This window comes from Microbacterium sp. NPDC089188, from assembly GCF_040685155.1.
Lineage (GTDB): Bacteria > Actinomycetota > Actinomycetes > Actinomycetales > Microbacteriaceae > Microbacterium > Microbacterium galbum.
The window spans coordinates 57,672-114,526 of sequence record NZ_JBFBHH010000005.1 but is presented as its reverse complement, the minus strand read 5'-3'; the positions used below and the strand labels follow the sequence as shown (position 1 = coordinate 114,526).

At 70.3% G+C, this 56,855-nt stretch carries 53 protein-coding genes and 1 riboswitch (2 of these 54 cut by a window edge); of the genes, 36 read left to right on the top strand and 17 right to left on the bottom strand.

Annotated features, from left to right (window positions below; translation table 11 throughout):
* Positions 1-575 carry the 3' portion of a hypothetical protein gene (locus tag AB0N80_RS16590; protein ID WP_363579529.1) on the top strand. Its footprint begins 487 nt before the window's first position, so the window shows 575 of its 1,062 coding nt (coding positions 488-1,062); the start codon falls outside the window, past its left edge; the stop codon is at positions 573-575.
* 293 nt (positions 576-868) lie between these two features.
* Here AB0N80_RS16590 and fbaA read toward each other — a convergent pair whose 3' ends face one another.
* A complete protein-coding gene (gene fbaA / locus AB0N80_RS16585) occupies positions 869-1,897 on the bottom strand; it encodes a class II fructose-bisphosphate aldolase (RefSeq protein WP_363579527.1) in 1,029 nt (342 codons plus the stop codon).
* Between the two features lie 177 nt (positions 1,898-2,074).
* Between fbaA and glpX the strand changes: the two genes are divergently transcribed.
* Positions 2,075-3,064 (top strand): class II fructose-bisphosphatase, encoded by a 990-nt coding sequence (gene glpX, locus AB0N80_RS16580; protein ID WP_363579525.1) that lies wholly within the window; start codon positions 2,075-2,077, stop codon positions 3,062-3,064.
* Between the two features lie 252 nt (positions 3,065-3,316).
* Positions 3,317-3,529 (top strand): UDP-N-acetylmuramyl pentapeptide phosphotransferase, encoded by a 213-nt coding sequence (locus AB0N80_RS16575; protein WP_083708993.1) that lies wholly within the window; start codon positions 3,317-3,319, stop codon positions 3,527-3,529.
* A gap of 80 nt (positions 3,530-3,609) precedes the next feature.
* Here AB0N80_RS16575 and AB0N80_RS16570 read toward each other — a convergent pair whose 3' ends face one another.
* Both AB0N80_RS16570 and AB0N80_RS16565 read right to left on the bottom strand, forming a co-directional pair.
* Complete coding sequence (locus tag AB0N80_RS16570; protein ID WP_363392229.1) at positions 3,610-4,998, bottom strand: DNA recombination protein RmuC; 1,389 nt, start codon at positions 4,996-4,998, stop codon at positions 3,610-3,612.
* 137 nt (positions 4,999-5,135) lie between these two features.
* Positions 5,136-5,729, bottom strand: coding sequence for a 3'-5' exonuclease (locus tag AB0N80_RS16565; RefSeq protein WP_363579523.1), 594 nt, complete (start codon positions 5,727-5,729; stop codon positions 5,136-5,138).
* A gap of 237 nt (positions 5,730-5,966) precedes the next feature.
* Between AB0N80_RS16565 and AB0N80_RS16560 the strand changes: the two genes are divergently transcribed.
* From AB0N80_RS16560 to AB0N80_RS16545, 4 genes are all read left to right on the top strand, one after another.
* Positions 5,967-6,716, top strand: coding sequence for a class I SAM-dependent methyltransferase (locus AB0N80_RS16560; RefSeq protein WP_363579521.1), 750 nt, complete (start codon positions 5,967-5,969; stop codon positions 6,714-6,716).
* A gap of 40 nt (positions 6,717-6,756) precedes the next feature.
* Complete coding sequence (ychF, locus tag AB0N80_RS16555; protein WP_315995315.1) at positions 6,757-7,830, top strand: redox-regulated ATPase YchF; 1,074 nt, start codon at positions 6,757-6,759, stop codon at positions 7,828-7,830.
* A gap of 24 nt (positions 7,831-7,854) precedes the next feature.
* Positions 7,855-8,394, top strand: a complete 540-nt coding sequence (locus tag AB0N80_RS16550; protein WP_363579519.1) for a hypothetical protein — start codon at positions 7,855-7,857, stop codon at positions 8,392-8,394.
* 79 nt (positions 8,395-8,473) lie between these two features.
* The gene (locus AB0N80_RS16545) at positions 8,474-9,223 is read left to right on the top strand and encodes a hypothetical protein (RefSeq protein ID WP_315995316.1); all 750 of its coding nucleotides are present in this window, start codon (positions 8,474-8,476) and stop codon (positions 9,221-9,223) included.
* Positions 9,224-9,366: 143 nt separating this feature from the next.
* On the opposite strand, the gene AB0N80_RS16540 is transcribed toward AB0N80_RS16545, so the two are convergent.
* Positions 9,367-10,236, bottom strand: coding sequence for a hypothetical protein (locus tag AB0N80_RS16540; protein ID WP_363579517.1), 870 nt, complete (start codon positions 10,234-10,236; stop codon positions 9,367-9,369).
* A 179-nt stretch (positions 10,237-10,415) separates the two neighbouring features.
* Here AB0N80_RS16540 and AB0N80_RS16535 point away from each other — a divergent pair, with 179 nt between their 5' ends.
* Genes AB0N80_RS16535 through AB0N80_RS16525 form a run of 3 tightly spaced genes read left to right on the top strand, consistent with a single transcriptional unit; the run spans position 10,416 to position 12,970 of the window.
* Positions 10,416-10,976 carry a hypothetical protein gene (locus AB0N80_RS16535; RefSeq protein WP_363579515.1) on the top strand — a complete coding sequence of 187 codons (561 nt, stop codon included), beginning with the start codon at positions 10,416-10,418 and terminating at the stop codon, positions 10,974-10,976.
* Entirely contained in the window at positions 10,977-12,359 is a 1,383-nt protein-coding gene (locus AB0N80_RS16530) for an ATP-binding protein (protein ID WP_363579513.1), read from the top strand.
* Positions 12,356-12,970 (top strand): response regulator transcription factor, encoded by a 615-nt coding sequence (locus AB0N80_RS16525; protein WP_315995320.1) that lies wholly within the window; start codon positions 12,356-12,358, stop codon positions 12,968-12,970. Before AB0N80_RS16530 ends, AB0N80_RS16525 begins: the two co-directional genes overlap by 4 nt.
* A 6-nt stretch (positions 12,971-12,976) precedes the next feature.
* Here the strand turns inward: AB0N80_RS16525 and AB0N80_RS16520 are convergent, their stop codons facing one another.
* Positions 12,977-13,480, bottom strand: coding sequence for a class F sortase (locus tag AB0N80_RS16520; protein WP_363392293.1), 504 nt, complete (start codon positions 13,478-13,480; stop codon positions 12,977-12,979).
* Positions 13,481-13,617: 137 nt separating this feature from the next.
* The gene (locus tag AB0N80_RS16515; RefSeq protein WP_363392212.1) at positions 13,618-14,328 is read right to left on the bottom strand and encodes a CHRD domain-containing protein; all 711 of its coding nucleotides are present in this window, start codon (positions 14,326-14,328) and stop codon (positions 13,618-13,620) included.
* Positions 14,329-14,506: 178 nt separating this feature from the next.
* On the opposite strand from AB0N80_RS16515, the gene AB0N80_RS16510 reads away from it, so the two are divergent.
* Positions 14,507-15,082, top strand: coding sequence for a sigma-70 family RNA polymerase sigma factor (locus AB0N80_RS16510; RefSeq protein ID WP_363579511.1), 576 nt, complete (start codon positions 14,507-14,509; stop codon positions 15,080-15,082).
* Positions 15,066-15,761: a hypothetical protein gene (locus AB0N80_RS16505; RefSeq protein ID WP_363579509.1), complete on the top strand. Its 696-nt coding sequence runs from the start codon at positions 15,066-15,068 to the stop codon at positions 15,759-15,761. The genes AB0N80_RS16510 and AB0N80_RS16505 overlap by 17 nt, the downstream gene beginning before the upstream one ends.
* 34 nt (positions 15,762-15,795) lie before the next feature.
* On the opposite strand, the gene AB0N80_RS16500 is transcribed toward AB0N80_RS16505, so the two are convergent.
* On the bottom strand, positions 15,796-17,112 hold the full coding sequence (locus tag AB0N80_RS16500; RefSeq protein ID WP_363579507.1) for a D-alanyl-D-alanine carboxypeptidase: 1,317 nt from the start codon (positions 17,110-17,112) through the stop codon (positions 15,796-15,798).
* A 172-nt stretch (positions 17,113-17,284) separates the two neighbouring features.
* Here AB0N80_RS16500 and AB0N80_RS16495 point away from each other — a divergent pair, with 172 nt between their 5' ends.
* Both AB0N80_RS16495 and AB0N80_RS16490 read left to right on the top strand, forming a co-directional pair.
* Complete coding sequence (locus AB0N80_RS16495; protein WP_074697048.1) at positions 17,285-17,455, top strand: CsbD family protein; 171 nt, start codon at positions 17,285-17,287, stop codon at positions 17,453-17,455.
* A 98-nt stretch (positions 17,456-17,553) separates the two neighbouring features.
* Positions 17,554-18,522, top strand: a complete 969-nt coding sequence (locus AB0N80_RS16490) for an aldose 1-epimerase family protein (protein WP_363579505.1) — start codon at positions 17,554-17,556, stop codon at positions 18,520-18,522.
* Positions 18,523-18,594: 72 nt separating this feature from the next.
* Here AB0N80_RS16490 and AB0N80_RS16485 read toward each other — a convergent pair whose 3' ends face one another.
* The gene (locus AB0N80_RS16485; RefSeq protein WP_315995327.1) at positions 18,595-19,005 is read right to left on the bottom strand and encodes a glucose-6-phosphate dehydrogenase; all 411 of its coding nucleotides are present in this window, start codon (positions 19,003-19,005) and stop codon (positions 18,595-18,597) included.
* Positions 19,006-19,182: 177 nt separating this feature from the next.
* On the opposite strand from AB0N80_RS16485, the gene AB0N80_RS16480 reads away from it, so the two are divergent.
* The gene (locus AB0N80_RS16480) at positions 19,183-20,592 is read left to right on the top strand and encodes an SPFH domain-containing protein (protein ID WP_363579503.1); all 1,410 of its coding nucleotides are present in this window, start codon (positions 19,183-19,185) and stop codon (positions 20,590-20,592) included.
* Positions 20,593-20,605: 13 nt separating this feature from the next.
* A complete protein-coding gene (locus tag AB0N80_RS16475) occupies positions 20,606-21,433 on the top strand; it encodes a DNA-formamidopyrimidine glycosylase family protein (RefSeq protein WP_363579501.1) in 828 nt (275 codons plus the stop codon).
* Positions 21,434-21,829: 396 nt separating this feature from the next.
* Here AB0N80_RS16475 and AB0N80_RS16470 read toward each other — a convergent pair whose 3' ends face one another.
* The gene (locus AB0N80_RS16470) at positions 21,830-22,378 is read right to left on the bottom strand and encodes a type 1 glutamine amidotransferase domain-containing protein (protein ID WP_315995330.1); all 549 of its coding nucleotides are present in this window, start codon (positions 22,376-22,378) and stop codon (positions 21,830-21,832) included.
* Positions 22,379-22,614: 236 nt separating this feature from the next.
* Between AB0N80_RS16470 and AB0N80_RS16465 the strand changes: the two genes are divergently transcribed.
* A complete protein-coding gene (locus AB0N80_RS16465) occupies positions 22,615-22,752 on the top strand; it encodes a hypothetical protein (RefSeq protein WP_363579499.1) in 138 nt (45 codons plus the stop codon).
* A gap of 171 nt (positions 22,753-22,923) precedes the next feature.
* On the opposite strand, the gene AB0N80_RS16460 is transcribed toward AB0N80_RS16465, so the two are convergent.
* Positions 22,924-24,417, bottom strand: coding sequence for an MDR family MFS transporter (locus tag AB0N80_RS16460; RefSeq protein WP_363579497.1), 1,494 nt, complete (start codon positions 24,415-24,417; stop codon positions 22,924-22,926).
* A 200-nt stretch (positions 24,418-24,617) separates the two neighbouring features.
* Between AB0N80_RS16460 and AB0N80_RS16455 the strand changes: the two genes are divergently transcribed.
* Positions 24,618-26,555, top strand: a complete 1,938-nt coding sequence (locus AB0N80_RS16455; protein WP_363579567.1) for an ABC transporter ATP-binding protein — start codon at positions 24,618-24,620, stop codon at positions 26,553-26,555.
* A gap of 158 nt (positions 26,556-26,713) precedes the next feature.
* On the opposite strand, the gene AB0N80_RS16450 is transcribed toward AB0N80_RS16455, so the two are convergent.
* Genes AB0N80_RS16450 through AB0N80_RS16425 form a run of 6 tightly spaced genes read right to left on the bottom strand, consistent with a single transcriptional unit; the run spans position 26,714 to position 33,153 of the window.
* Positions 26,714-27,610, bottom strand: a complete 897-nt coding sequence (locus AB0N80_RS16450; RefSeq protein ID WP_363579495.1) for a glycosyltransferase family 2 protein — start codon at positions 27,608-27,610, stop codon at positions 26,714-26,716.
* Positions 27,607-28,737 carry a cysteine desulfurase family protein gene (locus AB0N80_RS16445; protein WP_363579493.1) on the bottom strand — a complete coding sequence of 377 codons (1,131 nt, stop codon included), beginning with the start codon at positions 28,735-28,737 and terminating at the stop codon, positions 27,607-27,609. Before AB0N80_RS16445 ends, AB0N80_RS16450 begins: the two co-directional genes overlap by 4 nt.
* Positions 28,734-29,591: a carboxylating nicotinate-nucleotide diphosphorylase gene (gene nadC, locus AB0N80_RS16440; RefSeq protein ID WP_363579491.1), complete on the bottom strand. Its 858-nt coding sequence runs from the start codon at positions 29,589-29,591 to the stop codon at positions 28,734-28,736. Before nadC ends, AB0N80_RS16445 begins: the two co-directional genes overlap by 4 nt.
* Complete coding sequence (gene nadB, locus AB0N80_RS16435; protein WP_363579489.1) at positions 29,585-31,078, bottom strand: L-aspartate oxidase; 1,494 nt, start codon at positions 31,076-31,078, stop codon at positions 29,585-29,587. The genes nadC and nadB overlap by 7 nt, the downstream gene beginning before the upstream one ends.
* Positions 31,075-32,406 (bottom strand): quinolinate synthase NadA, encoded by a 1,332-nt coding sequence (gene nadA, locus AB0N80_RS16430; RefSeq protein WP_363579487.1) that lies wholly within the window; start codon positions 32,404-32,406, stop codon positions 31,075-31,077. Before nadA ends, nadB begins: the two co-directional genes overlap by 4 nt.
* A 12-nt stretch (positions 32,407-32,418) precedes the next feature.
* Positions 32,419-33,153: an NUDIX domain-containing protein gene (locus AB0N80_RS16425; RefSeq protein ID WP_315995338.1), complete on the bottom strand. Its 735-nt coding sequence runs from the start codon at positions 33,151-33,153 to the stop codon at positions 32,419-32,421.
* 233 nt (positions 33,154-33,386) lie between these two features.
* Here AB0N80_RS16425 and AB0N80_RS16420 point away from each other — a divergent pair, with 233 nt between their 5' ends.
* The 9 genes from AB0N80_RS16420 (at position 33,387) to AB0N80_RS16380 (ending at position 44,009) form a co-directional block, all read left to right on the top strand.
* A complete protein-coding gene (locus AB0N80_RS16420) occupies positions 33,387-34,562 on the top strand; it encodes a MarP family serine protease (protein ID WP_363579485.1) in 1,176 nt (391 codons plus the stop codon).
* 153 nt (positions 34,563-34,715) lie between these two features.
* The gene (locus tag AB0N80_RS16415) at positions 34,716-35,012 is read left to right on the top strand and encodes a hypothetical protein (RefSeq protein WP_363579483.1); all 297 of its coding nucleotides are present in this window, start codon (positions 34,716-34,718) and stop codon (positions 35,010-35,012) included.
* On the top strand, positions 35,009-35,683 hold the full coding sequence (locus AB0N80_RS16410) for a putative T7SS-secreted protein (RefSeq protein WP_363579481.1): 675 nt from the start codon (positions 35,009-35,011) through the stop codon (positions 35,681-35,683). The genes AB0N80_RS16415 and AB0N80_RS16410 overlap by 4 nt, the downstream gene beginning before the upstream one ends.
* A gap of 75 nt (positions 35,684-35,758) precedes the next feature.
* Positions 35,759-36,823, top strand: coding sequence for an alpha/beta hydrolase (locus AB0N80_RS16405; protein WP_363579479.1), 1,065 nt, complete (start codon positions 35,759-35,761; stop codon positions 36,821-36,823).
* A gap of 37 nt (positions 36,824-36,860) precedes the next feature.
* Positions 36,861-37,301, top strand: coding sequence for a hypothetical protein (locus AB0N80_RS16400; protein ID WP_363579477.1), 441 nt, complete (start codon positions 36,861-36,863; stop codon positions 37,299-37,301).
* Positions 37,302-37,361: 60 nt separating this feature from the next.
* Positions 37,362-37,456, top strand: a riboswitch (glycine riboswitch).
* A gap of 157 nt (positions 37,457-37,613) precedes the next feature.
* A complete protein-coding gene (locus AB0N80_RS16395; RefSeq protein WP_363579475.1) occupies positions 37,614-38,846 on the top strand; it encodes a glycine cleavage system aminomethyltransferase GcvT in 1,233 nt (410 codons plus the stop codon).
* Entirely contained in the window at positions 38,843-39,217 is a 375-nt protein-coding gene (gene gcvH / locus AB0N80_RS16390) for a glycine cleavage system protein GcvH (protein WP_315995344.1), read from the top strand. The genes AB0N80_RS16395 and gcvH overlap by 4 nt, the downstream gene beginning before the upstream one ends.
* Positions 39,214-42,093, top strand: a complete 2,880-nt coding sequence (gene gcvP, locus AB0N80_RS16385) for an aminomethyl-transferring glycine dehydrogenase (RefSeq protein WP_363579472.1) — start codon at positions 39,214-39,216, stop codon at positions 42,091-42,093. The genes gcvH and gcvP overlap by 4 nt, the downstream gene beginning before the upstream one ends.
* A gap of 173 nt (positions 42,094-42,266) precedes the next feature.
* The gene (locus AB0N80_RS16380) at positions 42,267-44,009 is read left to right on the top strand and encodes an ABC transporter substrate-binding protein (protein ID WP_315995346.1); all 1,743 of its coding nucleotides are present in this window, start codon (positions 42,267-42,269) and stop codon (positions 44,007-44,009) included.
* A gap of 53 nt (positions 44,010-44,062) precedes the next feature.
* Here the strand turns inward: AB0N80_RS16380 and AB0N80_RS16375 are convergent, their stop codons facing one another.
* A complete protein-coding gene (locus AB0N80_RS16375; protein ID WP_363579470.1) occupies positions 44,063-44,938 on the bottom strand; it encodes a type II CAAX endopeptidase family protein in 876 nt (291 codons plus the stop codon).
* Positions 44,939-45,102: 164 nt separating this feature from the next.
* On the opposite strand from AB0N80_RS16375, the gene AB0N80_RS16370 reads away from it, so the two are divergent.
* From AB0N80_RS16370 to AB0N80_RS16330, 9 genes are all read left to right on the top strand, one after another.
* Positions 45,103-46,722, top strand: coding sequence for an ABC transporter substrate-binding protein (locus AB0N80_RS16370; RefSeq protein WP_315995348.1), 1,620 nt, complete (start codon positions 45,103-45,105; stop codon positions 46,720-46,722).
* A gap of 163 nt (positions 46,723-46,885) precedes the next feature.
* Complete coding sequence (locus AB0N80_RS16365; protein ID WP_315995349.1) at positions 46,886-47,815, top strand: ABC transporter permease; 930 nt, start codon at positions 46,886-46,888, stop codon at positions 47,813-47,815.
* Positions 47,805-48,752, top strand: a complete 948-nt coding sequence (locus tag AB0N80_RS16360) for an ABC transporter permease (protein ID WP_363392173.1) — start codon at positions 47,805-47,807, stop codon at positions 48,750-48,752. Before AB0N80_RS16365 ends, AB0N80_RS16360 begins: the two co-directional genes overlap by 11 nt.
* Positions 48,749-50,413: an ABC transporter ATP-binding protein gene (locus tag AB0N80_RS16355; RefSeq protein WP_315995351.1), complete on the top strand. Its 1,665-nt coding sequence runs from the start codon at positions 48,749-48,751 to the stop codon at positions 50,411-50,413. The genes AB0N80_RS16360 and AB0N80_RS16355 overlap by 4 nt, the downstream gene beginning before the upstream one ends.
* A complete protein-coding gene (locus AB0N80_RS16350; protein WP_363579468.1) occupies positions 50,410-51,000 on the top strand; it encodes a PH domain-containing protein in 591 nt (196 codons plus the stop codon). Before AB0N80_RS16355 ends, AB0N80_RS16350 begins: the two co-directional genes overlap by 4 nt.
* A 217-nt stretch (positions 51,001-51,217) precedes the next feature.
* Positions 51,218-52,198: an ABC transporter permease gene (locus tag AB0N80_RS16345; RefSeq protein WP_315995353.1), complete on the top strand. Its 981-nt coding sequence runs from the start codon at positions 51,218-51,220 to the stop codon at positions 52,196-52,198.
* 1 nt (position 52,199) lies between these two features.
* A complete protein-coding gene (locus AB0N80_RS16340; RefSeq protein WP_363392168.1) occupies positions 52,200-53,123 on the top strand; it encodes an ABC transporter permease in 924 nt (307 codons plus the stop codon).
* Positions 53,116-55,308 (top strand): dipeptide ABC transporter ATP-binding protein, encoded by a 2,193-nt coding sequence (locus tag AB0N80_RS16335; RefSeq protein ID WP_363579466.1) that lies wholly within the window; start codon positions 53,116-53,118, stop codon positions 55,306-55,308. Before AB0N80_RS16340 ends, AB0N80_RS16335 begins: the two co-directional genes overlap by 8 nt.
* Before the next feature lie 4 nt (positions 55,309-55,312).
* On the top strand, positions 55,313-56,855 hold the 5' portion of the coding sequence (locus AB0N80_RS16330; protein ID WP_315995356.1) for an ABC transporter family substrate-binding protein. Its footprint extends 134 nt past the window's final position; 1,543 of the gene's 1,677 nt are visible here — the first part of the coding sequence; the start codon lies at positions 55,313-55,315; the stop codon falls past the right edge of the window.

Below are 56,855 nucleotides of genomic sequence, written 5' to 3'. Positions count from 1 at the left end.
ATGAAGAAAGTATGCGAGAGCAGATCGCCTCCGTCATTGGTAGTCGTTTCGGGGTGGAGTTCGTGTACGAAGCGTCAGGCGCGTCACTGATCGACAGGCAACATCACACGGAGCCATATATTGGGGGTGCTCTTATTACGACACGCTCCGGGGGATATCTGAGCTCCTGCTCCTCCGGCTTTGCAATCGTGCAGGATGGCGCACCGACAAGCAAGACAGCGATGCTGACAGCTGATCACTGCGGCGAAGAGGGGACGACGTGGGTGTCCGGTAGGTACGTCGACAGCCCGTATTTCGGTACGGGGCAGTCGACGGCTACGGGAGGGGCGGACATCCGGATGCTGACGGGAGACGTCAAATATTACGGTGCAAACTTCGCAGGAGGCCCGACATCGAATTCCGCCGTGTGGGTGAAAGGCTACAGTGTTCCTCTTGTCGGTCAATCGGTTTGCATGAACGGGTCGCAGTCGGGGGCTGTCTGCATTAATACAATCACTGACGGACCTGTCTCTCTCAACGCTCACGACTCGTCTGGAACAGTCCACACCTACACGAACGCCTATCGCTCGCTGTAGGTCTTCAACCAACCTGGGGCGGGTAACGGCGATGGTGGTGGTCCGGTGCTCCGGATTGTGGATAACAAGCCTTACGCGACGGGCATCATCAGTGCTGTGCAGGATGCATCGGACAATTGCGCGGGGAACCCGGCGACCGCTACCCGCAAGTGCAGCGCAGTCGTGTGAACTGCCGGACTCGACGCGTTCTTCAACAACAACCTCAGCTGGCGGATTCTGACGGGGTGAGCGATTTCAAAGAAACGACGAACGCCCCGGTCGAGGACCGGGGCGTTCGTCCACGCGGCGAGGGGTCAGCTCTGGGACTGGCCGTACGAGCCGAGCTGCTTCGTGGCCTCGACCACGCGGACGGCCATGGCCGACTCGGCGACCTTGCCCCACGCGCGGGGGTCGTACTGCTTCTTGTTGCCGACCTCGCCGTCGATCTTGAGCACGCCCTCGTAGTTCGAGAACATGTAGCCCGCGATGGAGCGCGTGAAGGCGTACTGGGTGTCGGTGTCGATGTTCATCTTCACGACGCCGTTCGCGACAGCGAGGGCGATCTCCTCGTCGGTCGATCCGCTGCCGCCGTGGAAGACGAGGTCGAGGGGCTTGGGGCCGGTGCCGAACTTCGCAGCGATGCCCTCCTGGATCTCGCCCAGCAGCTCGGGGCGGAGCTTGACGCCACCGGGCTTGTACACGCCGTGGACGTTGCCGAAGGTGAGGGCCGAGATGTAGCGGCCGTTCTCGCCGAGGCCGAGGCGCTCGACGGCCTTCGTCACGTCGGCGACCGTCGTGTAGAGAGCCTCGTTCGAGCCCTCGTGCTGCACGCCGTCTTCTTCGCCGCCGACCACGCCGACCTCGATCTCGAGGATGGCGTTGATGTTCTTCAGGCGGGGGAGGAGCTCCGCGGCGATGTCGATGTTCTCGTCGAGGGGAACGGCTGAGCCGTCCCACATGTGCGACTGGAAGATCGGGTTGCGTCCGGCCTTGACCTCTTCTTCTGAGGCCTCGAGCAGGGGGAGGACGAAGCCGGGGAGGGCGTCCTTGGGGCAGTGGTCGGTGTGGAGCGCGACGGTGATGGGGTAGTTCTTCGCGACCTCGGTCACGTACTTCGCAAAGGCGAGGGCACCGGTGGCGCGGGCCTTGACGGTGTGACCGGCGAAGTAGTCGGCACCACCGGTGGTGACCTGGAGGATGCCGTCGGAGCCGGCCTCGGTCAGGCCCTGGAGCACCGAGTTGATGGTCTGCGAGCTCGAGACGTTGATCGCCGGATACGCGAAGCCGCCGGCCTTCGCGCGGTCCAGCATGTCGGCGTACTGCTCAGGGGAAGCGACGGGCATGGAGGTGCTCCTTGGTGTTGTCGGGACACCGTCAGCCTAGCGAAGGCGCCGGATCGTGACGGTGTCGGTGCGACAGGAACCGGGCAGTTCTGTCGATTCGTTAAGAACGTTGATTCCTTCGGGTCTGGGCGGTGGAAAACCGCCGAATGTGTCGACTCTGCTGGATACAGTGGGCCCATGGTGAGCCTGACTGCCGACATGAGTCCTCTGCACCCCGACCGCAACCTGGCTCTGGAGTTGGTGAGGGCGACGGAGGCGGCATCCATCCGTGCCGTTCCCTTCATCGGGCGGGGCGACAAAGAGGCCGCCGACGGTGCGGCCGTCGACGCCATGCGCGCGTTCTTCAGCACCGTCAACTTCGACGGCACGATCGTCATCGGCGAGGGCGAGAAGGACAACGCACCCATGCTCTACAACGGGGAGCGCGTCGGCAGCGGTCGCGGTCCGCAGTGCGACGTCGCGGTCGATCCGATCGACGGCACGTCGCTGACCGCCGCCGGCCGTCAGAACGCCCTCTCGGTCATCGCGGTCTCGGACCAGGGCACGATGCTGGACGCCTCGAGCGTCTTCTACATGGACAAGCTCGTCACCGGCCCCGCCGGTGTGGGTGTCGTCGACATCCGCCTCCCCATCGGCGAGAACATCCGCCTGCTGGCCAAGGCGCTCGGCAAGCCGGTCGACGAGATCGTCGTGTCGGTGCTGAACCGACCCCGCCACGAGCAGCTCATCGCGGATATCCGGGAGGCCGGTGCCGGGACCCGTCTGATGAGCGACGGCGACGTGGCCGGTGGCATCAACGCCGCCCGGCACAACGCCCGCACCGACATGTGCGTCGGTATCGGTGGCAGCCCCGAGGGCATCGTCACCGCGTGCGCGATCAAGGCCCTCGGCGGTCACATCCAGGGCGTGCTCGCGCCCCGCACCGACGACGAGAAGCAGAAGGGCCAGGATGCCGGCCTGAAGATCGACGGCACGGTCTACGAGGCCGACGACCTGGTGAAGGGCAAGAACACGATCTTCGTCGCCACGGGTGTGACCGACGGTCAGCTCGTGCAGGGCGTGCGGCGCGACGGCGACTTCATCTACACCGAGAGCGTCGTTCTCCGTGGGGCTTCGGGCACCCTCCGTCGGATCTCGTCGGAGCACCTGACGTCGAAGTGGCTCTGAGGCCGGGCGCCGTCGGCGACGGACGCGCCTGACGGCCCGGGACGCGGGGCGCTGCCCGCGGCGGACGCGCCGGACGGCCCGGGAGACGCGAGGCGCTGTCCGCGGCGGGTGCGCCCGACCGCTTCGACGTGCAGCTACAGCCGGGCGTGTCGTTGCGCAAGCGTGACCGGTCGCGCGCACCTCGTCTGGCAGAATCTCAAGGAGTGTCAACGGCGACGCTGTGTTCTTCCGAGACCCGAAGGGGGATCGTCCATGGCAACAGCTCCGACGAATCAGACCGCACCTCAGACAGGTGCGCAGGCGGTCATCGCCAGCGCCGTCGACCCGGCTCGACGTCCCGACGTCCTTCTCCGCGTCCGTCGCGATGAGGGCCATGAAGTCAGCGCGTGGTGGATGGTCGGGGCGTTCGTCGCCGTCTCCGCCGCCGTGGTCAGCCTGCTGAGTTGGGTTCCCGGCGGGGCCTGAGTCTCGCGTTCTCGCACCGGGTCGATCCCTTGGGGTCGGCCCGGTTTCGCGTGGAGGGGCGGCAGCGGGGTGCTCGGTGCTCAGGGCTCGGAGCGATTTCCGGGTTCGTCGAGCAACCCGGCTCGCGCGCGGACGCCACCCAGATCGGCGTACGCGGACGACGCGCCGGTGTCGGCGGGCGACGCGTCGACGGGCGGCACGCGGGAGGGTGACGCGTCACCGGCGGGATCGTCATCGCCCGTGGTCGTGCCGAGGTCGAGCATCTCCGGCGCGGTCCAACGGCGCGGTGCGGCGTCGAGCGCGGGGGGAGCAGCGACGGACGCGAGCTTCGTCTCGTCGATGCCGGGGAATTTGCGTGCGGTGACGAGCACACGCGATTCGAGCGACCCCGCGAACCGGTTGTAGCTGTCGACCGTCTTCTCGATCGCGCGACGCAGGTCGTTGGCGTGACCGGCGAGGACCCCGACGCGTTCGTACAGCTCGGTACCGAGGTGGAAGAGCGTGCGGGCCTCGTCGGAGACGTCCTGCTGCGTCCAGGTGAAGGCCACCGTCTTCAGCACCGCCCAGAGGTTGACGGGGGAGGCCAGGGCGACGCGCCGCGCGAAGGCGTACTCGAGGAGCGTCGGGTCTTCGTCGAGGGCGGAGGCCAGGAGCGATTCGCTGGGCAGGAAGCACACCACGAACTCGGGGCTCGTGGTCAGGCCCGCCCAGTACGCCTTCTTCGCGAGGGCGTCGACGTGCGCCCGCACCGCTCGGGCGTGCTTGCTGAGGAGGGCGGCGCGGCGCGCGCCCTCGTCTCCGTGTGCGGTCACCGCGATGGCGCTGGCCTGGAGGTAGGCCTCGAGAGGGACCTTGGCATCCACCGCGAGGGCTTTGCCGCCGGGAAGACGCACCACCATGTCGGGGCGGCCCGCGCCGGCGTCGCTCGAGATCGCCGCCTGGAGGTCGAAGTCGACGTAGCGGGTGAGCCCGGCGGCCTCGACGACGCGTCGCAGCTGCGTCTCGCCCCACACTCCGCGCGTCGTGCCCGATCGCATCGCCGAGGCGAGCGATTCGGTGGTGGCGCGCAGCGCTTCGTCTGCCTCGCGGGAGAGTCGCAGTTGCTCGCCGAGCGCGGAGTACTGCTCGACCCGGTCGCGCTCCAGCCCGTCGACCTTGCGCTGCATCGCGTCGAGGGTCTCGCGGACGGGGTCGAGGGCGCGCAGCACGGTCTGCTCGCGACGCTCTCGTTCTTCGCGTGCGGCCTGATCGGCCCGGGACTGGCCCACGAGCTCGCGGTACATCGCCGCCTGATGCTCGAGCTGCTGCTGCAACCCCGCGCGCGCGGTCTCGGCCGCGATCGCGCGTGTCTCGAGACCGCGCTGCTCGGCGGCGCTGCGCGCGGACGTGCGGGCACCGGCGATGAACCAGCCGCCGGCGACGCCGAGCGCCAGGGCGAGGATCACGAGGACGAGGGTGATGGCATCCATGGGGTCAGCATGCCCCACACCTCCGACATCGCCGGAAAGACGGGCCGGGCGGGCTCGGGCGACGGGTGCGGAGTGGGCGGGCGGTCCCGGGCCGCGAGCGAGCGTGCGGATGACCGAAGGGCGTCGTACGGAAGGGGTCAGGCGACGGCGCGCTCGGCCGGTTCGACGGCGATCTGCGAGATGCGCACGCCGAGATGCGCCGCGAGACCCTGCACGTCGTCGACCCCGGCGCGGCGGGCGCAGTCGATCGTGATCTCCGCGCACGCGACCGCGTCGGCGAGCGCGTCGTGGTGCGCGAACGGCGAGCATCCCGCTTCGGCGGCGACGAGCGGCAGCCGGTAGGAGGCGAGCGTGTAGGTCTTGCGCGACATCTGCACGCTGCAGAGATAGCGGTACGGCGGGCATTCGTCGCCGGTCGCCGCGCACGCCCGTCGGAGCACCGACATGTCGAACCCGGCGTTGTGCGCCACGAGCACGTCGGAGCCGGCGAAGGCCGTGAGCCGTGCGAGCTGGGCGCTCCACGACGGCGCGTCCTCGACGTGGGCGGGCTGGATGCCGTGGATGCCGATGTTGATCGGCGCGAAGTGGTCGTGTCCGGGCGGCGGCTTGATGAGCCACGCCGCGGTCGCCACCACGCGTCCTCCGCGAACGCGGGCGAGGCCCACGGCGCACGCGGACGCACCGCTGGAATTCGCCGTCTCGAAGTCGATCGCGGTGAAATCCAGAGCCACGCATCCACCCTGCGCCGCCGGGACCGCGTCGGGAGGGAGGCGCGCCGGGGTCTGCGTCGCACCGGCGTGCGGATACGTTCTCGCGGCGCGACCGCGCGTCGAGGGCGCCGCACAGGGGTCGTGGCGGAACGTGCCCGCCCGTGGCATCCGGGGCCGCGGTGGGGGCCGTGGCTCCTGGGCGGGCCGGCGCGCGGGAGCATGGAGTGCGTGTCGGAGGGGCGGCGTAAGGTCGAGGCCATGACGGGGAGTGAGAAGTCGACGTCGTTCGGGCAGGCGGCATCCGCGTACGAGTCGGGCCGCCCGGGATACCCGGCCGAAGCCGTGGCCTGGCTGCTGGCTCCGGTGCGCGAAGAGGGGCGCGCCCTGCGCGTGGCCGACGTGGGGGCGGGCACGGGAAAGCTCACGCGGGCGGTCGTCGAGCTCGGCGCCGACGTGGTGGCGATCGACCCGGATGCCGACATGCTCGCCGCCCTGCGCTCCTCCGTCCACGGCGTGCCGACCTTCGCCGGCACGGCGGAGCGTCTGCCGCTGCCCGATGCCGGTCTCGATGCGGTCGTGATGGGTCAGGCGTGGCACTGGGTCGACGTCGACGCGGCATCGCGCGAGGTGGGGCGGGTGCTGCGCAGCGGCGGGTCCCTCGGTCTGATCTGGAACATCCGCGACGACGCCGTCGATTGGGTGCGCCGTCTCACCGCGGCGATGGGCGGGTCGAACGCCGAGGTGCTCCTCGCGACCACCGGCCCACGGGTCGCGGAGCCACTCGCGCCGCTCGAGCACGAGCAGTGGCGCTGGGAGCGACCCATCACCCTTCCCCTGCTGCGCGAGCTCGTCTCCTCGCGCAGCGACGTCATCACGGCCGACCCCGAGACCCGCGCACGGATCGATGCCGCGGTCGACGAGGTCGTGGCATCCGTCCCCGGATTGGCCGACGGGGCCACGGTCGCGCTGCCGTACGTCACCCACGCGTTCCGCGCGCGGCGGCCGTGAGGCGGGTGGGCGCCGCCCGGGCCGGGTAACCTGGACTCCCGTGGCTCTTACCATCGGAATCGTCGGCCTTCCCAACGTCGGAAAGTCGACCCTCTTCAACGCCCTGACCAAGAACTCGGTGCTCGCCGCGAACTACCCGTTCGCCACGATCGAGCCCAACGTCGGGGTCGTGAACCTTCCCGATGCACGCCTGCAGCAGCTGGCCGACGTCTTCGGCAGCGAGCGGCTCGTGCCGGCCGCGGTGTCGTTCGTCGACATCGCCGGCATCGTGCGCGGCGCGAGCGAGGGCGAGGGCCTCGGCAACCAGTTCCTCGCGAACATCCGTGAAGCGGATGCCATCGCCCAGGTCGTCCGCGGGTTCGCCGACGACGACGTGGTCCACGTCGACGGTGCGGTCAACCCCGCCAGCGACATGGAGACGATCAACGCCGAGCTGCAGCTCGCCGACCTCCAGACCCTCGAGAAGGCCATCACGCGCTACGAGAAGGAGGTCAAGGGCAAGAAGCTCGACCCCTCCGTCCTCGACGCGGCCAAGGCCGCGCAGGACGCGCTGCAGCGCGGCGTGCTGCTCTCGGGATCCGGTCTCGACCTCTCGCCCATCCGCGAGCTGGGTCTGCTGACCGCCAAGCCTTTCATCTTCGTCTTCAACGTCGACGAGGCAGTGCTCACCGACCAGGCTCGCAAGGACGAGCTGTCGGCGCTGGTGGCGCCCGCGAAGGCCGTCTTCCTGGATGCCAAGATCGAGTCCGAGCTGATCGACCTCGACCCCGAGGATGCCGCCGAACTTCTGGCATCCACCGGTCAAGACGAGTCGGGCCTCGACCAGCTCGCTCGTATCGGCTTCGACACGCTCGGCCTGCAGACCTACCTCACCGCCGGCCCCAAGGAGGCCCGCGCGTGGACGATCCCGCAGGGCGCGAAGGCCCCGCAGGCGGCCGGTGTCATCCACACCGACTTCGAGAAGGGCTTCATCAAGGCCGAGGTCATCTCGTTCGCCGACCTCGTCGAGCTCGGCTCGGTCGCCGAGGCCCGAGCGAAGGGCAAAGCGCGCCTCGAGGGCAAGGACTACGTCATGCAGGACGGCGACGTGGTGGAGTTCCGGTTCAACAACTGACGCTCGGGTGAGGGGCGACGGCCGATGACTTCCCGGGACATCGTCGCGCGCTACGACGCAGTCACGCGGGCAGCCGTGGAGAGTGCCCTGCGGAAGGCCGTGCGCGGGCAGGGTATCGCGGCGATCGCCCTCGCCGCGGTGTGGGGACTCGTCACGCTGCTCCCACTCGTCGCCGCGGCCGTCGCCGGGCAGGCCAGCGCCACTCTGGTACTCGTCTTCGGCGCGCTGCTCCTCGTTCCCCTCGCCATCGGCGTCTTCGGTGTGCGCCAGCTCCGGCGACGACCACGCATACCTGAGATGGCCGTCGCAATCACCCCCACCAGCGTGCATTTCTCGGCCCTCGAACGTTCGTCCGGCGTGGCTGGACGAGTGCCGGCCGAGGAGTGGGCGCGGGAGGGGACGACCGCCGAGATCAGACCGGCGTCCGGACTGCTGCCGACGGCCGCCATCGTCTTCACGCGGCACGACGGACGCACACGGCGGCGCCGGACGGTCTCCGCCGAGCATCTCGACATCGACCCGCGGACGATCGTCGATGTGCTCGGCGGTCCGCCGTCCGCCTAGCGACGATGCGTCGCGACGCGGCAGAGACCTGGCCACCCGTACCGTCCGTCGTCGGATGCTCTTTCCTACACTGGGCTCCATGGACACCCCCGACGCCCGCATCGCCTCTGTTCCGCCCGGGTGGGTGTGGCCGGCGGCATCAAAGAAGCGGTTGTCTCTGCTGCCCGCGGAGATGTTCAACCGGACGTTCGAGCGGGCGCCCGACGACTGGCTGCACGTCGCCCCGCTGAAGAAACCTCCGCTGTTCCTGACCGTCGTGACCGGTGTCATCACCCTGTTCCTCGGGTGGGTGGTGGTCGCCGTGTTGATGCAGGCCGGCACCACCCCGGCGATGGAGGGCCCGATTCCGTACGTGATCGCGGGTGTCTTCGGGCTCATCGGGCTGTTCTTCCTCATCTCGTTCATCAGCCTGCTCTTCGCCTCGCGGAGCCGCTCATCGTGGGGCAACCGTCAGTGCGTGGCGGTCGGGCGCAGCGGTATCGCGGTGCGGTTCCAAGGCGTGGGCACGAACATCCCGTGGTCCGAGGTGAAGGCAGTGGTCGCGACGACGACGAACGACTCGGGGGTGCAGCAGGCGCGCCCGGTGAAGATCCCGGTCCTGCGGATCGAGCGTGACGTCGACCTCGCCTCGGGCGAGCTGCGGTCGTGGCAGATCGCCACGTTCGCGCTCGACGCGGCGCCGCGCGCGGTCTATGCCGCGGCTCACTTCTACTGGACGCACCCGCATCTGCGCGCGGAGCTCGGGACCACCGTGGCCCAGCAGCGCATCGACGGATTCGCCGGGTTCGCGCCCACGACGGTGGGGCCGCAGGGCGTCGCCGGCTTCTGACCGCGAACGGTGGCAGTCGAGCGCCGACCGTCCACGCCGTCGAGAGCGGGGTCACGGCGAGCCCGTCGCGAGGAACACGACAGCGCCCCCGGCCATCCGACCGGGGGCGCTGTGTTCTTCGGGCCTGTGTGTTCCCAGGGAACTCAGCCGCCGATCGGCGTCGGGTTCGTCGGGTCGGGCGGAACGGGGAGCGAACCGTTGATGCGGTTCTGCGCCTGGCACTGGCTCGTGCAGTTCGTGGCGCCGGCCGACAGTTCCACGGCATCCTCGCCGAGCACGCCGCCCATGCGGCCGCCCGAGGTCACGGTCCACTTCGTGACGGTGGCATCCTGATACGTCTTCGTCGCGACCTGGGGGCTGTCCTTGCCGAGCAGCATCTGGTGGGCATTCGCGCCGGAGGCGACGGCATCCACTCCGTTTCCGAAGTTGATCTTGCCCGTGTACTGGTTCACGAAGGAGAACAGACCGGGGCCGAGCGTGTGCACGAGTTCGACGGGGGCGGCGAACTCGGGCTCCATCTGGAAGATGCCGCCCTGCGCGCCGTCCTTGGCCTGGATCTTGAGCTTGCCGGCCGCCGTGGTGAAGATCGCGACGATCGCGTCGTCACGCACCTCGAGGCTCGACAGGCGGGTGCCCGCGCGCTGCGCGGCGGTGAGCGTCGGCACCTTCGACGCGAACACCACGGTGGGGCTCGTGACCATGCGCTGCGTGTCGGGGGCGCCGGTCAGGGTGTAGTCGTACACGCCCAGGGTCACGGGGTCGATCGTGAAGCGGTTGTTCGTCCCGCTCACGGTGATGCGGCCCGAGACGGCGATGTCCTTCAGCTTCGCGTCCTTGCCGGGTGCGGGGTTGTAGGTGGTGCCGTTGACGGTGACCGCGTAGTCACCGCCCGCTGAGGTCGTCTTGGCCTGGGCCGCGGTGGGGAGGAGGAGTCCGGATGCCGCGACCAGGGCGGCCGCGAGGATCGCGGTGCCGCGGGCCAGGCGGCGGCGGGACGGGGTGCTGATGCTCATGCTCTCTCGTTTCGTCGGTGGGCGAGCTGTGTCCACCGTCGGTCCGCGACCCCGGGCCGGGCAATGCGACCTTGGTACTACGACCATCGTCCGATGGCCCCGGTGCGCTGTTTCGCGGACAGTGGGTCATGACAGTCCTCGTCGCGGGTGACAATGCAGAGGGCGGAAGGATGGATGACATGAAGAAGCGGATCCTCATCGGCGCGGGTGCGCTGGTGCTCGCCGCCGCCCCCGCGGCGGTGGGGCTGTGGGGCAATGCCTCGTTCGCCGAATCGGTTCCCGTTCCCGTGCCGACGTCGGTCCAGGTGGGCGTCCTCACTCCGAGCCCCGGCCCGAGCGTGGACGACCACGGCGGTGATCGGGACCGGGACCGACGGAGCGAGCCGGGCGACGATCGTGACGCGGATGGCGACGCCGCCGCGGACGACCGACGCGGCTCGACCTCGGACGATTCCTCCGTGTCCGGGAACATCGACGACCACGGCGGGTCGGCCGTCACGGACGATTCCGTCGCTCCCTCCGGGGCCGATGACGGCGGGGGAGAGGTCCCCCGCGACGCTCGCGTCGAACAGGGCGACGACCGGACCTCATCGGATGCCGGCGCCTCCGATGACTCGCGAAACGGCGGCGATGACGCGGCCTCGGGCGGGTCGGGTTCCGGCGGTTCCGGCTCCGATGACAGCGGCCGCCATGGAGGACGCGACGGTGGTGACGGTGGTGGCCGTGGGGGAGACGACTGAGTGACATCGGACCCGTCCGCCTCTCCCTGGCAGGTGCTGGTCGAGGCCCGAGCGGCGTCGGCGGCACCTCGCCGCTTGTCGACCCGTGCAGTGCTCGTGCGCCTCGCCGCGGGCCTGGCCGCCGTGCTCGTCGCGGTCGCCGCCCTCGCCGGGTTCGGCGCGCAGTGGCTCGCGGAACGCGAAGCCGTCAATGATGCCGCGCAGGTCACGAACGTGCTCGCCGACGCCGTGGTGCGTCCGGTCCTGACCGACGGACTCGCGGCGGGGGAGGACGCCGCGCTCGCCGCGTTCGACGAGACGGTGAGGTCGCAGATCCTCGGAGACGACGTCATCCGGGTGAAGATCTGGGATACCGAGGGGCGCGTGCTGTACGCCGACGAGCCGCAGCTGATCGGACGCACCTTCGCCCTCGACGACGCACAGCGCGCGGCCCTGGCCGCCCCGTCGACCCGCGCGGCGGTCTCGGATCTGTCGGAGGACGAGAACGAGTTCGAGACCGGTTGCCGGCTGCTCGAGGTGTACCGGCCCATGTGGACACCCAGTGGGCAGCAGGTGCTGTTCGAGGTCTACTACCCGTACGAGCCGGTCGCCGCGCGTTCCGCCGAGCTGTGGCGCGGCTTCGCGGGGGTGACGACGAGCAGTCTGCTGCTGTTCGTCGTGCTGACGGCCCCGATCGTCTGGACGTTGCTGCGCCAGCTCCGAGGCGCGGAGGCACGCCGGGCGGAACTGCTGCAGCGTGCCGTGGACGCATCGGACGCGGAGCGTCGGCGGATCGCCGGATCACTGCACGACGGCCCGGTGCAGGAGCTCGTCGCGACCAGTTACGGGGCCGAGGCCGCCGCCGTCGCCGCCGACGCGCGCGGAGAGGAAGAGGGAGCCGCCGGCATGCGCGAGGTCGCGGGCGCCGTGCGCGGTAACGTGCGGGTTCTGCGATCGCTCCTCGTCGACATCTACCCCGAGAGCCTCACGGCGTCGGGCCTGTCCTCGGCGCTGCACGACCTCGCCGCGACCGCCCGGACGCGTGGCGTGCCGGTCGTCCTCGACCTGCGCGCGCCCATCGATGCACTGTCGGAGGCGCACGAGCGCCTGATCTATCGGATCGTCCAGGAGGCCCTGCGAAACGCCGTGACCCACGCCGCGCCCTGCACGGTGACCATCGCGGTCGCGGCCGACCGTGGACGCATCGACCTGGTCGTCGCCGACGACGGCCCCGGCTTCGACGCCACCGCGGTGCTCGACGCCCCGGCCGAGGGGCACCTCGGTCTGCGCGTGCTCCGCGATCTCGCCACGGACGCGGGCGCCGAGCTCGCCCTGTCGACGTCCCCTGGCCGCGGCACGCGCTGGCGCCTGCGTTTCACCGACACCCCCCGGGAGATCCCATGATCCGCGTCCTCGTCGTCGACGATCACTCGATGGTGCGGGAGGGACTGGCATCCGTCCTCGCGGCCGAGGGCGACATCGCCGTCGTCGCCACGGCGGCGAACGGCGTCGACGCCCTCCGGGCGATCGAGGACGTCGACGTCGACGTCGCGGTCATGGACCTCTCGATGCCCGTGATGGACGGGGTCACCGCGACGCGCGAGATCCGCTCCCGTGCCGCCGGCATCCGGGTGCTCGTCCTGACCTCCTTCGGCGACCGTGACCAGGTGCGTCGCGCCGTCGCCGCGGGGGCGACCGGGTATCAGCTGAAGGATGCCGAGCCCCACGACCTCCGTGCGGCGGTGCGGGCCGTGCACGCCGGGCATGCCCCGCTGGATCCGCGCGTCGCGGGCGCGCTGCTCCCCGAGGAGATCACCGTGGACAGCGGTCTGAGCGCCCGCGAGGAGGAGGTGCTGCGCCTGGTGGCCGACGGGCTCGCCAACAAGCAGGTCGCGAACGCGCTCGGCATCTCGGAGCGCACGGTGAAGGCGCACCTGGGCAGTGTGTTCCGCCAGATCGGCGTGGCCGACCGGACGAGCGCGGCGCTGTGGGCGCGCGATCACCTCGGAACGTGACGGTCGTCAGACCCGCTCCGCGTAGACCACGCGGTTGTCGACGTAGTGCCCCGAATCGCGATCGAAGACGCCCCCGCACGTGATGAGTCGGAGCTCATCTCGCGCCGTCGCCCCGAAGACGCGCGCGGTGGGGAACGACGACTTGGGGTAGTCGGCCGCTTCGGTGACGCGGTACGCGTGCGTCCGGCCGTCGGCATCCTGCACCTCCACGACGTCTCCGACGACGAGGTCCTCGAGATCCTGGAAGACCGCGGGACCGGTGGGCGAGTCGACGTGCGCGGCGATCACCGTCGGGCCCGTGCCCCCGGGGCGCCCTCCGCCGGTGAACCAGCCGACCTCGTCGTAGTCGGCGGGAACCTCCATGGCGCCGTCGTCGGCGATGCCGAGGTCGATCAGTGACTCGTCCAGGTTGATCGCCGGGATCGACACGCGCACGGGAGGGGAAGCCGAGGCCGGGGACGCCGTCGAGGTCGGGGGCGATGATGACGCCGGGGGAGACGCGGTCGTCACGAGGGGCGTCGGCTCATCGGCCACAAGCGGGGAACTGCAACCGGTGACGGTCGTGAGCGCGCCGACGACGAGCACGCACGCGGTGCGCCGCTTCCATCCCGAGAAGGACGGCCGCCGCGCACCGCGCCGTGCGTCGGTCACTTCGCCGACGACGCGTGACGGCGGCGTAGCGCGAGTGCACCCGCGGCCACGACTCCCAGGCCGCCCGCTGCCGCGGCGAGACCCCACCCGCCGGCATCCGCCGTGGCGGAGCCACCGGCACCGGTGTCGACGCCGCCGACGGGGATCGCCGACAGCTGCCCGCGGACGACGCCGGCCGCGAAGTCGACGGTGTGCGAGTCGCCGGTGAAGCCGGCGGGGTCGGCCTCGATCTGCTTCAGGGTGAAGCCCTCGCCGGTGTCGACGCCGTCGGCGACCACGCCCGTGGTGAAGGGGCCCTGCAGGCAGCCTGAGGAGGTGCGGGGTCCGTCGCCCACGGGGGCGGGGTTGGGGAAGGCGATGCGGGGCGGCCCGGGCTTGCCGACGGCCGCTTCGTGGATGTGCGTGGCGGTCTTGGCGGGGCTCTGGTAGTCGCCGGTGACGCCCTCGAGGCGGATGTCGTAGCAGATGATGTCGAGGTCGGAATTGATGCGGAACGTGTACGTGCCGGTGGCGCCCTCCTCGCCGGGCGCGGCGACGCCGTCGTTGTTGATCACCTGATCGGGGGTGGCCATGACCGTGAACGCGCTCGTGAACTCGGCGGGTTCGGCCACCTCGGTCTCGGCGTGCGCGGGGAGCCCGACGGCCAGGAGGGCGACGCCGGCCAGGGCGCCGATCGTCAGTGGGCGGGCGTACGTCTTCTTCGTCATCGTCGTGCCTTTCGATCGGGACGCGGAGTGTCCGGTTGCGGGGGAGTACGACCGCCGGGGGCCGCGCGTTCACGGCATCCGGGATTTTCTTCCGCGCCGTGAACGCCGGCACCGCCCCGGTCGTACACCCCACGAGGCCGTCGGCAGGCGACGGTTACCCTCGGAGAGGACGACACGGGTGACGGAGTCCGAGTCCACAAGACGCGAGGGGGAGTTGCGGATGCGCGCCTCTCGGCGACCGAGCACACGCCCCGCGTTCGACCTACGCCGTGCGTTCGACGACAACGGCCACGCCCTGCTGGGATTCGCGGTGAACGCCCTGCGCGACCGGCCGTTGGCCGAGGACTGCGTGCAGGAGACGTTCCTCCGAGCGTGGCGGGCGCGCGACCGATTCGACGCGCGGGCCGCATCCGAGCGCACGTGGCTGTTCTCGATCGCGCGCAACGTGATCGTCGACGCCCTGCGTGCTCGGGCGCGGCTGCCGGTGATCGGCGACCAAGGCGAGCTTGAGAGCCGGGCGGCCGAGGCGATCGACCCGCTCGACCGCTTGCGCATGCTCGAGGCGCTGTCGATCCTCAGCGAGGCGCATCGCACCGCGGTCGTGGCGATTCACCTGCACGGTCGTTCGTATCAGGAGCTCGCAGATGCCACGGGCGTCCCTGTCGCGACGTGGCGCACACGAACGTTCCACGGGCTCCGCGCCCTCCGCACGCACCTCGAGGAGATGGAGGAGACCGATGCGCACTCCCGATGACCGCTGGGCCGAACTGGCCGCCGCCGCGCTGGCGGGTGAGCTGAGCGCGGCGGAGGAGGCGGAGTTCGACGAGCTGCGTCGCTCCGACCCGGCCCGCGCCGAGGAGTACGCCCACCTCGAGGACCTCACCGGACGGCTCCGTCAGGGCGACGTCGGGTGGGTCGCGCCGCGCGACGGCGGCGAGCTGTTCGCTCGGATCGAGTCCTCGCTGGGGGCCCCGGCTCCGGTGCCCCACGCGGCACCGCGGGAGCGACAGCGCCGATGGGTGACGCCGGTGGTCGCGGCCGCGTGCCTGGCGGGGGGCGTCGTGCTCGGGGTCAACGGCGTGGGGCTGTTCGACTCCTCGGTGCCGTCGGGCCCGCCCGGCACCCTCGGCGCCCTCGAGCGCGTCGCGGTGAGCGACGACCGCGACGGAGTGGACGTCTCGGCCGAGGTCGTCGCGCACACGTGGGGCACGGAGGCCTACCTCGAAGCGACGGGGCTCGACGTGGGGGCCACCTACGAGCTGGTCTTCGTCGGGGTCGACGGCGCGGAGTTCTCGGCGGGCGAGGTGCTGGGCTCCGAGGTGCCGATCGTCTGCCGTCTGAACGCGGCCGTTCTCCGGGGGGATGCCGTGCGCATGGAATTGCGCGACACCGGCGAGGCCGTGATCGCGCACGCGGACCTGCCCGCGGTCTGAAACGTCATGGCGGGAAGGGGCGCCCGCCCGGGCGTCAGCCCAGCTCGCCCGGGTGGGTCAGCCGCCACAGCAGCGTGGGCTCCTCGATGGCGCCGGAGATCCTCACGTCGGCCGAGGTCGATTGCGGACCCGCCGTCCACGTGACGGTCCCGACCGTCTCGCCATCGGCGTAGGTGCGCGGCGTCTCGGTGTCGAGGGCCACGGTCACGGGGGTGTCCGACCAGGTGCGCACCTCCGCATTCTTCGCGAGCACAAGCTCCGCCTGCGACCCCCAGGGCGTGGTGATCGTACCGATCGTCTCGCCGAGGCTGCCGACCTGCAGATCGTGGAACCCGTCGCTGACGCTCTGCAGCAGTCGCGCCACATCGTCGTCGGTGCTGTCGTGGGTCTCGCCGCCCAGGCGCACGCCCGTGATCTCGAGCGGGCTGCCGATGCCGACATCGAGGGACGCCGTGAACAGCAGGTTGAACGTGCCGTCGCCGAGATTGCCGGTCTTGAGTCCGTCGATCCCGAGCGTGCCCAGCAGATCGTTCGTATTGGTCACGGTGCCCGCACCGGTCACGCTGATCGAACGCATCGCCGTGATCGCGGCGATCGTGGGGTTCGCCCCGGCCAAGCGGGCGATGGCGACCAGATCGCCGGGCGTGGAGGTGTTGCGCGCGTCGATGCCCGTGGCATCCGCGATGCGGGTGTCGTTCAGGCCGTTGCGAGTCAGCCAGGACCGAGCGGCGTCGACGTACGCGCCCTCCGATCCGAAGCCCCAGCGGGCGATCGCGACCGCGTAGTTGCTCGCCGAGGGCAGGAGCATCGTGGCCAGGGCGTCGTGCAACGGCATGCGGGTGCCATCGGGCATGTTCGCGATCGTGACGCCCTGCACGTAGAAACGGTCGTACAGGTCGGTGTCGGCCTCGGTGAAGGCGATGGTGGGTCCGGGATCGGCGGCGTCGCCCAGCGGGTGCGCATCGAGCACGACCAGAGCCGTGATGAGCTTGGCAATGCTGGCGATGGGACGGGCGTCGTCGCCCCCCGACGACGCGAACACCCCGGCCGCATCGGGTCCGAGATACTGTTCGCCGCCGTCGATGCTCATCCGCACCGAGCCGGAGGAGGGCAGGACCAGGGATGCCGGGCCCGCCGCGTTCACGGTCGGCGTCTGCGAGGTGACGGTCGGGGCGGGCAGGGCCGCCGACGACGCCCACCAGACGTAGCCGCCGCCACCGCCGAGGGTGGCGAGGAGAACGACGAGGAAGACGATGAGCGCGACCCGGCCGGCCCGCCCGGGAGGTGCCGGCTCGCGCGGTGCCTCGTCGAGGAGACTGGAGAAATCGGCGAGCGTGTCGGGCGCGGTCATGAGGTGCGACCGCCCGTCGCGAATGATGCTTCCCCCCGGCGCATGCCTCGAACCTATCCCGTCGGCTTGCCTCACACGCACATGAATTTCAAGCCCCCCGCCGCGTCGGGCGCGCAGATCTAGCGTGGATGCACATCGGGAGATACCCGGAAACCTAACGGGAGGTGCCGACATGGGACTCGACGACAAGATCAAGAACGCCGCTGAGAACATCGCGGGCAAGGCGAAGGAAGCCACGGGCAAGGCCACCGACAACGAGCGCCTCGAAGCCGAGGGCCAGGCGGACCAGACCAAGGCCCACGCCAAGCAGGCCGGCGAGAACGTCAAGGACGCCTTCAAGTAAGTCGCCCTCCCCGAATGCCCCGACCCTCGCGGTCGGGGCATTCGTCGTTTCCGGAACGGATGCCGGAGGCAGGCGCCCGCGTTCGCGATAATGGCGGAATGACCGCTGCCGTTCCCACCGAGACGCCCACGCTCGTCTCGGGCACCCCCGTCGTCCTGCGCGCCCACGGCTACGAAGCCGCGATCGCCAGTGTCGGCGCGTCCCTCCGCTCGCTCACCTTCGACGGCCGTGACCTCGTGGTCCCCTTCGACGCCGACGAACTGCGACCCGCCTATCGCGGCACGACGCTCGCGCCCTGGCCCAATCGGGTGGTGGACGGCATCCATCGCTTCGACGGCGAGGAGCACCAGCTGCCGCTCACCGAGCCGAACCGCGGCCACGCCCTGCACGGTCTGCTGTCGTGGGTGGACTGGAACGTGCTCGACGCCTCCGACGACGCCGTCACGCTGACCGCGACCGTGACCGCTCAGGCCGGATACCCCTGGTGGCTCGTCGTGTCCACCACGTTCCGTCTCGGAGCCGACGGCCTGACGCAGACCGTGCGAGCGACCAACCTGTCCGACACCCCGGCGCCGTGGGGCACCGGCCCGCACCCCTACCTCGTCGCCGGTCCGGCCGCGCTCGACGAATGGTCGCTCTCGCTCCCGGCCGACACCGTGCTCGAGGTCACGCCCGATCGTCTCGCGCCGGTGGCCTTGGCATCCGTCGAGGTCGACGCCGACCGCTTCGACTACCGCGACGAGCGCGTGCTCGGCGCCGTCGAGATCGACCACGCCTACACCGGGCTGATCCGGGATGCCGACGGCCGCGCCACGGTCACCCTCACCGACCCCGCCGGCACCGGAGTGGCGATGACCTGGGCCGAGGACTGCCCGTGGGTGCAGATCCACACCGCCGACCTGCCGGCCGGGCCCGGGACGCCCGGGCACCGCGCGGGGCTGGCGGTGGAGCCGATGACCTGCGCGCCCGATGCGTTCAACGACGACGCCTACGACTTCGCCACCGGCGTGGTCTCGCTCGATCCGGGCGCGTCGCACGAGGCCGGCTGGACGATCTCGGCGCGCTGAGCCGGCCGCAGACGCGAATCGCCCCGGATCCGTCCGGGGCGATTCGTCGTTGCGAGCGGTCGGTCCGCGAGCTCAGACCACCTGGGTGCCGCACATGCCGCAGTCGCCGCCGGCCGAGACCTCGACGAAGCAGTCCGGGCACATCGCCCGCGTGGGCCGGTCGGTGATCGGGGTGGGCTTGGGGCTCGTGCTGCGGCGTTCGGCCTTCGGCGCGGCCGCGCGCGCACGGCGCATCTCGATGGTCGGGGCGGGCGGCGGGGGCGGGGCGACGGGCTTGTGCGCCTCGCAGTAGAAGCGGACGAATCCGCCGTGGTGCTTGGGGTGGCGGTGCTTCACCGCCCACAGCTCGGTGCGCTCGTACAGCGGACCGTCGGTGCCGCACGCGACGCACCGGGTGGCTTCGCCCGGTACGACGTCGGCGACGAGGACGGGGGCGTCGAAGCGGATGGCATCCCGCCAATCCTGCGACGAAACGATCTTCATGGGGGACCCTTCTTCGGCGGTTCGGGCCGCCTCACCCTCAACGGTACGCTCCTCCCCAGGCCCCTGGGGACGCCGATCGTGCGCTCCGGGGCTGGACAGTGCCCGCGGGGCGCCGGATAGGTTGGAAGCAATTCCCCCGCGCCGCCGCTCTCGTGCGGCGCCTGTCGAAGGAGAACCATGGAATTTGCTGCTCTGGGGGCGATCGGCATCGTCGTGGTCATCGCACTCGTCGTCGTCATCGTCGTCTTCCTCATCATCGCGGGGCTGATCCGCGGCTGGTACCGGGTCGCCAAGGCCGACGAGGCCCTGGTGATCGTCGGTAAGCGTCAGAAGGGCGCGGACGGCGGATCCTCCCGCATCACCGTCATCACCGGTGGCGGTGCGATCGTCAACCCGCTCACGCAGCGCGGCGAGATGATCTCGCTGCGCGCTCGTCAGATCAAGATGGAGCCGACCGCGCAGTCGTCCAACGGCGTGACCGTGAACGTCAGCGGTGTGGCGCTGGTCAAGATCGGCTCCGACCCCGAGTCGGTGCGCCGCGCGGCCGAGCGCTTCGCCTCGCAGGACAAGGCGATCGAGCAGTTCACGACCGAGCAGCTCGAGGGTGCGCTGCGCGGCGTCGTCGCGACGCTGACCGTCGAGGAGCTCATGCGCGACCGGCAGCGGCTGTCGGACCAGATCGCCGAGGGCATCAAGGGCGACCTGTCGTCGCAGGGCCTCATCCTCGACTCCTTCCAGATCCAGGGCGTCACCGACGGCAACGGCTACATCGCCGCCCTCGGTGCGACCGAGGTCGAGCGCGTGAAGCGCGAGGCCGAGGTCGCCCGCATCAACGCGGTTCGCGAGATCCGCGCACGCCAGATCGCCACCGATGAGGCGAACCTGATCGAGCAGACGAAGCTCGACAAGAACAGCGCCGCGGCCAAGGCCGAGGTCGGTCGGGCCAACGCCGAGGCCGAGCAGGCCGAGGCCCTCACCCGCGCCGAGCGTCGCCAGGCGGTTCTGCAGCAGGAGGCGCAGAACACGCAGGCCCGCCTCGAGTCCGAGGTCTCCCGCGTGGCCGACGCCGACCTGTACCAGCGCCAGAAGGATGCCGACGCCGAGGCGTACGCGCAGATCAAGGCCGCAGAGGCTCGCGCTCAGATCGCCGAGCAGGAGGCCTCCGCCGTGCGCGTGCGCGCCGAAGCCGACGCGCAGGCCGTGCGCCTGGCCGGTGAGGCGCGCGCCGAGGCGATCCGCGCCGAGGCCGAGGCCCTGTCGCAGAACCAGGAAGCCCTGCTCGCTCAGCGCGCTCTCGAGGCGCTGGTGCCGATGATGGCCGAGTTCGCCAAGGGCTACGACCGCGTCGGCAACGTCACCGTCCTCGGCGGCGAGGGCGCGAGCGGCCACCTCGCGACCGAGTCGGCGACGGGCCTGCGCTCCTCGTTCGAGGCCGTGAAGGCGGCGACGGGGATCGACCTGACGCAGATCATCCAGGGCCGCGCCGTGGCCGACGCGTTCGCCGAGTCGGCGCGTCGCCCCGCGGCCGAGGCGCCGGCATCCAGCGCCCCCGCGGCGCCGCCCGCGGTGTCGGACCTCGGGGTCTGAGCGGCACCCGCCGATGCCCGAAGCCCCCGAGGTCGAGGCGCTCGCGCTGTTCCTGCGCGAGCGCCTGATCGGTCGCGAGGTCGTCGGCACCGAGCTCATCGAGGGGAGGGCGTGGAAGACCCGCGGCCGTCCCCTCGACCAGCTCGTGGGTCACCGGGTGACCGCCGTGACGCGATTCGGCAAGCACATCGACCTCGACCTGGACGGTGCGCATCTCTCGCTCGGGTTCGGCCGGGCGGGGTGGGCGACGTGGACCGACGCCGACGCCGCACCACAGCTCGCCGAGGCCGCGGCATCCCCTGCCGCCGCCGTCATCGCGCGGGTCGTGTTCGACGACGGCGAGCTGGGCATCACGGATGCGGGGGAGTGGTTGTCCGTCCAGCTGCACCTCGTCGACGAGCCGCGCGAGGTGCCCTCGGTGGCGAAGCTCGGACCGGAGGCCATCGACCCGGACTACTCGCTCGAGATGCTCCGGGCGGCGCTGGGCGGGCGACGAAAGCAGGTGAAGGCCCTCCTGCAGGAGCAGGAGACGCTGGCCGGGATCGGCAACGCGTACTCGGATGAGATCCTCTTCGCCGCGCGACTGTCGCCGGTCGCCCACGCCTCGTCGCTGACGGACGACGAGGTGACGCGGCTGTTCGCGGCGTTGCGCGACACGCTCGCCAACGCCGTGGCGTCGCGTCGCGGAGTGCCGATCGCCGAGCAGAAGGCCGCGAAGGTGGCGGCGATGAAGGTGCACGGTCGCACGGGTGAGCCGTGTCCGGGGTGCGGCGGCGTGATCGAGGACATTCCCGGGACGAAGGGCGGCGGCCAGTGGTGCCCGTCGTGCCAGGGCGGCTGAGGGACGGACCGCGGGGCGGGAGACCGGGGGCGTCGGGGTCGGTTCGCGGAGGGGCCCATCAGGTCGGTGGGTGCCGAGATCGGAGCCGTGCCCGCGGGCGATCGCGGCGACCGGCAGCAGCTCAGTGACCGGCATCGGGTCGGTGACCGGCAGCAGGTCGGTGACCGGCAGCAGGTCGGTGATCGGCGCCGGGTCGGTGTTCCGCCCAGGTCGATGATCTGCGCCGGGTCGGTGTTCCGCCCAGGTCGATGATCTGCGCGGGGCCGGTGATCGGCGCAGGGTCAGCCGGCTCTCGAGTATCCGGTCTGACGCTGCGCCGAACAGGGACGATGCGTGGGCCCGGCGGCACGCGGAAGGGCCCCGAACCGTGGTCCGGGGCCCTTCCGACGATCGCGCTCAGGCGGTTTGACCGGAGTGCGTGCCCTCAGCGACCTCTTCGACGAGCTTGGCGTTGAAGGCCGGCAGGTCGTCGGGGTTGCGGCTGGAGACGAGGCCCTGGTCGACGTGGACCTCTTCGTCGACCCAGGTGGCGCCGGCGTTGCGGAGGTCGGTCTGCAGCGTGGGGTAGCTGGTGAGCGTGCGCCCCTTCAGCACATCGGCCTCGGTCAGGATCCACCCGCCGTGGCAGATGACGGCGACGGGCTTGTGCTGGTCGAAGAAGTCGCGGGCGAAGGACACGGCATCCTTCACGATGCGGATGTCGTCGGCGTTCTGCACGCCGCCCGGAAGGACGAGCGCGTCGAAGTCGCCGGCGGAGGCGCCCGAGACGGCGAGGTCGACCTTCTGCTCATGCCCCTTCTCGCCGCTGATGCTGCCCTCGTTCGGCGAGACGAGCACCGCTTCGGCACCGGCGGAGGTCACGGCCTCCCACGGGCTCGTCAGCTCGCTGTCTTCGAAACCGTCGGTGGCCAGGAATGCGATGCGCTTGCCGCTGAGATCGGTCATGGATACGCCTCTCTTCGTTGTCGGTGGGGTTCTCCACGTTAGGAACGGGACACGGCGCGAGGGCGGGGGTTGCGGATGCCCCGTGCAGGGGTTAGCCGCGAAGCGGGCCGACCGTGTCGATCGACGGCCGGTGCCGGGGTGTGCCCGCACGTTCACAAGTCCGGTCGCTCCCGGCGGGACGGGGGACGGGCGCGGCACCGGCCCCTGCCCGCACGCGCAGGCGTAGCATGGAGCGCATGTCCGGTGACTCCACGTCTGACACGACTCCCGCGTCCACGCCGCTTCTCACGCTGCTGAACGCCCCCGCTGTCGAGTCCGACGACGACGCTCCTTCCGCCTCGCAGTGCTGCGGTGGCGGCTCCTGCTCTCTCTGAGCGCTCGCTGACGTCTTTCTGACGCGACGCGTCCGCGCCCCGCGCGGCGATGTCGGTCGCCCCTTCTGGTGGTGAGCCGGGGTCTCGCTGCAACGCCGGCGGCGCCGGTCTTCAGCGCAGACCGCGAGACGGGCGCTCACCGTCACGGTGCGCGCCCGCCTCGAATGCCGGTCAGGGCGCGACGACGGCCGCGTCGGCTTCTTCCGCCTCCGCCGGCTTGCGCACGAAGCACGCGAGGACGACCGCGGCCGTGGCGATCACCGCGCCGACGAGGAAGGACGCGTGCACGCCGGACGCGACGGCGCCGGCCTGGTCGGTGCCACCGGCGAGGGCGATGCTCGAGAACACGGTCATGATCGCCACGAAGCCGGCCGTGCCCGCGGCACCGGCGACCTGCTGAGCGGTGCCGACGACGGCACTGCCGTGCGAGTACAGGCGGCGGGGGAGCGAACCGAGCGCGGAGGTCATGAGAGGCGTGAACACGAGGCCCAGCCCGAGGTTCAGGGCGAGGTAGACCGTGACGATCCACCAGATCGGGGTGCCCTGGCCGAAGGTGAGCGCCATCGTCCACAACACGGCGGCGGCGATGAGCATCCCGGGGATGACGAGGGGAGTCGGGCCGAAGCGGTCGAACAGGCGACCGACGATCGGTGCCATGACCCCCATGAGCACGCCGCCCGGAAGCAGCATGAGACCGACGGTGAGGCTGCTGAGGCCGAGCGCCTGCTGCAGGAAGATCGGCAGCAGGATGAGCGACCCGAAGAGAGCCGCCATCACGATCGCGACCAGGGGGACGGCGAGCCGGAACGAGGGGCTCAGGAAGACGCGCAGGTCGAGCAGAGCGGAGTCCGAGCGCTGCAGGCGGAGCTGGCGCAGGACGAAGACCGCGACGAACACGGCGCCCACCGCGAGCGGGATCCACACCGGGACGGACGCGTGGCCCGAGGCCGATTCGCCGATGGCACTCAGGCCGTAGACCAGACCGCCGAAGCCGATCGCCGAAAGGACGACCGAGAGGACGTCGAAACGTGCATCGGGGCGGGTCTCGGTGACGTTGCGGACCCAGCGCGCACCGAGAGCGATGGCGACGAGCGCGATGGGCAGGATGAGCCAGAAGATCGCGTGCCAGGTGAGGGCCGAGAGGATGAGGCCCGAGACCGTGGGCCCGACCGCGGGTGCGACGGCGATGACGATGGTGACGACGCCCATCACCCGACCGCGCCTGTTCGCGGGGACCAGGTTGAGCACTGTCGTGAACAGCAGGGGCATCATGACTCCCGTGCCCATCGCCTGGATGATGCGTCCCGCGAGCAGGACGCCGAACGCCGGCGCGACCGCGGCGACGAGCGTGCCGACAGCGAAGACGCCCATCGCGCTGAAGAACACCACGCGGATCGGGAAGCGCTCGAGGAGGAAGCCGGTCAGGGGGATGACGACGGCCATCGTCAGCAGGAACGCGGAGGTGAGCCACTGGCCGGTGGCCGCGCTCACGCCGAAATCGGCCATGATCGCCGGGAGCGCGACCGACATCGTGGTCTCGTTCAGGATGACGACGAAGGCGGCGACCACGAGCAGCGCGATCACCGGGCCGGGGCGGTGCGTCGGCATCGACGGGGTCGACGCGGTCGTCGGTCGGGAGACGGGGATGGTGCCGGTGGCGGCCATGACGAGGTCCTTTACACGCGGGGGGCTTCGTGGCGCCACGGAGGGCGACTGCGTCGGTCACAACGGGCAGGCGGCCCGAGGTATTCCAATATCGAGACGATCGGATCGAAGATGATCCGGTAGCGACCCTACCGAGGGGCTCCGACATCGCCGTCCGCGGCTCGATGTCGGTGGGCGGACGTAGGCTGGCCCGCATGAGCATGGGCGGAATGGGCGGGAGCATGTTCCGCGGCGTGGATGCCGACGTGCAGCGCAAGCGCAACGCCCAGGCGCCGCGGGTGGCGAACCTGGGCCGTCGGGTCGTCGAGCTCTTCCGCCCCTATCGCGCCCGCATCGCCTTCACGGCGCTGCTGGTCGTCGTCGGCGCGGCGGTCGCGGTCATCCCGCCGCTGCTCGTGCAGCGCATCTTCGACGACGCGCTGTTCCCCGTCGACGGCTCGAACCCCGATCTGCGCCTTCTCGCCGTCCTCGTGAGCCTCATGATCGGGCTTTTCCTCGTCTCCGCTGCGCTCAACGTCGGTCAGACCTGGCTGACGGCCACCGTGGGGAATCGGGTCACCGGCGACCTGCGGACCCGTCTTTTCGACCACCTGCAGAACATGGAGCTCGGGTTCTTCACCCGCACGAAGACGGGCGTCATCCAATCGCGTCTTCAGAACGACGTGGGCGGCGTGTCGGGTGTGCTGACCAACACCGTCACCAGTATCCTCGGCAACGCCGTCACCGTCATCGCGTCGCTCGTGGCCATGATCCTCATCGATTGGCGGCTCACCCTCATCGCGGTCGCGCTCATGCCGTTCCTGCTGTTCGTCCAACGACGGGTGGGCCAGGTGCGGGCCCGCATCGCGGGTGAGACGCAGGAGTCGCTGTCGGAGCTGTCCGCGATCACGCAGGAGACGTTGAGCGTCTCGGGCATCCTGTTGTCGAAGTCGTTCAACCGCCAGCGCACCGAATCCGCGCGCTTTGACGCCGAGAACGACAACCAGGTGGGCCTGCAGGTGCGCCGCGCGATGAGCGGTCAGGGCTTCTTCGCCGTCGTGCAGGTGATCATGTCGAGCGTGCCCGCGGTCATCTACCTCGTCTCGGGATACCTCATCGGCGGCGGCGCGGGGGCGATCACCGCCGGCACCATCGTCGCCTTCACCACGGTGCAGGCGCGGCTGCTCATGCCCCTGATGGGCCTCATGCGCGTCGCGCTCGACGTGCAGACCTCGTCGGCGCTGTTCGCCCGGATCTTCGAGTACCTCGACCTGCGCCCGGCCATCGTCGACGTGCCCGATGCGCTTCCCGTCTCGGCCGCGCCCGGACCGCTCGGGCGCATCGAGTTCCGCGACGTGGAGTTCCGGTACCCGGACGCCCCCGCGCAGGCGCGACCGACCCTCGACGGCGTGTCGTTCACGGTCGAGCCCGGCCAGCACGTCGCCTTCGTCGGGCCGTCCGGCGCGGGGAAGACGACCATCCTGTACCTGACGCCGCGGATGTACGAAGCCAGCGGCGGCGCGGTCCTGTTCTCGGGAGCCGATGTGCGTTCGCTCGAGCGCGCCTCGATCATCGACGAGATCGGCATCGTCTCGCAGGAGACCTACCTCTTCCATGCGACCGTCCGCGAGAACCTGCGCTACGCCCGTCCCGACGCCACCGACGACGAGATCGAGGCCGCGTGTCGGGCGGCCAACATCCACCACGTGATCGCCGGTTTCGAGGCCGGGTACGACACGGTCGTCGGTGAACGCGGATACCGCCTCTCGGGCGGCGAGAAGCAGCGCATCGCGATCGCGAGGGTGCTGCTGAAAGACCCGCCCGTGCTGCTGCTCGACGAGGCGACGAGCGCCCTCGACACCGTCTCGGAGCGCATCGTGCAGGAAGCCCTCGAGACCGCATCGCACGGTCGCACCACGCTGTCGATCGCCCACCGCCTGTCGACGGTGATCGGTGCCGATCAGATTCACGTGGTGGATGCCGGACGCATCGTCGAATCCGGCACGCACGGCGAACTGCTGGCGCGCGGGGGACTGTACGCCAGCCTCGCCGCCGAGCAGCTCGCGGCCTCGTTCGTGCTCGCCGAGGAGCAGCTCGACGAGGCGGGTCTGGCCGGCGCCGCCCTTCCCGCGCGCCGGGCGGACGAGGCGCCGGCCTAGCTCGACGCGGTTCGGACCCGCCGCATTCCGTGCACGACGGCGCGAGGTGTTCGAAGCGCGCCGGATGACAGAATCCGGTGTCGGCGTGTCGGGGACTCCGCCCGCCGATGTGTCTGCGCACACGTGACGCGGCCCGGCACAGGCCGCCGCCCCCGGCCTCAGCCCGGCAGCGACTCCATGAACGCCTCGAGCGCGATGCGATACGACGCGTCCGGATGCGTCTCGGCGATGCGCCGCAGCGGCGGGAGATCCAGCGTGCGGATCAGCCGCCCGCGCTCGTCGACGGCCGCGTCGGCCCCGGCGGCGCGCAGCACGGCGATGCCCTCGCCGAGGGCTTCGAGGTAGTCGCGCAGCACGTCGACCTCGCCCAGGCGCTGGGTGATCGACCCGCCGTCGCGGCGCTGGCGCCACTCGACGATCACGTCGGGGATCACGTCGAACGCCGCCGCCGAGGTGTACATGCGCTGGGCGAGCACCTGGTCCTCGTAGTAGCGCCCCTCGGGGAAGCGGAGACCCTGCTCGTGCCAGAAGGCGGTGCGGCTGAGCTTGGACCACGCGACGATGTTCCCTGATGCCGCGGGGTGCTGCGTCAGCGTCGTCCCCGAGCGGGCCGGGTCGGTGGCCGCCGCGACCCACGGCTGCACGTCGCCCGCGGTGTATCCCGGGCCCTCGGCATCCGGGCGCAGGCGCACGTACGCTCCCACGACGAAGTCGCTCCCGGTGCGATCGAGGGCGTCGGCGAGGCGGGCGAGCGCGTCGGGACGGAGGAGGTCGTCGGCGTCGAGGAAGGCGGTGTAGGGCGTGTCGACCCGCGCGAGTCCGGTGTTGCGGGCGGCGCCGAGGCCGCGCTGCTCCGTGTGGCGGACGAGACGGAAGCGGGGGTCGTCGGCCTCGGCGTCGGCGAAGATGCGGGCCGTGTCGTCGGTCGAGGCGTCGTCGACGAGCACCGCCGTCCAGTGCGGGTGCGTCTGCGCGCGGAGCGAATCGAGGGCTTCGGTCGCGTACTCGGCGACGTCGAAACCGGGGACGATGACGGTGACCGGGGTGGAACTCACCCGCGCGATCCTACGGCCGTCACGGCCGCAGCGACCGCATCCGCGACGGGATCGAGGGATGCCGTGAGGCCGTGCGGCAGCGTGAAGCGCACGGCGGTGCGGGCCGTATCGTGATCCAGGCCGATCGCGAGCAGCACGTGCGACGCCTCGTCGCTGCCGGCCGCGCACGCCGAGCCGCTCGAGGAGACGACGCCGCGGCGTTCCAGCTCGAGCAGGACGGTCTCGCCGTTCGTGCCGGGGAAGACGAAGCTCGCGGTGCCCGGGAGGCGACGGGTCGGGTGGCCGGTGACGCGCGCGTCGGGCACGAGCGCGAGGACGCGGGAGATGAACGCGTCGCGCAGCCCCGAGACGCGGGCGGCCTCCTCCGCGCGCTCCGCCTCGGCGAGGGTGAGGGCGGTGGCGATGGCGACGGCTCCCGCGACATCCGGCGTCCCCGACCGGCGTCCGCGCTCCTGGCCGCCGCCGTGCAGCAGCGGTTCGAACGGAAGTCGCCCGCGCACGGCCAGGATGCCGGTGCCCTTGGGGGCGCCGACCTTGTGGCCGGCCACGGTCACGGCATCCGCCCCGAGGCCGGCCAGGGGCAGCCACCCGGCCGCCTGCACGGCGTCCAGGTGAAGGGGCACTCCGCGCTCGTGGGCGACGGCGGCGAGGGCGGCGGCGTCCTGGACCGTGCCGATCTCGTTGTTGGCATAGCCGACGCTCACGAGCGCGGTGTCCTCGCGCAGGCTCGCGGCGAGCGCGTCGGGGGTGAGCGTTCCCGTGGCGTCGATCAGGGCGTGCGTGACCGCGACCCCGTGCAGGCGGGAGAGGTAATCGGCGGAGGCGAGCACCGACTCGTGCTCGATCGCCGTCGTGACGAGGTGCCTCTTCCCCGATCCCAGGATGAGGCCCTTGATGGCGGCGTTGTTGGACTCCGTGCCGCCGGAGGTGAAGGTCACGTCTCCCGTCCGCATCCCGAGGACGGCGGCCACCCGCGATCGGGCGTCGTCGAGGGCGGATGCCGCTGCCTCCCCGACCTCGTGATGGCTCGACGGGTTGCCGAAGTACCGCGTGAGGTACGGGGCCATCGCCTCGAGCACCTCGGGGCGCACGGGCGTCGTCGAGGCGTTGTCGAGGTAGAGGCTCACGCCGTCTCGATGCGGATGTCGAGTCCGAGGTCGAGCGACGACGCCGAGTGCGTGAGCGCGCCGACGGAGATGACGTCGACGCCGGTCTCGGCGATGGCGCGCACCGTGTCGAGGGTGACCCCTCCCGAGGCCTCGACCTGCGCTGCTCCCGCGATACGGGCGACGCCGGTGCGCAGATCGTCGAGCGAGAAGTTGTCGAGCATGATCGTTCCGACGCCCGCGGCGAGCACGGCGTCGATCTGCTCGAGACGGTCGACCTCGACCTCGACATGCGTGGTGTGCGGCAGCCGCGCGATCGCACTCTCGAGAGCCTGGGTGACCGACAGGCCGTTCGCGGTGAGCACGGCGAGGTGGTTGTCCTTCGCCATCACGGCATCCGAGAGCGAGAAGCGGTGGTTGTGGCCGCCGCCGTCGCGCACCGCCTGTCGTTCGATGGCGCGCAGGCCCGGGGTGGTCTTGCGGGTGTCGACGATGCGGGCGCCGGTGTGGGCGACCTCGGCGACGTAGCGGCTGGTGAGGGTCGCGATGCCCGACATGCGCTGCACGAAGTTCAGTCCGATGCGCTCCGCCGTGAGCACCGCGCGAGCGGGACCGGTGACCACCGCGAGCGTGTCGCCGGGGGAGAAGCGCGCCCCGTCGGCGACGCGCTGCTCGACCGTGGTCGACGGATCGGTGAGGGTGAACGCTGCGGCGAAGACGGCGGCTCCGCTGAAGACGCCGTCGACGCGGGCGACCAGCTCGGCGCGCGCCGTCGCGTCTTCCGGGATGAGGGTCTCGCTCGTGAGGTCGCCCCAGGGGGCGTCCTCGTCGAGGGCGGCGGAGACGACACGGTCGATGGTGGCGCGGGTCAGCATGCGAGGACCTCCGGAGGGGCGGAAAGGGATGCCGGTTCGGCGGCGTCCGAGCGGTGGTGGGCGCCGACGGAGGCGGTACGCGCCCGCGCGGCATCCACGACGTGGGTGGCGACGAGGAGGAGGTTGTCGTCCTCCACCGACGGGAGGAGTCCCGCCGCTCGCCAAGCGGCGAGTGTCGCCGCGGCGCGGTCGAGCCCGGAGGCGTCGCGTACGAGTCCCGCGTCGTCCCACATGAGCCGTTGCAGAGCCGCGCGGGAGAATGCCTCGGCAGCGGTGTCGACCGCCACGGGCACCGGTCGCGCGGGGGCGACCGGGGGGATCGGCCAGTCGCGGTCACGGGCGACGGCATCCCCGGCGCGCGCGCCGAACACGGCCCCTTCGAGCAGCGAATTGGATGCCAACCGGTTCGCCCCGTGCACGCCGGTCCGCGCCGTCTCGCCCACCGCGTACAGTCCGGGCACCGTGGTGCGCCCGTCGAGGTCGGTCACGACGCCGCCCATGAGGTAGTGCGCCGCGGGGGTGACCGGGATGGGCTCGTGCGCCCAGTCGAGGCCCCGCTCGCGCACGGCGGCGTCGATCGTGGGGAAGCGCCGAGCCAAGCGCTCCGCGCCCAGGGCGGTGGCATCCAGGCGAACGGGGCGGCCGTCCTGAGCCGCCATGGCGCGTGCGTTCGCGCGGGCGACGACGTCGCGGGGGGCGAGTTCTCCGTCGGGGTGCGCGTCGAACGCGAAGCGGCGTCCGGCGTCGTCGATCAGGACGGCACCCTCGCCGCGGACGGCTTCGGACACCAGGAACGGCGCCCCCACGGCGAGCGCCGTCGGGTGGAACTGCACGAACTCGAGGTCGGCCACGGCGGCGCCGGCCCGGATGGCCGCGGCGATGCCGTCGCCGGTGGCACCGAGGGGATTGGTGGTGTGGGCGTACAGCTGACCCGCTCCACCCGTGGCGAGGACGACGGCGTCGGCGGTGAGCCGGTCGCCGTCGGCCAGCTCGATGCCCGTGACACGGCCGCGCTCGACGATCAGGTCGCGGAGCAGAGCGTGCTCCCGCACAGGGATCCCCTCCGCGCGCACCGCCTCGCCCAGGGCGGCCTGGATGGCGGCGCCGGTCGCGTCCCCACCGGCGTGCAGCACGCGGGCGACGGCGTGCGCCGCCTCGAGACCGCGCGAGAATTCGCCGTCCGCGGTGCGGTCGAAGCCGACCCCGCGGTCCACGAGCTCGGCGATGCGCGCCGGTCCCTCGCCGACGAGCACCTCCACGGCATCCGAGTCGTTCAATCCCGCACCCGCGGTGATCGTGTCGGCCGCGTGCGAGGCGACGGTGTCCGCCGGGTCGGTGACGGCGGCGATACCCCCCTGCGCCCAGCGCGTATTGGTGTCGGGCAGGGCGCCCTTGGTCACGACGGTGACGCGGCATCCCGCCTCGTGAGCGTGCAGCGCCGCCGTGAGACCGGCGATGCCGCTGCCCACCACGACGACGGTGGTCACTTCACTGCGCCGTTCGGCTTCGCGGCGAGCATGCGCTCGAGGGCCACGGTCGCGGGCTCGGCCACATCGGCCGGGACGGTGATGCGATTGACGACCTCGCCCGCCACGAGCGACTCGAGCACCCACGCGAGGTAGCCCGGGTGGATCCGGTACATCGTCGAGCAGGGGCACACCACCGGGTCGAGGCAGAAGATCTCGTGCTGCGGATACTGTGCGGCCAGGCGCTGCACGAGGTTGATCTCGGTGCCGATCGCGAAGGTCGTGGGCTCGGTCGCCGCGGCGATCGCCTTGCGGATGATGTCGGTCGACCCCGCCTCGTCGGCGGCATCCACCACGTCCATCGGGCATTCGGGGTGCACGATCACGCGGACGCCGGGGTGCTCGGCGCGCGCCTTGTCGATCTGGTCGACGGTGAAGCGGCGGTGCACCGAGCAGAAGCCGTGCCACAGGATGACGCGGCTGTCTGCGAGCTGTTCCGCGGTCGAGCCGCCGAGGGCCTTGCGCGGGTTCCACATCGGCATCTGCTCGAGCGGCACGCCCATGGCCTTGGCCGTGTTGCGGCCGAGGTGCTGGTCGGGGAAGAACAGCACGCGCCGTCCGCGCGCGAACGCCCACTCCAGCACCGTGCGCGCGTTCGACGAGGTGCAGACGATCCCGCCGTGGCGCCCGACGAAGCCCTTGATGGCGGCGCTGGAGTTCATGTACGTCACCGGGATGACGGGGACGAGGCCCTCGGCATCCGGGGTCTCGAGATCGCCGAGGACCTCCTCCAGCTGCTCCCAGCACTCCTCGACCTGGTCGATGTCGGCCATGTCGGCCATCGAGCATCCCGCGGCGAGGTTCGGCAGGATCACGGCCTGATCGGGGCGTGAGAGCAGATCGGCCGTCTCTGCCATGAAGTGCACGCCGCAGAACACGATCGCCTCGGCCTCGGGGCGCTCCTTCGCGGCATTGGCGAGCTGGAACGAGTCGCCCACGTAGTCGGCGTGACGCACGACCTCCTCGCGCTGATAGAAGTGCCCGAGCACGACGAGGCGCTCGCCGAGGGTCTGCTTCGCCGCGCGGATGCGGGCGTCGAGCTCGTCGTCGGAGGCGTCGCGGTAGTCCTGCGGCAGCTCGCCCTGCCGCGGAGCGCCGGTGGGGATGACATCGCCCATCGACGAGCCCGGGCCGTACCCCGGTCGCGTGTCGAAGTCCCAGGGGCCCACGGCGAGGTCCGTGGTGCAGGTGGCGTCGGTCGACGCGCCCGAGACGATCGCCTGGATGGCGTGGTCGACGCTGGGGTCGACGGCCGGACGCGGCTGCAGGGTGAGGGGTGTGGCGGACATGGGCGTTTCCGATCAGTGACGGGACGGGAGCGGGCCGCGGTCGGCGAGCTCCACGTCGCGGTTGTAGCGGTAGAGGCGGGCAGGGCGATGGCTTCCGGTGCGGAAGCGCTCGGTCGGGATGAGCGTGTCGCTCGTGTCGACCTGTCGGCGGAAGTTCGCGGGGTCGAGGCGTTTGCCGAGGATCGACTCCGTGACCTCGCGAAGGTCGGCGAGCGTGAACTCGTCGGGCAGCAGCCCGTGAGCGATGCGGCTGTAGCCGACCTTGTTGCGCAGGCGCCACAGCGTGTATTCGACGATGTCGTTGTGGTCGAACGCGAGCGTCGGCAGATCGGTCGCGTCGAACCATTCGACGTTCTCGGGAGCGTCGCCCTCCCGCGCGTGGGCCGCGACCTGCGCGTCGACCTCGTCGGAGCGCAGCAGTGCCCAGTACACGATCGACACGACGCGCGTGGGGGAGCGGTCCACGGCGCCGAACGCGTAGAGCTGCTCGAGGTAGCTGGGGGTGAGGCCGGTCGTCTCGGCGAGCGTGCGGGATGCCGCGGCGTCGAGGCCCTCGGTCGCGTCGAGCCATCCGCCGGGCAGTGCCCAGCGCCCATCGAACGGATCGCGCGTGCGGCGCACGAGGGGGAGCGAGAGCACGGGTTCGTCGTCGGCGTCGCGGCGCACGCTGAAGATGACGGTCGACACCGCGACGCGCACGTCGGCGTCGCGGGGCTCGGGGCGAGGGGTTCGTGTCATGGTGACCATATCTCCGGGATCGATCTTAGTGTCATTCCGACCCGAAGGGCGAATCGCGCGATGATTCCGGGCACCTCCTGTCGAAGCCCGTGTCGCGGGGTGGCCCCGGGGCCATCTCCGAAGCCCCGGGGCCACCGGCGACTTCAGCGCCCGGTCGCAGGATGGGCGCCTGCCCGGCCCCGCGCGTCGAAAGGGTTCTCTCAGACGCGCCGCCTAGCCTCGGGGAGGACTCAGGAGGTCGGATGCCGATCATCGACATCGTTCTGATCGCCCTTCTGGCGGTCGCTCTCATCGTGGGCCTGTCGCGCGGATTCCTCGCCACGATCGGCTTCTTCGCCGGGCTCGCGGCGGGTGCCGTCGCCGCGTACTGGGTCACGCCCTTCGTCGGACAATGGGTCACAGCCCCGGCCTGGCGTGGCCCCGCGATGATCCTCGCCGGCATCCTGCTGCTGATGATCGGTTCGGGTCTCGGCAGCGCGGTCGGCGGATTCTTCCGCCGCGGCGCCGATCGCATCAAGCTTCGCGTGCCCGAGCGTCTGCTCGGTGGCGTCGTGAACGTCGCCGCCGCCGCTCTGACGATCTCCTTCGTCGCGGGATCCCTCACGCCCGTGGGTCTGCCCGTGGTCTCGGCTGCTCTGGGCTCTTCCACGGTGGTGCGCACGATCGACGACCTCACGCCGCCTCCCGTGCGCGGCGCGCTCGCCGACCTGCGCGGACAGGTGTTCGCCGGCGGCATACCGAGCTTCGGTTCGCTCATCCAGATCGGCCCCGTGCCCAGCGCGCCCGAGATCGCGCTCGACGACCCGGCCCTGACCCAGGCTGCCCAGTCGGTCGCCCGCATCTCCGGCACCGCCTACGCGTGCGGCATCACCTCGAGCGGGTCGGGCTTCGTCGTGGCCGACGACCGCGTCGTCACCAACGCCCACGTCGTCGCCGGAGTCGACGCCCCGCTGGTCGAGCTTCCCGGTCAGCCCGCTCGCGAGGGTCGCGTCACCTACTTCGACCCGACCGACGACATCGCCGTGATCTCGGTGGATCAGTTGGACGCCGCGGCCCTCCCCATCGTGTCGACGCTCGCGGTGGGGGAATCCGCCGTCGTGCAGGGCTACCCCGGCGGCGGCCCGTTCACGTCGGGCAGCGCGCAGATCCTCTCGGAGGGGACGGTGCCCGTCCCCGACATCTACGACGGAGCGTCCTCTCCCCGCGACATCTACGCGATCGCCGGGATCGTCCGCCCCGGCAACTCCGGCGGACCGCTTCTGACCACCTCGGGAGAGGTCGCCGGCATCGTCTTCGCGCGTTCCGACACCGACGACAACGTCGGCTACGCCATGACCCCTGCCGAGCTCCTCCCGGTCATGGCGCAGATCGATGCGCTGTCGACGCCCGTGGCATCCGGAAGCTGCACCCGGGGCTGACCGCGGGATGCCGGTATCTGCGCGAGGCAGCGCGGGCGCCGAAGAGCGTTCGGACAGCGGGACCGACGGCGTTCGCGAGGCCGCGCACGCGCAAGGGTGAAGTTGTCCACAGGGTGATCCGGTGGGGCCGGCGCTCTCCCTACGATCGCTCCCATGCCGCTCGTCTCCCTCTCGGTCGACGAGGTGCGACGAGCCGCGACGAAGGTCAAAGAGGTCTCGGCGGGCCTGAGTCCCCTCCCGCTGCTGAGCGTCCCGGGTCAGCCCGATCTCTCGCTCGCGCTGGCCGAATTCGTCGCCTGCCTGAACGATTGTCGATCCGAACGGGAGCGCGAGATCGACGCCACGGCGGCAGGGCTGCGCGACGTCGCGGATCTCTTCGAAGGCACGGAGACCGCAGCCGTCGAGGGGATCCGCGCGCTCGCATCGGCCGCCGGATGGAGCCTCCCGTGACGGCGGAACTCGGTCAGTCCACGGATCCGGTACGGCTCATCCCCGGGAATGCGGCCGCTCTCCATCGAACGGTCGCCCTGTGGACGGCTCGTGCGGTCGACGCGGAGGAGTCCGCCGCCAGGCTGCGGCGGGTGCGCTCGGTGCCGGAATGGGCGGGCGAAGCGGCGGACGCCTACGAGCGACGCGTCTCGGCCGCAGCCTCGCGGTGGGATGCCATGGCCTCAGCCTTTCGCGTCGCTCAGGCGGCGCTGGAGGAGTTCGTTGCGGCGCTGGAGTCCGCCCGTGCCCGCGCCGGAGACGCCGTCGATCTGTGGAACCGCGCTGACGCCCTGGATGACGCTCCGCCCGTGACGACGAGCTTTCCCGCGCCGGATCGGCAGCCGTTGCGCGGTCTGGAACCGCGGAGCGAAGCCCGGTCGATCCTCGACGACGCGCGGTCCGCGCTCGACAGGGCGGCGGAGCACACCGCCGCCGCACTCCGCCGCGCCATCGCAACCCCCGGGCTCGACGCAGACGAGTGGCTCGCCGTGCTCACCGGATGCGTGTCCGCCTCTCAGGCGCTGGACGCAATCGCCGGCGCCGACGGCCCGAGCCTGGCCACGGTGCTCCGCGCGCGGCCCGCGCTTGCACAGGTCCTCAGCCAGGCGGAGCCGTCCGCGGTCGCGCCGTGATGGGCCGCCCTCGACGATGGGCAGAAGCACGCGCTCATTCACGCCGCCCCCGCGGTGATCGGCAACCTCGGCGGTGTGGCTTACACCGCCCGTGACGAGGCGAATCGGATATGGCTGCGCACGCAGCTCGAGGAGGCGCGTGCGGCGTTGGCGGAGGCGGAGAAGCCGCCGTCGTTCCCGGAGCTTCCCGGCGGCTACGCCGGCGCGACGGCGATTGCGGAGCGTCTCGAGCGGGCCCGGGCGCGAATGGCGGGGTTGGAGGGGATCGAGGCTGCACTGGGGGCGTCGGAGAATGTCGCCCCTCGCCATCTGGTCTCGCTCACGGCTGACTCGCCGCCACTAGCCGCCATATCCATCGGTGATCTCGACAGCGCCAGCGACATTACATTCGCCGTGCCAGGCATGGGGACGACGACGGAGGGGATGAGGGACTGGGTGCGCGCCTCGCAGAACATCGCTGATCTTCAAGACCAGATGGATCCAGGAAGGGAACACGCGGTTGTGTCGTGGGTCGGCTACGTGACGCCTCCAGTGCCGATCGCTGAGGGCGGATTCGGCGTCGCAGGCAATTCATTCGCAGAAGGGGGAGCTGAGAATCTTGGCCGCGACCTTTCCGCATTTAAGGCGACACGACCCGAGACGCAGTTGAATGTGGTGGCTCACTCATACGGGACGACCACGTCGGCCCTCGCGCTTACCCGCGACGACGTTCAGGTCGACACTTTCGTGACCCTGGGTTCCGCTGGACTTCCGATGGACATTGATAGGGCATCGGATCTGCATGCGGTCGGCGTCTTCTCGGGCCAGGCGCAGGATGTGTGGGCGGTCGATCCCACGGGCGGCGACCAGTGGGCGTGGACCGGACGCCTCTCGCCGGCGCATTCTATTGACCCAATGAGCCCCTACTTCGGTGCCCATAGCTTCAGCGTGGCGGGGGGTGCTGGGCTCAGCCCGGTCACCGATCACGGAGTGCTCACTTCGACCGGGACGGGCTACCTTGATACGCGCACCGAGTCGCTGAGGAATGTCGTCCTGGCGACGACCCGGCAGGGAGACGGGATATCTGCATACCGCGCCCCGGGACCGACGCCATTTCAGGAGGCTCTCATCGAGGGGTTGTCAGGTGGCACTGGGTATTAGTGAGCGTGCACCGCGTATCAAGGCAGCGCTCCTTCTGATGGCCTCGCTGCTGACTGTCTCGGGGTGCGCCATAACTGGGGAGTCGAAGATGGATCCAGACGAAGCGCGCGACGCTCTTGTTAGCACGGTCGAAGAGAGCGCTGCTCAACTGGATGTGACGGGGTGGGCCCGTAGCCACGCCCCGGAGGCGGGCAACTGCGGTTCGCGCAGCGGTCAACGAGCCAATTATTCGTTCGTCTATGGGGCGCCCGCGCCAGTCCGCGATCACGAAGGCGATGCACGCAGGATCGCTGAGTACTGGCGCTCGCTGGGCATGAATGTTCGCCTTGTGGAGAGCCCCGAGTATGTCGTGTATGGCAGCGGAGGGCCGGTCGAGGGCCTCTCTTTCTCTACGGGTCCCGGAAACTACTTCATAGCCGGCGAATCCCTCTGCGTCCCCGGCGACGCCGACGAACTCCGCAAACAGGACAACGGCTGAACATCTCACGAGGCCGACCGAAGCTCCGCTAGGCTGACCCCACAAGTCCACACCGGCCCCATGATCGATGCGGGAGAGCTCCGGCGAACGCAGCCGGGCACCGAAGGAGCAAGCCTCCCCGCCAATCTCTCAGGTACGCGTACCGCGTCGATCGGGCCACTCTGGAAAGTGATCCGGGTGCACCGCGCCGGATCCGCCGACGGTGAAAGCTGTGCGTTCAGGACGCGGCAGTGAAACTCTCAGGCCCATGACAGAGGGGGAGTTCTTCAGGCGCCGACCGGCGTCTGTCCGTCATCGCGAACGGCAGAACTCATGACCGAAACCCCCGCTCCACCGCGCACGTCGCCGCTGCACGATCGGCACGAGGCCCTCGGCGCCTCGTTCACCGACTTCGGCGGCTGGAACATGCCCGTGCGCTACACCTCCGACCTCGCCGAGCACCACGCCGTCCGCGCGGCCGCAGGTCTGTTCGACATCTCGCACATGGCCGAGTTCCGCGTCGACGGCGAGACCGCGGCCGCCTTCCTCGACCACGTGCTCGCCGGACGCCTGTCGACCATGAAGATCGGCAAGGCGAAGTACTCGCTGGTCCTCGCGGAGAGCGGGGGCATCGTCGACGACGTCATCGTCTACCGCACGGGGGAGCAGAGCTTCCTCGTGATCTCGAACGCCGGCAACCGGGATGCCGTGGCCGCGGCCTTCGACCTGGCTCAGCGCACGTGGGTCCCCGCGTCGACCGCGGTCCCTGACGGCGCAACCGAGATCCCTGAGCCCGTCGGAGGGACCGGAACCCCCGCGTCGGACGCTTCGATAGATTCGACGACCGACGCTCGCGGGAGCCTCACCATCGAAGACGTCACCGATGACTACGCCCTCATCGCCCTCCAGGGCCCCGAGGCCCGTGGCATCCTGAGCTCCACCCCGGGGGTCGAGATCACCGGCACCGCACTCGTCGAGCTCGGCTACTACGCCTGGACCGAGGGCACCTTCGACGGGGCCCCGCTGTTCGTCGCCCGCACCGGTTACACCGGCGAGGACGGCTACGAGCTGATGATCCCCACGGCCCAAGCCGCCGCCCTGTGGGATGCCGTGCTCGCCGCGGGCGCCGATCGGGGTCTCGTTCCGTGCGGTCTCGCCGCGCGCGACACGCTGCGACTCGAAGCCGGCATGCCGCTGTACGGCCACGAGCTCTCACGCGACATCGTCCCCGCGCAGGCGGGCCTCGGTCGTGTCGTCGCCGTCGACAAGGAGGCGTTCGTCGGAAAGGACGGCCTGTCGTCCGGACCCGCCGATGCCCCGGTCCTCGTCGGTCTCGTCTCGGAGGGCCGCCGCGCGGGTCGCGCCGGCTACTCGGTGCTGCACGGCGACGACACCGTCGGCGAGATCACCAGCGGTGCCCTCAGCCCCACCCTCGGCCACCCCGTGGCCATGGCGTTCGTCGCACCCGCGGCATCCGCCATCGGAACCGAACTGTCCATCGACGTCCGCGGAACCCGCATCCCCGCGACCGTCACCGCCCTCCCCTTCTATCGGAGAAACGCATGACCGACCTCACCGCCCTCAGCTACACCTCCGAGCACGAGTGGATCGCCCTCGAGGGCGACATCGCCACCGTCGGCATCACCGACTTCGCCGCCGACAAGCTCGGTGACGTCGTCTTCGTCGAGCTGCCCGGCGCGGACTCGGCCGTTTCGGCCGGTGATGTCTGCGGCGAGATCGAGTCGACGAAGTCCGTCGGCGAGCTCTACGCGCCGATCACCGGCACGGTCGTCGAGGTCAACGACGCCGTCGTCGACGACCCCTCGCTGGTCAACGCCGAGCCGTTCGCCGGCGGCTGGCTCATCAAGATTCGCGTCGAGGGCGACCTGCCCGCCGACCTGCTCGACCGCGCCGCATACGAGGACCTCACCGCATGACCTCCGTCCTTCCTCCTCGCACGGATGCGGGGACCCCGGCCGCCTTCACCGACCGCCACATCGGCATCGGTCCCGACGCCCAGGCGCACATGCTCGAGGTCGTCGGGTACGACAGCGTCGAGGTACTCGTCGAGACCGCCGTGCCGGCATCCATCCACGTGCAGCCCCGCGCGACGAGCTCGATCCCGACCGCGGCCACCGAGGCGGAGGCTCTGGCCGAGCTGCGGGAGCTGGCATCCGCCAACCGTTCCGCCCGCCCGATGATCGGTCTCGGCTACTACGACACCTTCACGCCGTCGGTGATCGCGCGGAACGTCCTCGAGAACCCGTCCTGGTACACGGCCTACACGCCGTACCAGCCCGAGATCTCGCAGGGGCGTCTCGAAGCGTTGATCAACTTCCAGACGATGGTCACCGACCTGACCGGGCTCGCCACGGCGAACGCGTCGATGCTGGATGAGTCCACCGCGGTCGTCGAGGGCATGCTGGTCGCCCGTCGCGCGTCGAAGGCAAAGACCGACGTCTTCCTCGTCGACGTCGACTCCCTGCCGCAGACGAAGGCGCTGCTGCATCACCGTGCGGCGGCCGTCGGCATCGAGATCGTCGAGACGTCGTTCGAGGGCGAGATCCCCGCAGCCTTCGGCGCGTTCGTGCAGTACCCCGGCGCGACCGGGCGCATCTGGGACTTCTCCGCCGTGGCCGAGACCGTGCACGCGAACGGCGGCCTGGTCGTGGCCGCCGCCGACCTGCTCGCCCTGACGCTGCTGCGCTCGCCCGGATCCCTCGGCGCCGACGTGGCGGTCGGCACGACCCAGCGCTTCGGCGTGCCCCTCGGCTTCGGCGGACCGCACGCCGGCTACATGGCCGTGCGTGCGGGCCTCGAACGACAGCTTCCGGGCCGCCTCGTCGGCGTGTCGCAGGATGCCGTCGGCGCCCCCGCCTACCGCCTGTCCCTGCAGACGCGCGAGCAGCACATCCGCCGCGAGAAGGCCACGTCGAACATCTGCACCGCCCAGGTGCTGCTCGCGGTGATGGCCGCGATGTACGCGGTGTACCACGGGCCCGACGGGCTCCGCGCGATCGCGACGCGGGTCGCGCGCAAGGCCGATGCCCTGGCATCCGCTCTGCGCTCGTACGACCTCACCCTCGCGAGCGACGCGTTCTTCGACACCGTGCGCGTGCACGTGCCGGGGCGCGCGCAGGACGTCGTCGATCGCGCCCGCGAGCGCGGCTACCAGCTGCTGTGGGTGGACGATGCGACCGTGGGCGTGTCGGTGGACGAGACGACGACGGATGCCGATCTCTCGGCGATCCTCGACGCCTTCGGTTTCGCGAGCGAGGAACTGTCCGAAGGGGAGGCGCTGCGCGGGGTCGAGGAGGCCCTCCACCGCGACGACGAGTACCTCACGCACCCGGTGTTCCACAGTCACCGCAGCGAGACCGCGATGATGCGCTACCTCAAGACGCTCGCCGACCGCGACTACGCGCTCGACCGCGGCATGATCCCGCTGGGCTCGTGCACGATGAAGCTCAACGCGGCGACCGAGATGGCAGCGGTGTCGTGGCCCGAGTTCTCGCGCGTGCATCCGTTCGCGCCCGAAGCCGACGTGCACGGGTACCTCGAGATGATCGAGCAGCTCGAGCGCTGGCTCGCCGAGGTCACCGGCTACGACGCGGTGTCGCTGCAGCCCAACGCCGGCTCGCAGGGCGAGCTCGCGGGCCTGCTCGCGATCCGCGGCTACCACCTCGCGAACGGCGACACCGCGCGCACGGTATGCCTCATCCCGTCGTCGGCGCACGGCACGAACGCCGCCTCGGCGATCCTGGCGGGGATGAAGGTCGTCGTCGTCGCGTGCGACGAGGCCGGCAACGTCGACCTCGGCGATCTCCGCGCGAAGATCGCGCAGCACGCGGCGGAGCTGTCGGCCCTGATGATCACGTACCCCTCCACTCACGGGGTGTATGAGCACGACGTGCTCGAGATCACGCAGGCCGTGCACGACGCCGGCGGACAGGTCTACGTCGACGGCGCGAACCTCAACGCCCTGCTCGGCTTCGCCCGCTTCGGCGACCTCGGCGGCGACGTGTCGCACCTGAACCTCCACAAGACGTTCGCGATCCCGCACGGCGGCGGAGGTCCGGGCGTGGGTCCGGTCGCGGCGAAGGCGCACCTCGCGCCGTTCCTGCCCTCGCACCCGTTCTCGCAGCGCGCCGAGCACGCCGGCGGCACGTTCGACGGGGGCCCGGTGTCTGCCGCTCCGCACGGCTCCGCCGGCATTCTGCCGATCTCGTGGGCCTACGTGCGCATGATGGGCGCCGAGGGTCTGCGCCAGGCCACGGCCGCCGCGGTGCTCTCGGCCAACTACATCGCCACGCGTCTGCGCGAGCACTACCCGGTGCTGTACGCCGGTGAGGGGGGCCTCGTCGCACACGAGTGCATCCTCGACCTGCGTCCCCTCAAGGAGCAGACCGGCGTCACCGTCGACGATGTGGCGAAGCGCCTCATCGACTACGGCTTCCACGCCCCGACGATGTCGTTCCCGGTCGCCGGCACCCTGATGGTGGAGCCGACCGAGAGCGAAGACCTCGCCGAGCTCGACCGCTTCGTGGATGCCATGATCGCGATCAAGCAGGAGGCCCTCGCGGTCGCCGCGGGGGAGTGGCCCGCCGACGACAACCCTCTCGTGAACGCCCCGCACACCGCCGAGACGGTCGTGGTGGGGGAGTGGGAGCACCCGTACTCGCGCGAGACCGCCGTATACCCCGTGCGCTCGCTCATCCGCGGCAAGTACTGGCCCCCGGTGCGCCGCATCGACCAGGCCTACGGCGACCGCAACCTGGTGTGCTCGTGCCCCCCTCCGGAGGCGTTCGCCTGACGATCCGACGCGGCGGCGGTTCCCGGCATCCGGGGCCGTCGCCGCGTCTAGCGTGCCCGGCCCCTCGGCCGCACCGTGCCGCGCCGTTCGCGCGCCCGTCCGGGGCGCGGCCCGGCGTCGACGGGCGCGCGCGGCCCGGGGATCCCACAGGAGGCGTTTAGTAAAGTGCCCCTGTGCTGCACCGTGGGCTGAACGACGTTCCTCGACCGACTCGACGACGCGGGGCGGGACGGCTGCTGGCCCTTCTGATGGCCGCCGGTGTCGTCCTGGCCGGGTGCGCGGCCCCCGAGCCCGCCCCGGCTCCGGTCGAAGAAGCGCCCACGAGCCTGACCCTCGGCGTCGTGGGGTCGCTGACCAGCCTCAACGCCGCCAGCGCCACGGGCAACACCCCCGCCAACCGCGCCCTGTCCGCGCTCCTCGACGAGCGGCTCGGCTCGCTCGACGGCGACCTCCAGGTGGTGCCCAACGACGGTCTGGGCCGCATCACCCGCGTGCAGGGCGACCCGCTCAAGGTGAGCTACGAGCTCTTCTCCGACCGTGTGTGGTCGGACGGCACCCCGGTGACCCTCGACGACCTGCTGTTCGGCTGGGCCGTCACCTCGCATTACTTCGACGACGCGACCTACGACGCGACCGGCCAGATCGTCTCGGGCACGCGGTACTTCAACACGGCCATGCCCGCCGACCCGAATGCACGGACCGCCCGCCCGAGCATCGACCGCGCCGACGACACCCTCACCCTCACCTACGAGCAGCCGTTCGCCGACTGGAACCGTCAGTGGCTGCTCGACCGGCCCGTCCACGTCATCGCACAGCGAGCAGGCGTCAGCGTCAAGGATCTGCTCACCGCGATCCTCACCACTCCCGCGGGCGACCCGGAACAGCCGCGTACACCGAACCCGGTGCTGCTCGCCGCGGCTCAGACCTGGAACACCGGGTTCGACATCGCGCCCGGCTCCACCCCCGACCCCGCCAGCGTCGTCTCGGCCGGACCGTGGACGGTGACCGAGATCACCGCCGACACGGTTCAGCTCGCGCGCCGCGATTCGTATCAGGGCGCCCACTTCCCGGGGCTCGAGCAGCTGACCGTCCGCTTCTTCGCCGACCGTGCGGCCCAGCTGTCCGCGGTCGAGGCGGGTCAGGTCGACGTGGCCAACGTCGGCGACATCGACGTGGCGGAGAACGAGACCCTGACCGAGGCCGGATACCAGGTGCAGGTCGGTCCGACCACCCAGACGCTGCACCTGCGGTTCGCCGAGGGGACGGCATCCGACCTCCGTCAGGCCATGACGCTCGCGATCGACCGCGGCTCCCTCGTGCAGGACGTCCTCGGCGCGGTGCGCCCCGACGCGCAGCCCCTGCAGTCGTTCCTGTCGTCGCCCGCGGCGGGCTCGCTCTACGCCGACCTCGTCTCCGGCAACGGCGCCCCCGGCACGGGGAGCGACGTCGACGGCGCGCGCAGTGCCCTGGGCGATCGTGCGGCCGTGCTGCGCGTGGCCTACGACACCACCGACGACGTCTCGGCGCAGGTCTTCCCTCGACTGGTGTCGATGGGAGCCCGTGCCGGGATCGCCGTGCGCCTGGCGACCACTCCCGAAGAGGCGGATGCCACGTTGGCCTGGGTGGGAGAGGACGAGAGCCTCTACCGCTCGGCGCGCGACCGCATCGCCGAGGGGATCGAGGGGGCGCAGACGAACGCGCTGTTCGACGAGCTGACCGTCCACACCGATCCGGTCGACGTGCTGTCCGAGGCCAAGGAGATCGACCGCTCGCTCTTCGCCGCCTACGCCGGGGTGCCCCTGCTCGAGCGCACGGGCGCGGTCGTCACCGCCGAGGGCGTCGGGGGAGTGGCCTACACCTCCGAGCCCGACGGGGTGCCCCCCGCGTTCTGGACCTGGTCCCCGCCGCAGCGCTGAGGTCGGATCCCGGATGCCGTCACGGCACGCTGCGGGACCTGTCGCCGCGAGCCTCAGGCCGTCGGCGACGGCGTCGCGGTGGGCGTCGGGGTCGACGCGGGCGGGGCGAAGATCCCCGGCCACCACGCCGCGGCCAGGGGGTAGCCGACGAAGGCGACGATGTCGATGACCGTATGGGCGACGACGAGCGGCATGACCCGCCCCCAGCGCTTGTAGCACCACCCGAACACGAGGCCCATCACCACGTTGCCCAGCGCCGACGGCCAGCCCTGATAGAGGTGGTAGCTGCCGCGCAGCAGCGCGGTGGAGACGATGATGCCCGTCCACGACCACCCGAGCCGGCGGAGGCGGTCGAAGAGGTATCCGAGGAAGATGACCTCCTCGGTCAATCCGGCCCGCAGCGCCGCCAGCACGAGCAGGGCGATGACCCACCACGACGAGTCCAGCGGCGCGGGGACGACCGTGATGCTCTGCCCGATGGCCCGGCCGATCGCGTAGACCCCGATGCCCGGAGCGCCGATCAGCGCGACCAGGAGCAGCCCCCGGGCGATGTCGGAGCCCGGGCGGCGGAAATCCAGGCCGATGCGGCGCAGAGCCTTGTTGGCCGGCTCCCACAGCAGATACAGCGCCAGGGCGACGAGAGCGAGCGAGAAGAAGATGTCGAGGAACTGGTAGATCGCGTCCCACAGGGGCTCGGCGCTGCGCGACGGATTCAGCTGCGTCTGCTGCTGGGAGATCGGCGCACGGGTCGCCGCTCTCACGAACGACACCACCGAATAGATCGCCGACTGGCCCACGCTGATCAGCAGCACCAGCGCGATCTCCCAGATCAGACGCGAGCGCGCGTACCGTTCGGACGCCGCCAGAGTCGGAGGATATGACCAGTCCGCGGGACCCGTGGGGCGCGACGACTTGTCAGATTGCCACATCAAGGGCCTCCCGAGTAAATCCTCTGTAACGTTTATCCAAGAAGTTTGGGGCACCTGGGTAAACGTGCCTAGTGTGTTCTCATCCTGCCCGAACGGATTTCCCCGCATCTTGTGCTGCGTGAAAACTCTGCCCGGGCGATGATCATCCCTTCCCTGGAGGAACTGTGAAGCGCAACAAGATTGCCCTCTCCAGTCTCGCCCTGCTGGGAGCTGTCGGGCTCATGCTCGCCGGCTGCTCGGGCGGAGACAACGGCGGCAGCGGCTCGGCCTCGGGCGGCGACGCCTCGGCCATCATCCGGACCAACGGTTCGGAGCCGCAGAACCCGCTGATCCCGACCAACACCAACGAGGTCGGCGGCGGCAAGATCCTCGACTCGATCTTCGCGGGTCTGGTCTACTACGACGCCGACGGCGCCCCGGTGAACGACATGGCCGAGTCCATCGTCACCAACGACGCGCAGAACCTCACGGTGACCTTGAAGAAGGGCCAGAAGTTCACGGACGGCACCGAGGTCAAGGCCGACAACTTCATCAAGGCCTGGAACTGGGGCGCTCAGCTGTCGAACAACCAGCTGAACAGCTACTTCTTCGAGGACATCGTCGGCTTCAGCTACGACGCCGACTCGGAGCTGACCGGTCTGCAGAAGGTCGACGACTACACCTTCACGATCGCCCTGTCCAAGCCCGCCGCCGACTTCGCGCTGCGCCTGGGCTACTCGGCGTTCTTCCCGCTGCCCGACAGCGCGTTCGACGACATGGCCGCCTTCGGTGAGAACCCGATCGGCAACGGTCCGTACAAGCTCGCCAGCGACGGCGCATGGCAGCACAACGTGCAGATCGACCTCGTCAAGAACGACGACTACCAGGGTGGTCGCACGGTCGCCAACGGCGGCCTGACGGTCGTCTTCTACGCATCCCAGGATGCCGCTTACGCCGACCTCCTCGGCGGCAACGTCGACGTGATCGACGCGATCCCGCCGGCATCGCAGGCGACCTTCGAGTCCGACCTGGGCGACCGCGCGGTCAACCAGCCGGCCGCGGTGTTCCAGTCGTTCACCATCCCGGAGCGCCTCGCGCACTTCGGCGGCGAAGAGGGCAAGCTGCGTCGTCAGGCGCTGTCGATGGCCATCAACCGCGACGAGATCACGAAGACGATCTTCCAGGGCACCCGTACCCCGGCCAGCGACTTCACCTCGCCGGTCATCGACGGCTGGTCGGACTCGCTCACCGGCGCCGACGTGCTGCAGTACGACGAGGCCAAGGCGAAGGAGCTGTGGGCCCAGGCCGACGCCATCTCGCCCTGGACCGGTACCTTCCAGATCGCGTACAACGCCGACGGTGGTCACCAGACCTGGGTCGACGCGGTGACCAACTCGATCAAGAACACCCTCGGCATCGACGCGTCGGGCGCTCCCTACCCGACGTTCAAGGAAGCCCGTTCGGCCATCACCGACCGCAGCATCCAGACCGCCTTCCGCACCGGTTGGCAGGCCGACTACCCCGGTCTGTACAACTTCCTCGGACCGCTCTACGCGACCGACGCCTCGTCGAACGACGGTGACTACTCGAACCCCGAGTTCGACAGCCTGCTCTCGACCGGTATCGCCGAGACCGAGGTCGACGCGCAGAACGCCGACTTCCAGAAGGCGCAGGAGATCCTGCTCCAGGACCTGCCCGCCATCCCGCTCTGGTACTCCAACGTCACCGGCGGATTCGCCGACGGCGTGAACAACGTCAAGTTCGGGTGGAACTCGGTTCCGCTGTACTACGAGATCACGAAGTAACCCTTCCGATCTCTGGCCGCGAGGCGGTGACGGATTCGTCACCGCCTCGCGGTCTGCCAGCCAGGCCTCATCACGACGTGTGATAAAACAGCACGGGCTCTTCTGAGCCCGGCCCCCCACGTGACGTCCGATGAGGCGTTTCCCACGTTCGAAAAGAGAGCGGATGCTCGGCTACATCCTCAGACGTCTGCTGCAGGTGCTCCCCGTGTTCTTCGGGGCCACGCTGCTGATCTACTTCATGGTCTTCGCCATGCCGGGAGACCCGATCCTCGGGCTCTTCGGCGACAAGACCCCCGCCCCGCAGGTCGTCGAAGCCCTGCGCGCGCAGTACCACCTCGACCAGCCCTTCATCGTCCAGTACTTCCTGTACCTCGGCGGCATCTTCCAGGGCGACCTCGGGACGACCTTCTCCGGCCAGTCCGTGAACGAGGTCCTCGCCCGCACCCTGCCGGTGACGGCTCGACTGGCCGTGATGGCCCTCGCGATCGAGTTCGTGCTCGCCATCGTCGTCGGCACCATCTCGGCCATCCGCAAGGGCAAGCTGTTCGACAACGTCGCCCTCATCGTGGCGCTCCTGTTCGTCGCCCTGCCGATCTTCGTGGCCTGCTTCCTCGCGCAGTACTTCCTCGCCGTCCAACTCGGGTGGTTCCGCCCGACGGTCGGTGCCCAGAACGGGTGGGGGGATCTCATCCTCCCGGCGATCGTCCTGGGCCTGAGCCTCTTCGCGACGAGCATGCGCCTGATGCGCGGGTCGGTCATCGACACGCTCAACCAGGACTGGGTGCGCACCGCCTACAGCAAGGGTCTCTCGCGTCGTCGTGTGATCCCCGTGCACGTGCTGCGCAACTCGCTCATCCCGGTGATCACCAACTCCGCGACCAACTTCGGTGTGCTGCTGGTGGGCGCGACCGTGACCGAGGGAATCTTCAACATCCCCGGCGTCGGCAACACGCTCTACCAGGCGACCATCCGCGGCGAGGGCCCCACGGTCGTGTCCTTCGTGACCGTCTTCGTCATCATCTACGTGCTGGTCAACCTCGTCGTCGACCTTCTGTACGGTCTCCTTGACCCGAGGATCCGCTATGTCAAGTAATCGTTTCCCGGCGCCGCACTTCGTCGCCCCCATCAAGACCGAGACCATCTCGGTCGACGCCGTGCGCGTCGCCGCCCGCAAGAGCAACCTCTGGCTCGACGCGTGGCGCGACCTGCGCCGTCGGCCCACCTTCTGGATCGCCCTGGCCGTCATGGCCGTCGTGATCCTGATGGCGGCGTTCCCGACGCTGTTCACCCAGGTGCCGCCGAACAACGACTGCCAGCTGTCCAACAGCAACGGCGGCCCGACCGCGGGTCACATCCTCGGCTTCACCTTCCAGGGCTGCGACACGTTCTCCCGCATCGTGTGGGGTGCGCGCACCTCGCTGTCGGTGGGTCTGCTCGCCACGGCGATCGGCACGATCATCGGCCTCATCATGGGCGCGCTGTCGGGCTTCTACGGTGGATGGCTCGACGCGGTGATCTCGCGCGTCGGCGACATCTTCTTCTCGATCCCCTACATCCTCGCGGCGATCGTCGTCATGAGCGTGTTCTCGCAGTACCGCAACGTCTTCACCCTGGCGTTCGCGATCGGCGGGTTCGCGTGGGCCTCCACGGCACGCGTCGTGCGCGCCGAGGTGCTGCGTGTGCGTCAGGCGGACTACGTCGCCGCATCCCAGGCCCTCGGGCAGTCGCGCTTCAAGACGCTGCTCACCCACGTCATCCCCAACGCCATCGCCCCTCTGCTGGTCGTCACGACCATCAGCCTCGCGGCGGCGATCGTGGCCGAGGCGACCCTGTCGTTCCTCGGTGTCGGCCTCGGCGGCGACACCATGTCGTGGGGTAACGACATCAGCCAGGCCCAGCAGTCGCTGCGCGTCGCGCCGGCCGCGCTGATCTGGCCGTCGCTGGCGCTGACCGTGACGGTGCTGGCGTTCATCATGCTGGGCGAGCTCATCCGAGACGCCATCGACCCGAGAGCGAGGGCCCGCCGATGAGCGACGCCACCATGACGCCGCTGCTGTCCGTGCGCGACCTCAAGGTCGCCTTCGAAGGTCAGGGCGGTTCCCGCCAGGTCCTGCACGGCGTGAGCCTCGACGTCTACCCCGGCCAGACGGTGGCCATCGTGGGCGAGTCGGGTTCGGGCAAGTCCACCACCGCCTCCGCGGTGATCGGGCTGCTCCCCGGCACCGGTCACGTCACCGGCGGCAGCATCACGCTCGACGGACGCGAGCTGACGGGCCTGACCTCGTCGCAGTTCGAGTCCGTCCGCGGCAAGGACATCGGATACGTCCCCCAGGACCCGATGTCCAACCTCAACCCGGTGTGGAGCATCGGCTTCCAGGTCAAGGAGGCGATCCGCGCGAACGGGATCGCCACCGGCCGGAAAGAGGTCGAGAAGCGCGCTATCGAGGTGCTCAAGCAGGCCGGTCTCGCCGATGCCGAACGCCGGTTGCACCAGTACCCGCACCAGTTCTCGGGCGGTATGCGTCAGCGTGCGCTCATCGGCATCGGCCTCGCCGCCGATCCGAAGCTCCTGATCGCCGACGAGCCGACCTCGGCCCTCGACGTCACGGTGCAGCGCGTGATCCTCGATCACATGGCGTCCCTCACGCGGGAGCGCGGCACGTCGGTGCTGCTCATCACGCACGACCTGGGTCTGGCCGCCGAGCGCGCCGACACCATCGTCGTGATGAACCAGGGCGAGATCGTCGAGTCGGGTCCGAGCCGCGAGATCCTCGAGAACCCGCAGCACCCGTACACCCAGCGGCTGGTCGCCGCGGCGCCGAGCATCGCGTCGCAGCGCATCCAGGCGAAGGCGGAGGACCGTGGCATCCTTCGCGAGGCCGACCTCGACGCTCCGGCGACCGTGAAGGTGACCGACCTGGTCAAGGAGTACAAGATCCGCCAGGGCGGGTTCCGCAGCGAGCAGTTCCGCGCAGTCGACGGGGTCTCGTTCGAGATCCCGCGCGGCAAGACGCTGGCGCTCGTGGGGGAGTCGGGCTCGGGCAAGTCGACCATCGCCAAGATGGTGCTCAAGCTCGAGGAGCCCACCTCGGGGTCGATCGAGGTCGACGGCGTGAACACCGGCAGGCTCAGCGCGAAGGACACTTTCGCCCTGCGTCGCCGCATGCAGCCCGTGTTCCAGGACCCCTACGGCTCGCTCGACCCGCTGCGCAGCATCGGCAACCTCATCGCCGAGCCGCTCAACATCCACAAGGTGGGTGACACCACCTCGCGTCGCGAGCGGGTGGAGGAGCTGCTCGAGCAGGTCGCCCTGCCGCAGGAACTGGCGTCGCGTTACCCGAACGAGCTGTCCGGTGGTCAGCGTCAGCGTGTCGCCATCGCGCGCGCGCTCGCGCTCAAGCCCGACATCCTCGTGCTCGACGAGGCCGTCTCGGCGCTCGACGTGCTCGTGCAGGCGCAGATCCTCCAGTTGCTCGCGGAGCTGCAGTCCGAGCTCGGTCTCACGTACCTGTTCATCACGCACGACCTCGCCGTCGTCCGTGTCGCCGCCGACCTGGTGTGCGTCATGGAGCGGGGCAAGCTCGTCGAGCAGGGCACCGTGGACGAGATCTTCGCGCAGCCGTCGCAGGAGTACACGCGGCGTCTCCTCGACGCCATCCCCGGCGCCTCCCTCCAGCTGGGCGGCGCGTGACGCGCGACGAGCGCTTCCGGGGCGCGGAGCACCCACGGGTGTTCCGCGCCCCGTCCTCCCTCTTCGGGCTCGTGCTCGGCGCGGTGCTCGCGGTCGTCCTCCTCGGGGATGCCGCGCTCCGCGCCGGCGTCGGCGAGATGCTGCTCCTCGCGCCCTGGGTGCTGCTGGCGCTGTGGGGCGTGTACGCCCTGCTGTTCGCCCCGCACGTGCGCATCGACGCCCGCGGCATCCGCATCCACAATCCTCTGCGCGTCACCGAGATCGCGTGGGCGCGCGTGAGCGACATCGACATGCGGTGGCAGCTCGAGGTGCGCACCGACGAACCGCGGGTGGTGAAGGCCTTCGGGGGCCCGGTGGCCGGACGACCGGGGCGCCCCGCGCTTCGCCGTGACGACGAGCGGGGGCGGCGCGAGCCCCCCGCCATCCGTGATCTTCAGATCATCCAGGACGCGTGGGAGTCCGCCCGCACGAATGCGACCGCCGGCGGCGTCGTTCGTCGTTTCTGGGACATTCCTTCGCTGATTTCCCTGGTGGTTCTGATCCTCTGGGTTATTATCGCTTTGTTCATTTCCGGCGGTGTCCGCTGAGCGCAGTGCTGCGCCAGCATCAACCGCTCGTGACAAAGCGCCATGTAAGGGCTTTGTTACGGTCGTGAAAAGTGTGTTCCCCCGGCACACATTCCGCGAGGTGCCGACGTAGGGTCTCTGAAGATCCTTAGCCAGGCGAAAGAATCGGCGGGGATCTCGAAGGCGAGAGGACCACCATGCAGATCATCGACATGTTCCGGACAGGCCTGCGCGCCTCATGACGTTGTACGTCCTGCGCCGGTTCCTGAACTACGCGGTTCTGAGCCTGCTGGCGACCTGCCTCGCGTACGTGCTCGGGTCCGCGCTGCTGCGACCCCAGGATCGCTTCTACGGCATGAACCCGCGGCCGCCGGAGGACTCGATCATCGCGAGTCTGAACGCGCTCGGGGCCAACCCCGACGTGCCGATCCTCGTGCGACTGTGGAACTGGCTCGTGAACCTGTTCACGAAGTTCTCCCTCGGCTCCACCATCGGCGGCCAGGACGTCATGGCCGAGATCTCCGCCCGCGCCGGCACGAGCCTGCGTCTGCTGCTCATCGGTTCGCTCATCGGCGCCGTCGTCGGCGTGCTCGTGGGCGTGTGGGGAGCCGTGCGGCAGTACCGCGCGAGCGACCAGGTGACGACGTACGCCTCGTACCTCGTGTTCGCGACGCCCACCTTCGTGATCGGCGTGCTGCTCATGATCGCCGCGACCGGGTTCAACAACGCCCTCGGAACGCAGGTCATCCGCTTCACGGGCGAGTACACCGCCGGCATCGAGGGCTTCTGGCCGGTCGTCGCCGATCGCGCCGTTCATCTGCTGCTGCCCACGATCGCGCTCGTGCTCATCAGTGCCGCGTCCTATTCGCGCTATCAGCGCAGCATGATGCTCGACGTCCTCGGCGCCGACTACATCCGCACCGCGCGCGCGAAGGGACTGCCGCGCACGCAGGCGCTCTTCCGCCACGGCGTGCGCATCGCGCTGATCCCGATGTCGACGTTCTTCGCCTACAGCTTCGGCACCCTGATCGCGGGCTCGACCATGCTCGAGATCGTGTTCTCGTGGCGCGGCATGGGGCAGTTCCAGCTCAACGCCGTGACCCAGCAGGACATCAACGCGGTGGCCGGTTCGACCCTCTTCGTCGCGGTGCTCGTGCTGCTGTCGTCGACCCTGTCCGAAGTGCTCTACGCCGCACTCGACCCGAGAGTGAGGAGCTGACATGACGATGCAGGAAGAGGCTGTGGACGGCACGCTCGTCGCCACCAGCCCCGTGACCCGCGAACGCAAGGCGCTCTCCCGCGGAGCGCTCGTGCGGGCCCGGCTGCGGAAGATGCCCCGCTTCTGGGTCGGCGCGAGCATCCTCGTGTTCATCGTGCTGTGGGCCTTCATCGGGCCCCTGGTCTACCCCTACGACGCCACGGAGCGCGACTTCCTCAACGTCGGCCTGGGACCCACCCAGCTGCACTGGTTCGGCACGAACGGCATCGGTCAGGACATCTACGCCCAGACCCTCGTCGGCTTGCAGAAGTCGCTCATCATCGGCGCCCTCGCCGGCATCGGCGCGACGCTGATCGCCGCCGCCGTCGGCTCGGTCGCCGGATACCTCGGCGGGAAGATCGACGCGGTCATCGGGTGGCTCATCCACCTGCTGCTCGTCATCCCCTCGTTCTTCATCCTCGTGCTGCTCAGCCCGCTGACGCGCGGCCTGTCCTGGCTGGCGCTGACGTTCTTCCTCGCGGTGTTCAGCTGGATGATCCTCGCCCAGGTGGTGCGCAACCAGACGCGTTCGCTGCGCAACCGCGACTTCGTGCGCGCGGCTCGCTACATGGGCATGCCGACGCGCAAGATCCTCGGTCGCCACATCATCCCCAACATCGCGTCGTTGCTCATCATCGACGCGACCCTCGGCATCGTCGCGGCCATCATGGCCGAGACCTCGCTCAGCTACTTCGGCTTCGGCGTCCAGGCGCCCGACGTCTCGCTCGGCACACTGCTCGCCGCCGGCACGTCGGCGGCCGTGACCCGCCCCTGGCTGTTCGTGTACCCCGCCGGCGTGCTGATCGTGCTGCTCCTGGCCATCAGCCTCATCGGCGACGCCCTGCGCGACGCCATCGACCCCACCTCGGGAGCGAACCGTGACTGACACCCGTTCCGCCACCCTGCTGTCCTCCACCGGACGCACCCCTCTGCTGTCGGTCCGCGACCTCAGCGTCACCTTCCCGCAGCGCGAGGGCGGCGACGTCCGCGCCGTGCGCGGGATCTCGTACGACGTGCACGAGGGGGAGTTCCTCGGGATCGTCGGCGAGTCCGGCTCCGGGAAGAGCGTCTCCTCGCTCGCGGTGATGGGATTGCTGCCGTCGAACGCGCGCGTCGAGGGCGACATCCTCTACGACGGGCGTTCGCTGCTCTCGATGAACGACGCCCAGCTGTCGAAGATCCGCGGCGCCGAGTTGGCGATGGTCTTCCAGGACCCGCTGTCCGCACTGACCCCGGTGTACACCGTGGGCGACCAGATCTCCGAGGGCCTGCGGCTGCACGACCGCGCGCTGTCGGCCCAGGCCGCGCACGCCCGGTCGGTGGAGCTGCTCAAGCTCGTCGGCATCCCGGATGCCGAGCGCCGGGCCCGCGCGTACCCGCACGAGTTCTCGGGCGGCATGCGCCAGCGCGCGATGATCGCCATGGCGATCGCGAACGACCCGCGCGTGATCATCGCCGACGAGCCGACCACGGCGCTCGACGTGACGATCCAGGCGCAGATCCTCGACGTGCTGCAGAAGGCGCGCGAGGTGACCGGGGCGGCGGTCGTCCTCATCACGCACGACCTCGGCGTCGTCGCCGGTCACGCCGATCGCGTCGCGGTGATGTACGCGGGCACGCTCGTCGAGCGCGGTTCGGTCGACGAGATCTTCCACGACCCGCACATGCCGTACACGGTGGGCCTGCTGCGCTCCGTCCCCAACATGCAGACCGCGGGGTCGCACCGGCTCGTTCCGCTCGAGGGGCGACCGCCGTCCCTGGCGAGCCTGCCGACGGGCTGTCCGTTCGCCGCGCGCTGCCCGATCGCGATCGATGCGTGCCGCGAGGTCGAGCCCGAGCTCGTCGTGCACGGCGCCGACTCCGACCACGTCTCGGCGTGCATCCGCGCCGGCGAGATCGCCTCCGGCGCCCTTGCGCGGCCCGACATCTTCCCCCGCCCCGAGCCGCTGGGCGAGATCCCGCCGCTGCGGCCCGATGTCACGCCGGCGGTCGAGGTCACCGACCTCACCAAGCACTTCCCGCTGATGAAGGGCGCCGTCTTCCCGCGGCGCGTCGGCACGGTGCGCGCGGTCGACGGCGTCTCGTTCTCGATCCAGCCCGGTCGCACGATGGGGCTGGTGGGGGAGTCCGGGTGCGGGAAGACCACGACCATCCTCGAAATCATGGAGATGGTCGCCCCGCAGAGCGGCAGCATCCGCATCAACGGCACCGACGTCGCGACCGTGAGCCGCAAAGACAAGGCGCAGCTGCGCAAGGGCATCCAGATCGTCTTCCAAGACCCGATGGGCGCGATCGACCCGCGCCTGCCGGTGGGCGAGGTCATCACCGAGCCCCTGCTGGTGCAGGGCGTTGCGCGCGCGGAACGCGATCGCAAGATGACCGAGCTGCTGGAGCTGGTGGGCCTGGACCCGGCGATGTCGGACCGCTACCCGCACGAGTTCTCGGGCGGCCAGCGTCAGCGCATCGGCATCGCCCGTGCGCTCGCGACCGACCCCGCCGTCGTCGTGCTCGACGAGCCCGTCTCGGCGCTCGACGTGTCGATCCAGGCGGGCGTGATCAACCTGCTCGAAGACCTCAAGGAGCGCCTCGGCCTGTCCTTCCTGTTCGTCGCCCACGACCTCGCGGTCGTGCGTCAGATCGCCGACGACGTCTCGGTCATGTACCTCGGGCGCATCGTCGAGCAGGGCCCGGTCGACGCGGTGTTCGACGACCCGCGGCATCCGTACACCAAGGCCCTCATCTCGGCGGCGCCCATCCCGGATCCGCGGATCGAGCGCTCACGCACCCGCATCCTGCTGGACGGCGATCTGCCGAGCCCCACGCAGGAGATCTCGGGATGCCGCTTCCGCACGCGGTGCCCGTTGTATCGCCTGCTGCCCGACGCCGACCGGCGTCGGTGCGACTCCGACGACCCCGGTCTGCGCCCCTCGGCGCACTCCGAGGTGGCGTGCCACTACGCCGAGCGCTCCGACCTCGTCCTCGAGACGGCATCGGCCGCGTCCCCCCGAACGTCTGCGGCCGACGGCACCATGTCGTCGCAGACCCTCCCCGATCACCAACGAGAGGACTGATCACATGATCCGCAAAGCGAAGGCTCTCGGCGCACTCGCGCTGCTGAGCGCCGCCGCCCTGGCCGTCGCCGGCTGTGCGCCGGGCAACACCGCGGCCCCGTCGGCGAACCCCGACGACCAGAACTCCCTGCCCTCGACCGCGTGGGTGCGCGCTGACGCGGCCGACGTGCAGGACGGCGGCTCGCTGACGCTCGCCGTGTCGTCTCTGCCGGTGAACTGGAACATCTACCAGATCGACGGCAACGAGCGCGACACCAACGACATCTACACGACGATGAGCGGCGGTCCGATCAAGATCGACGAATCGGGCGAGCCCGTCGTCGACGAGAACTACGCCTCCTCCGCCGAGCTCGTCAGCGAAGACCCGCAGGTCGTCGAGGTCAAGCTGAACCCGGATGCCGTCTGGGAGGACGGCACGCCCATCACCGTCGCCGATTACCAGGGCATGTGGAAGGCCAACAACGGCTCGAACCCCGAGTACATCGTCACCTCGACCACCGGATGGGACCAGGTCTCCTCGGTCGAGCAGGGCACGGACGAGTTCGACCTCAAGATCACCTTCTCGTCGGTGTTCGCCGACTGGCAGTCGCTGCTGAGCCCCGTGCTCAAGGCCAGCGTCACCGCCGACCCGACGACCTTCAACACCGGCTACACCTCGCAGGCCGTGCCGTCGTCGGGCCCCTTCAAGGTGAGCTCGATCGACGCGACCGCCGGGATCGCGACGCTCGAGCGCAACCCGAACTGGTGGGGCGAGACCCCCAAGCTCGAGACGATCGTCTACCGCGCGGTGAGCCAGGACCAGCAGGGCTCCTCGTTCAGCAACGGTGAGATCGACGCCGTCGAGATCTCGGCCAACGCCGACCTCTACCAGACCGCGCAGAACGTGCAGGGTGCCCAGATCGAGGCCTCGAACGGCCTGACCTGGACGCACATCACCATGCGCGCCTCCGATGGCCCGCTCGCCGACGTCAACGTCCGCAAGGCCGTGGCATCCATCGTCAACCGCGAGCAGATCGCCAACACGGCGAACGCGCCCGTGGGTGTCCCTGCCATCACCCAGGGCAGCTACATCTTCATGCCCGGTCAGGAGGGCTACACCGACGAGGCGCTGCCCTACGACACCGACGCGGGTGCGAAGTACCTCGAAGACGCCGGCTACACCAAGGACGGCGACTCCTGGGTCAAGGACGGCACGCCGCTGACGTTCTCGGTCACGGTTCCGGCCGACACCGCGACGAACATCCAGCGCGCCGAGCAGATCCAGGCCGACCTGAGCGAATTCGGCATCCCCGTGGAGCTGAACTCGGTGCCCGTGGGCGGCTACTTCAGCGACTACATCATCCCGGGCGACTTCGAGATGGTGACCTTCTCGTGGGTCGGCACGGCCTACCCGATCTCGTCTACGCGCTCGCTGTTCACTCCGGTGGACTCGGAGCAGAACTTCACCGGCATCGCCGATGATCGTCTCGGCCCCCTGTGGGAGCAGGCGAACAACGAGCTCGACCCGGCCGCGCGCCTCGAGACCGCGCAGGAGATCGACAAGGTCC

Bases quoted from the DNA above. Each gene is read 5' to 3' on its own strand.
- AB0N80_RS16570 (WP_363392229.1), bottom strand. From the start codon at position 4,998: ATGGATGCCATCACCCTCGTCCTCGTGATCCTCGCCCTGGCGCTCGGC.
- AB0N80_RS16415 (WP_363579483.1), top strand. From the start codon at position 34,716: ATGCCGCTCGTCTCCCTCTCGGTCGACGAGGTGCGACGAGCCGCGACG.
- AB0N80_RS16400 (WP_363579477.1), top strand. From the start codon at position 36,861: ATGGCCTCGCTGCTGACTGTCTCGGGGTGCGCCATAACTGGGGAGTCG.
- AB0N80_RS16480 (WP_363579503.1), top strand. From the start codon at position 19,183: ATGGAATTTGCTGCTCTGGGGGCGATCGGCATCGTCGTGGTCATCGCA.
- AB0N80_RS16365 (WP_315995349.1), top strand. From the start codon at position 46,886: ATGCTCGGCTACATCCTCAGACGTCTGCTGCAGGTGCTCCCCGTGTTC.
- fbaA (WP_363579527.1), bottom strand. From the start codon at position 1,897: ATGCCCGTCGCTTCCCCTGAGCAGTACGCCGACATGCTGGACCGCGCG.
- AB0N80_RS16575 (WP_083708993.1), top strand. From the start codon at position 3,317: ATGGCAACAGCTCCGACGAATCAGACCGCACCTCAGACAGGTGCGCAG.
- AB0N80_RS16395 (WP_363579475.1), top strand. From the start codon at position 37,614: ATGACCGAAACCCCCGCTCCACCGCGCACGTCGCCGCTGCACGATCGG.
- AB0N80_RS16455 (WP_363579567.1), top strand. From the start codon at position 24,618: ATGGGCGGAATGGGCGGGAGCATGTTCCGCGGCGTGGATGCCGACGTG.
- AB0N80_RS16475 (WP_363579501.1), top strand. From the start codon at position 20,606: ATGCCCGAAGCCCCCGAGGTCGAGGCGCTCGCGCTGTTCCTGCGCGAG.
- glpX (WP_363579525.1), top strand. From the start codon at position 2,075: ATGGTGAGCCTGACTGCCGACATGAGTCCTCTGCACCCCGACCGCAAC.
- nadC (WP_363579491.1), bottom strand. From the start codon at position 29,591: ATGCTGACCCGCGCCACCATCGACCGTGTCGTCTCCGCCGCCCTCGAC.
- AB0N80_RS16490 (WP_363579505.1), top strand. From the start codon at position 17,554: ATGACCGCTGCCGTTCCCACCGAGACGCCCACGCTCGTCTCGGGCACC.
- AB0N80_RS16500 (WP_363579507.1), bottom strand. From the start codon at position 17,112: ATGACCGCGCCCGACACGCTCGCCGATTTCTCCAGTCTCCTCGACGAG.
- AB0N80_RS16550 (WP_363579519.1), top strand. From the start codon at position 7,855: ATGACTTCCCGGGACATCGTCGCGCGCTACGACGCAGTCACGCGGGCA.
- AB0N80_RS16375 (WP_363579470.1), bottom strand. From the start codon at position 44,938: ATGTGGCAATCTGACAAGTCGTCGCGCCCCACGGGTCCCGCGGACTGG.
- AB0N80_RS16515 (WP_363392212.1), bottom strand. From the start codon at position 14,328: ATGACGAAGAAGACGTACGCCCGCCCACTGACGATCGGCGCCCTGGCC.
- AB0N80_RS16340 (WP_363392168.1), top strand. From the start codon at position 52,200: ATGACGATGCAGGAAGAGGCTGTGGACGGCACGCTCGTCGCCACCAGC.
- AB0N80_RS16505 (WP_363579509.1), top strand. From the start codon at position 15,066: ATGCGCACTCCCGATGACCGCTGGGCCGAACTGGCCGCCGCCGCGCTG.
- gcvH (WP_315995344.1), top strand. From the start codon at position 38,843: ATGACCGACCTCACCGCCCTCAGCTACACCTCCGAGCACGAGTGGATC.
- AB0N80_RS16360 (WP_363392173.1), top strand. From the start codon at position 47,805: ATGTCAAGTAATCGTTTCCCGGCGCCGCACTTCGTCGCCCCCATCAAG.
- AB0N80_RS16485 (WP_315995327.1), bottom strand. From the start codon at position 19,005: ATGAAGATCGTTTCGTCGCAGGATTGGCGGGATGCCATCCGCTTCGAC.
- AB0N80_RS16355 (WP_315995351.1), top strand. From the start codon at position 48,749: ATGAGCGACGCCACCATGACGCCGCTGCTGTCCGTGCGCGACCTCAAG.
- AB0N80_RS16345 (WP_315995353.1), top strand. From the start codon at position 51,218: ATGACGTTGTACGTCCTGCGCCGGTTCCTGAACTACGCGGTTCTGAGC.
- AB0N80_RS16560 (WP_363579521.1), top strand. From the start codon at position 5,967: ATGACGGGGAGTGAGAAGTCGACGTCGTTCGGGCAGGCGGCATCCGCG.
- AB0N80_RS16545 (WP_315995316.1), top strand. From the start codon at position 8,474: ATGGACACCCCCGACGCCCGCATCGCCTCTGTTCCGCCCGGGTGGGTG.
- AB0N80_RS16495 (WP_074697048.1), top strand. From the start codon at position 17,285: ATGGGACTCGACGACAAGATCAAGAACGCCGCTGAGAACATCGCGGGC.
- AB0N80_RS16420 (WP_363579485.1), top strand. From the start codon at position 33,387: ATGCCGATCATCGACATCGTTCTGATCGCCCTTCTGGCGGTCGCTCTC.
- AB0N80_RS16460 (WP_363579497.1), bottom strand. From the start codon at position 24,417: ATGGCCGCCACCGGCACCATCCCCGTCTCCCGACCGACGACCGCGTCG.
- AB0N80_RS16465 (WP_363579499.1), top strand. From the start codon at position 22,615: ATGTCCGGTGACTCCACGTCTGACACGACTCCCGCGTCCACGCCGCTT.
- AB0N80_RS16425 (WP_315995338.1), bottom strand. From the start codon at position 33,153: ATGGTCACCATGACACGAACCCCTCGCCCCGAGCCCCGCGACGCCGAC.
- nadA (WP_363579487.1), bottom strand. From the start codon at position 32,406: ATGTCCGCCACACCCCTCACCCTGCAGCCGCGTCCGGCCGTCGACCCC.
- AB0N80_RS16535 (WP_363579515.1), top strand. From the start codon at position 10,416: ATGAAGAAGCGGATCCTCATCGGCGCGGGTGCGCTGGTGCTCGCCGCC.
- AB0N80_RS16540 (WP_363579517.1), bottom strand. From the start codon at position 10,236: ATGAGCATCAGCACCCCGTCCCGCCGCCGCCTGGCCCGCGGCACCGCG.
- gcvP (WP_363579472.1), top strand. From the start codon at position 39,214: ATGACCTCCGTCCTTCCTCCTCGCACGGATGCGGGGACCCCGGCCGCC.
- AB0N80_RS16525 (WP_315995320.1), top strand. From the start codon at position 12,356: ATGATCCGCGTCCTCGTCGTCGACGATCACTCGATGGTGCGGGAGGGA.
- AB0N80_RS16470 (WP_315995330.1), bottom strand. From the start codon at position 22,378: ATGACCGATCTCAGCGGCAAGCGCATCGCATTCCTGGCCACCGACGGT.